61 protein-coding genes (2 of these 61 cut by a window edge) are annotated in these 54,379 nt (G+C 70.2%); 28 read left to right on the plus strand and 33 right to left on the minus strand.

All coding sequences use genetic code 11. The features are described 5' to 3' along the window. On the minus strand, positions 1-512 hold the 5' portion of the coding sequence (locus J2744_RS05650; RefSeq protein ID WP_209545568.1) for a hypothetical protein. 277 nt of this gene lie to the left of the window's left edge; the window shows 512 of its 789 coding nt (coding positions 1-512); its start codon is at positions 510-512; the stop codon falls past the left edge of the window. Between the two features lie 194 nt (positions 513-706). On the opposite strand from J2744_RS05650, the gene J2744_RS05655 reads away from it, so the two are divergent. From J2744_RS05655 to J2744_RS05665, 3 genes are all read left to right on the plus strand, one after another. Beyond that, a complete protein-coding gene (locus J2744_RS05655; RefSeq protein ID WP_209545569.1) occupies positions 707-1,837 on the plus strand; it encodes a tRNA (guanine(26)-N(2))-dimethyltransferase in 1,131 nt (376 codons plus the stop codon). A gap of 119 nt (positions 1,838-1,956) precedes the next feature. After that, positions 1,957-3,282, plus strand: coding sequence for a YihY/virulence factor BrkB family protein (locus J2744_RS05660; RefSeq protein ID WP_209545571.1), 1,326 nt, complete (start codon positions 1,957-1,959; stop codon positions 3,280-3,282). 15 nt (positions 3,283-3,297) lie between these two features. Next, a complete protein-coding gene (locus J2744_RS05665) occupies positions 3,298-4,290 on the plus strand; it encodes a phosphatase PAP2 family protein (protein ID WP_209545572.1) in 993 nt (330 codons plus the stop codon). Between the two features lie 37 nt (positions 4,291-4,327). Here J2744_RS05665 and glnA read toward each other — a convergent pair whose 3' ends face one another. After that, on the minus strand, positions 4,328-5,698 hold the full coding sequence (gene glnA / locus J2744_RS05670; protein ID WP_209545574.1) for a type I glutamate--ammonia ligase: 1,371 nt from the start codon (positions 5,696-5,698) through the stop codon (positions 4,328-4,330). 126 nt (positions 5,699-5,824) lie between these two features. Between glnA and lrp the strand changes: the two genes are divergently transcribed. After that, the gene (gene lrp, locus J2744_RS05675) at positions 5,825-6,283 is read left to right on the plus strand and encodes an HTH-type transcriptional regulator Lrp (protein WP_209545576.1); all 459 of its coding nucleotides are present in this window, start codon (positions 5,825-5,827) and stop codon (positions 6,281-6,283) included. A gap of 23 nt (positions 6,284-6,306) precedes the next feature. Here lrp and J2744_RS05680 read toward each other — a convergent pair whose 3' ends face one another. Then, on the minus strand, positions 6,307-7,536 hold the full coding sequence (locus tag J2744_RS05680; protein WP_209545577.1) for a phosphoglycerate kinase: 1,230 nt from the start codon (positions 7,534-7,536) through the stop codon (positions 6,307-6,309). Positions 7,537-7,633: 97 nt separating this feature from the next. Next, positions 7,634-8,686, minus strand: coding sequence for a type I glyceraldehyde-3-phosphate dehydrogenase (gap, locus tag J2744_RS05685; RefSeq protein ID WP_209545579.1), 1,053 nt, complete (start codon positions 8,684-8,686; stop codon positions 7,634-7,636). A 208-nt stretch (positions 8,687-8,894) separates the two neighbouring features. Between gap and J2744_RS05690 the strand changes: the two genes are divergently transcribed. After that, positions 8,895-9,275 (plus strand): Hsp20/alpha crystallin family protein, encoded by a 381-nt coding sequence (locus J2744_RS05690; RefSeq protein WP_209545580.1) that lies wholly within the window; start codon positions 8,895-8,897, stop codon positions 9,273-9,275. 27 nt (positions 9,276-9,302) lie between these two features. On the opposite strand, the gene J2744_RS05695 is transcribed toward J2744_RS05690, so the two are convergent. Next, positions 9,303-10,214: an ATP-grasp domain-containing protein gene (locus J2744_RS05695; protein WP_209545582.1), complete on the minus strand. Its 912-nt coding sequence runs from the start codon at positions 10,212-10,214 to the stop codon at positions 9,303-9,305. 143 nt (positions 10,215-10,357) lie between these two features. Further along, on the minus strand, positions 10,358-10,648 hold the full coding sequence (gene eif1A, locus J2744_RS05700) for a translation initiation factor eIF-1A (protein ID WP_209545584.1): 291 nt from the start codon (positions 10,646-10,648) through the stop codon (positions 10,358-10,360). 98 nt (positions 10,649-10,746) lie between these two features. On the opposite strand from eif1A, the gene J2744_RS05705 reads away from it, so the two are divergent. From J2744_RS05705 to J2744_RS05725, 5 genes are all read left to right on the plus strand, one after another. Next, complete coding sequence (locus J2744_RS05705; protein WP_017343838.1) at positions 10,747-10,926, plus strand: DUF7470 family protein; 180 nt, start codon at positions 10,747-10,749, stop codon at positions 10,924-10,926. 62 nt (positions 10,927-10,988) lie between these two features. Continuing rightward, entirely contained in the window at positions 10,989-11,234 is a 246-nt protein-coding gene (locus tag J2744_RS05710; protein WP_209545585.1) for a hypothetical protein, read from the plus strand. 97 nt (positions 11,235-11,331) lie between these two features. Beyond that, positions 11,332-12,309 (plus strand): aldo/keto reductase, encoded by a 978-nt coding sequence (locus tag J2744_RS05715; RefSeq protein ID WP_209545587.1) that lies wholly within the window; start codon positions 11,332-11,334, stop codon positions 12,307-12,309. Positions 12,310-12,409: 100 nt separating this feature from the next. Further along, a complete protein-coding gene (locus tag J2744_RS05720) occupies positions 12,410-12,853 on the plus strand; it encodes a hypothetical protein (protein WP_209545589.1) in 444 nt (147 codons plus the stop codon). Between the two features lie 120 nt (positions 12,854-12,973). Continuing rightward, on the plus strand, positions 12,974-13,111 hold the full coding sequence (locus J2744_RS05725; protein WP_209545590.1) for a hypothetical protein: 138 nt from the start codon (positions 12,974-12,976) through the stop codon (positions 13,109-13,111). Between the two features lie 3 nt (positions 13,112-13,114). On the opposite strand, the gene J2744_RS15625 is transcribed toward J2744_RS05725, so the two are convergent. Continuing rightward, on the minus strand, positions 13,115-13,513 hold the full coding sequence (locus J2744_RS15625; protein ID WP_425544859.1) for a DUF7718 family protein: 399 nt from the start codon (positions 13,511-13,513) through the stop codon (positions 13,115-13,117). Between the two features lie 25 nt (positions 13,514-13,538). Continuing rightward, complete coding sequence (locus J2744_RS05730) at positions 13,539-16,694, minus strand: adenosylcobalamin-dependent ribonucleoside-diphosphate reductase (RefSeq protein WP_209545591.1); 3,156 nt, start codon at positions 16,692-16,694, stop codon at positions 13,539-13,541. A 421-nt stretch (positions 16,695-17,115) separates the two neighbouring features. On the opposite strand from J2744_RS05730, the gene J2744_RS05735 reads away from it, so the two are divergent. Beyond that, positions 17,116-17,358, plus strand: a complete 243-nt coding sequence (locus J2744_RS05735) for a hypothetical protein (protein WP_209545594.1) — start codon at positions 17,116-17,118, stop codon at positions 17,356-17,358. Positions 17,359-17,407: 49 nt separating this feature from the next. Here J2744_RS05735 and J2744_RS05740 read toward each other — a convergent pair whose 3' ends face one another. After that, on the minus strand, positions 17,408-19,675 hold the full coding sequence (locus J2744_RS05740) for a CDC48 family AAA ATPase (protein WP_209545596.1): 2,268 nt from the start codon (positions 19,673-19,675) through the stop codon (positions 17,408-17,410). Next, positions 19,672-19,923: an Hsp20/alpha crystallin family protein gene (locus J2744_RS05745; RefSeq protein WP_209545599.1), complete on the minus strand. Its 252-nt coding sequence runs from the start codon at positions 19,921-19,923 to the stop codon at positions 19,672-19,674. Before J2744_RS05745 ends, J2744_RS05740 begins: the two co-directional genes overlap by 4 nt. 185 nt (positions 19,924-20,108) lie before the next feature. Here J2744_RS05745 and J2744_RS05750 point away from each other — a divergent pair, with 185 nt between their 5' ends. From J2744_RS05750 to J2744_RS05765, 4 genes are all read left to right on the plus strand, one after another. After that, complete coding sequence (locus J2744_RS05750; RefSeq protein ID WP_209545602.1) at positions 20,109-20,879, plus strand: alpha/beta fold hydrolase; 771 nt, start codon at positions 20,109-20,111, stop codon at positions 20,877-20,879. Between the two features lie 84 nt (positions 20,880-20,963). Further along, on the plus strand, positions 20,964-21,659 hold the full coding sequence (locus J2744_RS05755; RefSeq protein ID WP_209545603.1) for a DUF2391 family protein: 696 nt from the start codon (positions 20,964-20,966) through the stop codon (positions 21,657-21,659). 84 nt (positions 21,660-21,743) lie between these two features. Continuing rightward, positions 21,744-22,118: an Hsp20/alpha crystallin family protein gene (locus J2744_RS05760; RefSeq protein ID WP_209545605.1), complete on the plus strand. Its 375-nt coding sequence runs from the start codon at positions 21,744-21,746 to the stop codon at positions 22,116-22,118. Positions 22,119-22,121: 3 nt separating this feature from the next. After that, positions 22,122-23,795 (plus strand): ABC1 kinase family protein, encoded by a 1,674-nt coding sequence (locus J2744_RS05765; protein ID WP_209545607.1) that lies wholly within the window; start codon positions 22,122-22,124, stop codon positions 23,793-23,795. A gap of 78 nt (positions 23,796-23,873) precedes the next feature. On the opposite strand, the gene J2744_RS05770 is transcribed toward J2744_RS05765, so the two are convergent. From J2744_RS05770 to J2744_RS05780, 3 genes are all read right to left on the minus strand, one after another. Further along, positions 23,874-25,022, minus strand: coding sequence for a site-2 protease family protein (locus tag J2744_RS05770; RefSeq protein ID WP_209545608.1), 1,149 nt, complete (start codon positions 25,020-25,022; stop codon positions 23,874-23,876). 200 nt (positions 25,023-25,222) lie between these two features. Next, on the minus strand, positions 25,223-25,483 hold the full coding sequence (locus J2744_RS05775; RefSeq protein WP_121563028.1) for a DUF7123 family protein: 261 nt from the start codon (positions 25,481-25,483) through the stop codon (positions 25,223-25,225). 344 nt (positions 25,484-25,827) lie between these two features. Further along, complete coding sequence (locus J2744_RS05780) at positions 25,828-26,715, minus strand: molybdopterin synthase (protein ID WP_209545609.1); 888 nt, start codon at positions 26,713-26,715, stop codon at positions 25,828-25,830. Between the two features lie 133 nt (positions 26,716-26,848). Between J2744_RS05780 and pyrH the strand changes: the two genes are divergently transcribed. The 4 genes from pyrH (at position 26,849) to J2744_RS05800 (ending at position 30,606) form a co-directional block, all read left to right on the plus strand. After that, positions 26,849-27,568 carry a UMP kinase gene (pyrH, locus tag J2744_RS05785; RefSeq protein ID WP_209545610.1) on the plus strand — a complete coding sequence of 240 codons (720 nt, stop codon included), beginning with the start codon at positions 26,849-26,851 and terminating at the stop codon, positions 27,566-27,568. Then, positions 27,565-29,340 (plus strand): lysine--tRNA ligase, encoded by a 1,776-nt coding sequence (gene lysS, locus J2744_RS05790; RefSeq protein ID WP_245203205.1) that lies wholly within the window; start codon positions 27,565-27,567, stop codon positions 29,338-29,340. Before pyrH ends, lysS begins: the two co-directional genes overlap by 4 nt. Next, positions 29,341-29,595: a DUF7573 domain-containing protein gene (locus J2744_RS05795; RefSeq protein WP_209545611.1), complete on the plus strand. Its 255-nt coding sequence runs from the start codon at positions 29,341-29,343 to the stop codon at positions 29,593-29,595. It abuts the gene before it with no gap. A gap of 108 nt (positions 29,596-29,703) precedes the next feature. Continuing rightward, positions 29,704-30,606: a sensor histidine kinase gene (locus tag J2744_RS05800; protein ID WP_209545612.1), complete on the plus strand. Its 903-nt coding sequence runs from the start codon at positions 29,704-29,706 to the stop codon at positions 30,604-30,606. 22 nt (positions 30,607-30,628) lie between these two features. Here J2744_RS05800 and J2744_RS15405 read toward each other — a convergent pair whose 3' ends face one another. From J2744_RS15405 to J2744_RS05840, 9 genes are all read right to left on the minus strand, one after another. Further along, entirely contained in the window at positions 30,629-30,763 is a 135-nt protein-coding gene (locus tag J2744_RS15405) for a hypothetical protein (RefSeq protein WP_004597316.1), read from the minus strand. A 111-nt stretch (positions 30,764-30,874) separates the two neighbouring features. After that, a complete protein-coding gene (locus J2744_RS05805; protein ID WP_209545613.1) occupies positions 30,875-31,168 on the minus strand; it encodes a DUF5808 domain-containing protein in 294 nt (97 codons plus the stop codon). A 98-nt stretch (positions 31,169-31,266) separates the two neighbouring features. Continuing rightward, positions 31,267-33,003: a bifunctional N(6)-L-threonylcarbamoyladenine synthase/serine/threonine protein kinase gene (locus tag J2744_RS05810; RefSeq protein ID WP_209545614.1), complete on the minus strand. Its 1,737-nt coding sequence runs from the start codon at positions 33,001-33,003 to the stop codon at positions 31,267-31,269. Positions 33,004-33,012: 9 nt separating this feature from the next. Next, positions 33,013-33,318, minus strand: coding sequence for a 30S ribosomal protein S24e (locus tag J2744_RS05815; protein ID WP_209545616.1), 306 nt, complete (start codon positions 33,316-33,318; stop codon positions 33,013-33,015). Between the two features lie 147 nt (positions 33,319-33,465). Beyond that, positions 33,466-34,098, minus strand: coding sequence for a GTP-dependent dephospho-CoA kinase family protein (locus J2744_RS05820; RefSeq protein WP_209545618.1), 633 nt, complete (start codon positions 34,096-34,098; stop codon positions 33,466-33,468). A gap of 31 nt (positions 34,099-34,129) precedes the next feature. After that, positions 34,130-34,327, minus strand: a complete 198-nt coding sequence (gene spt4 / locus J2744_RS05825) for a transcription elongation factor subunit Spt4 (protein ID WP_092919942.1) — start codon at positions 34,325-34,327, stop codon at positions 34,130-34,132. Continuing rightward, entirely contained in the window at positions 34,327-34,902 is a 576-nt protein-coding gene (locus J2744_RS05830) for a DNA-directed RNA polymerase (protein WP_006114408.1), read from the minus strand. Before J2744_RS05830 ends, spt4 begins: the two co-directional genes overlap by 1 nt. Positions 34,903-34,923: 21 nt before the next feature. Then, a complete protein-coding gene (locus tag J2744_RS05835; protein ID WP_209545620.1) occupies positions 34,924-35,418 on the minus strand; it encodes a PIN domain-containing protein in 495 nt (164 codons plus the stop codon). Position 35,419: 1 nt separating this feature from the next. Then, a complete protein-coding gene (locus tag J2744_RS05840) occupies positions 35,420-36,664 on the minus strand; it encodes a translation initiation factor IF-2 subunit gamma (RefSeq protein ID WP_209545622.1) in 1,245 nt (414 codons plus the stop codon). Between the two features lie 485 nt (positions 36,665-37,149). Here J2744_RS05840 and J2744_RS05845 point away from each other — a divergent pair, with 485 nt between their 5' ends. Both J2744_RS05845 and J2744_RS05850 read left to right on the plus strand, forming a co-directional pair. Continuing rightward, positions 37,150-37,683 (plus strand): DUF5810 domain-containing protein, encoded by a 534-nt coding sequence (locus tag J2744_RS05845; protein ID WP_209545624.1) that lies wholly within the window; start codon positions 37,150-37,152, stop codon positions 37,681-37,683. Positions 37,684-37,719: 36 nt separating this feature from the next. Beyond that, positions 37,720-38,157 (plus strand): DUF5809 family protein, encoded by a 438-nt coding sequence (locus J2744_RS05850; RefSeq protein ID WP_209545625.1) that lies wholly within the window; start codon positions 37,720-37,722, stop codon positions 38,155-38,157. Between the two features lie 138 nt (positions 38,158-38,295). On the opposite strand, the gene J2744_RS05855 is transcribed toward J2744_RS05850, so the two are convergent. From J2744_RS05855 to cofD, 8 genes are all read right to left on the minus strand, one after another. Further along, positions 38,296-38,562 (minus strand): elongation factor 1-beta, encoded by a 267-nt coding sequence (locus J2744_RS05855; protein ID WP_209545629.1) that lies wholly within the window; start codon positions 38,560-38,562, stop codon positions 38,296-38,298. 1 nt (position 38,563) lies between these two features. Beyond that, on the minus strand, positions 38,564-38,743 hold the full coding sequence (locus tag J2744_RS05860) for an HVO_2753 family zinc finger protein (protein ID WP_128909087.1): 180 nt from the start codon (positions 38,741-38,743) through the stop codon (positions 38,564-38,566). Between the two features lie 124 nt (positions 38,744-38,867). After that, the gene (locus J2744_RS05865) at positions 38,868-40,103 is read right to left on the minus strand and encodes a tripartite tricarboxylate transporter permease (protein WP_209545636.1); all 1,236 of its coding nucleotides are present in this window, start codon (positions 40,101-40,103) and stop codon (positions 38,868-38,870) included. Between the two features lie 86 nt (positions 40,104-40,189). Next, positions 40,190-40,384, minus strand: a complete 195-nt coding sequence (locus tag J2744_RS05870) for a 30S ribosomal protein S17e (RefSeq protein ID WP_209545637.1) — start codon at positions 40,382-40,384, stop codon at positions 40,190-40,192. 106 nt (positions 40,385-40,490) lie between these two features. After that, a complete protein-coding gene (locus J2744_RS05875; RefSeq protein ID WP_209545638.1) occupies positions 40,491-41,153 on the minus strand; it encodes a DUF447 domain-containing protein in 663 nt (220 codons plus the stop codon). Continuing rightward, entirely contained in the window at positions 41,150-42,217 is a 1,068-nt protein-coding gene (locus J2744_RS05880) for a triphosphoribosyl-dephospho-CoA synthase (RefSeq protein ID WP_209545640.1), read from the minus strand. Before J2744_RS05880 ends, J2744_RS05875 begins: the two co-directional genes overlap by 4 nt. After that, positions 42,214-43,077, minus strand: coding sequence for a tRNA-dihydrouridine synthase (locus J2744_RS05885; RefSeq protein ID WP_209545642.1), 864 nt, complete (start codon positions 43,075-43,077; stop codon positions 42,214-42,216). The genes J2744_RS05880 and J2744_RS05885 overlap by 4 nt, the downstream gene beginning before the upstream one ends. Further along, complete coding sequence (gene cofD / locus J2744_RS05890; protein ID WP_209545644.1) at positions 43,074-44,111, minus strand: 2-phospho-L-lactate transferase; 1,038 nt, start codon at positions 44,109-44,111, stop codon at positions 43,074-43,076. The genes J2744_RS05885 and cofD overlap by 4 nt, the downstream gene beginning before the upstream one ends. A 168-nt stretch (positions 44,112-44,279) precedes the next feature. On the opposite strand from cofD, the gene J2744_RS05895 reads away from it, so the two are divergent. Further along, on the plus strand, positions 44,280-44,735 hold the full coding sequence (locus J2744_RS05895; RefSeq protein WP_209545645.1) for a hypothetical protein: 456 nt from the start codon (positions 44,280-44,282) through the stop codon (positions 44,733-44,735). 45 nt (positions 44,736-44,780) lie between these two features. Here J2744_RS05895 and J2744_RS05900 read toward each other — a convergent pair whose 3' ends face one another. Next, the gene (locus J2744_RS05900; protein WP_209545647.1) at positions 44,781-45,677 is read right to left on the minus strand and encodes an isoaspartyl peptidase/L-asparaginase; all 897 of its coding nucleotides are present in this window, start codon (positions 45,675-45,677) and stop codon (positions 44,781-44,783) included. Positions 45,678-45,810: 133 nt separating this feature from the next. Between J2744_RS05900 and J2744_RS05905 the strand changes: the two genes are divergently transcribed. The 3 genes from J2744_RS05905 (at position 45,811) to icd (ending at position 49,861) form a co-directional block, all read left to right on the plus strand. Beyond that, the gene (locus tag J2744_RS05905) at positions 45,811-47,331 is read left to right on the plus strand and encodes an HTTM domain-containing protein (protein WP_209545654.1); all 1,521 of its coding nucleotides are present in this window, start codon (positions 45,811-45,813) and stop codon (positions 47,329-47,331) included. A 61-nt stretch (positions 47,332-47,392) separates the two neighbouring features. Further along, the gene (locus J2744_RS05910; protein WP_209545656.1) at positions 47,393-48,475 is read left to right on the plus strand and encodes a glycosyltransferase; all 1,083 of its coding nucleotides are present in this window, start codon (positions 47,393-47,395) and stop codon (positions 48,473-48,475) included. Between the two features lie 123 nt (positions 48,476-48,598). Further along, positions 48,599-49,861, plus strand: coding sequence for an isocitrate dehydrogenase (NADP(+)) (gene icd, locus J2744_RS05915; protein ID WP_209545661.1), 1,263 nt, complete (start codon positions 48,599-48,601; stop codon positions 49,859-49,861). A 553-nt stretch (positions 49,862-50,414) separates the two neighbouring features. Here the strand turns inward: icd and J2744_RS05920 are convergent. After that, entirely contained in the window at positions 50,415-50,828 is a 414-nt protein-coding gene (locus J2744_RS05920; RefSeq protein ID WP_053770586.1) for an Lrp/AsnC family transcriptional regulator, read from the minus strand. 97 nt (positions 50,829-50,925) lie between these two features. Here J2744_RS05920 and carA point away from each other — a divergent pair, with 97 nt between their 5' ends. Next, the gene (carA, locus tag J2744_RS05925) at positions 50,926-51,993 is read left to right on the plus strand and encodes a glutamine-hydrolyzing carbamoyl-phosphate synthase small subunit (RefSeq protein WP_209545663.1); all 1,068 of its coding nucleotides are present in this window, start codon (positions 50,926-50,928) and stop codon (positions 51,991-51,993) included. A gap of 195 nt (positions 51,994-52,188) precedes the next feature. Further along, positions 52,189-53,058: a 5'/3'-nucleotidase SurE gene (gene surE / locus J2744_RS05930; protein ID WP_209545665.1), complete on the plus strand. Its 870-nt coding sequence runs from the start codon at positions 52,189-52,191 to the stop codon at positions 53,056-53,058. A gap of 27 nt (positions 53,059-53,085) precedes the next feature. Here the strand turns inward: surE and J2744_RS05935 are convergent, their stop codons facing one another. After that, positions 53,086-53,325 (minus strand): hypothetical protein, encoded by a 240-nt coding sequence (locus J2744_RS05935; RefSeq protein ID WP_209545667.1) that lies wholly within the window; start codon positions 53,323-53,325, stop codon positions 53,086-53,088. A 405-nt stretch (positions 53,326-53,730) separates the two neighbouring features. Between J2744_RS05935 and J2744_RS05940 the strand changes: the two genes are divergently transcribed. Continuing rightward, positions 53,731-54,379 carry the start of a glutamate--tRNA ligase gene (locus tag J2744_RS05940; protein ID WP_209545669.1) on the plus strand. Its footprint extends 1,124 nt past the window's final position, so the window shows 649 of its 1,773 coding nt (coding positions 1-649); the start codon lies at positions 53,731-53,733; its stop codon lies off the right edge, out of view.

Consider the following 54,379-nt stretch of genomic DNA (forward strand, 5'->3'; position numbering starts at 1 on the left):
TTCTCTACGGTCTCGCCGACGGTCTCCTCGACTTTCCCCGTGACTTCCTCGCTGACGGTGTCGCTGACGTCGTCGGCGACCTCGCTGACCTCCTTGTTGACGGTTTCGCCGACGCTTTTTTCGACCTCCTTGCTCACCGTCTCTTCGACCTTTTCGCCGACGGTCTCCTCGACGGTTTTCTCGACTTCTTTGCTGACCGTTTCGCCGACGGTCTTTTCGACCTCCTTGTTGACGGTTTCGCCGACCGTTTTCTCGACTTCCTTGTCGACGGTCTCGCCGACGCTCTCCTCGACCTGTTTGCCGACCTGGTCCGCGACCTCGCGGGTCATCCAGTCCGGGTCGAAGCGCGCCATCTTCCAGACGACGTGGATCACGTACGAGGCGAACACCCCGATCCCGAACGCCATCGCAACGCGGTTCACCGGAAGCGTCGCGATGAGCACGATCGACAAAGCGATCAGCGCGCCGTACGCGATGTCGGTGATCGCGTCCACCCGCGCCGGGCTTACCATCCTCGTCCCTCCGTTCCGCCGTCGACCGCGTCCCGCCGCCGTCGCGTGGCGTCTCCGTTCATACGTCCACATTCTGAGCCGCCGGCGTAAAAGCCTCCCTCGTTGCGCGTCCGGTTCCTGTCGCGTTCGCCGCTTTCGAGGTCGCCCTCACCACGGAGCGCGGCCCTTTTAGCCCGGATAACCGAACCGACGGTATGGACATCGAAGAGGGCGGACTCACCGTCTCCGTCCCGGAGGCGCGAGACGGCGCCAGCGAGGGCACCGGCGGCGGCGTCTTCTTCAACCCGACGCAGGAGCTGAACCGCGACGTGACGGTCGCGACGCTGCGCGCCTACCGCGACCGCGAGCCGCGAGTTGCCTCGTACCTCGACGCGATGGCGGCCTCGGGGATCCGAGGCGTCCGCGCCGCCGCCGAGGGGTACGAGGTCACCTGCGCCGACGTCGACGCGGACGCGGTCGACCTCGCCGCCGCGAACCTCGACGCAAACGGATTGGACGGCGAGGCGGTCCACCGCGACGTCAACGCCCTGCTGTACGACGAGGGACCGTTCGACGTCGTTGACCTCGATCCCTACGGCACACCGATCCCCTTCGCGGACGCGGCGTTCGCGAACGGCCGCAACTTGGTCTGCGTCACCGCGACCGACACCGCGCCGCTGTGTGGCGCCCACCTCAACAGCGGGATCCGCAAGTACGGCGCGGTCCCGCGCAACACCGACTACCACCCGGAGATGGGGCTTCGGACGCTGATATCGGCGCTCGTCCGGACCGCAGCGCGCTACGACAAGGCGGCGCGACCCATCGTCTCGCACGTCTCTCGCCACTACGCGCGGACCTACCTCGAACTGGAGTCGGGCGCCCGCGCGGCCGACGACTGCCTCGAAGCGCTCGGGCACATCGACCACTGCGAGGACTGTCTGTGGCGATCGGCGACGCCCGGCCGAATCGCCGACCCGGTCGACGCGTGCCCGGAGTGCGGGAGCGACCGCGTCCTCACGGCCGGTCCGACCTGGCTCGGTCCGGTCGCGGACGCCGACTTCGCGCGCGCGGTCCGCCGCGAGGTGACCGACGACATGGGCGAGGCGAAGCGCGCGCGCAGGCTGCTCGGCACCGTCGCGCGCGAACTCGACACGCCGACGCACTACGACCAGCACCGGCTGTACAAGCAGTGGGGCGAGCCGGCGATCGGGATGGACGAGTTCGTCGAGCGCCTGCGCGGGGCCGGCCACGAGGCGAGCCGCGCGCACTACCGCGGGACCGCGGTGAAGAGCACGGCGTCGATTCCAGAGATGCGCGAGGCGGTCCTCGGCGACGACACGGACTGACGGGAAGTTTCCGGCGACGACGCGGACTGCCGGGAAGTTTCCGACGACACGGACAGACGGGGCATCCGTCGGCGGTCGGCACCCTCTCGCTTTTGTCGCCATCGGCCGAAACCCGGAGCGTGTTCCGACACTCGCGCACCGCGTTCGGCACGGCCCGGCGCGTCGCCGACCTCGCGATCGACCGGCAGGTGACGTTTCTCGCGGCCGCCATCGCCTACTACGCGTTCGTCTCGCTCGTCCCCGCGCTGCTGTTGCTCGTCGTCGTCGCCACCGCCGTCTTCGGCGAGACCATCGCCGCGGAGCTGGTCGCGTCGACGGGCGAGTTCCTCACGCCGGCCGGCGAGGAGGCGGTCGTCGCCGCCGTCTCCTCCGCCGGCGGCCGGACCGGCGCGAGCCTGCTCGGGCTGGGCGTGCTGCTCTGGTCGACGCTCAAGGTGTTTCGCGGGCTCGACACGGCCTTCGTCTCCCTGTACGGCGGCGACGGGACCCCGGGGTTCCTCAGGCAGGTCGTCGACGCGGCCTCGGTCGTCGTCGCCGTCGGCGTCGGCATCGGCGTGATGGTCGTCGTCGGCGCGTTCGTCGCGGCCGCGGACGCGGTCCCGCTGGTCGAGGCGGCGAGCGTCCTCGCGTTGCCCGCCTTCCTCGCCGCCGTCTTCCTCCCGATGTACTATCTCCTCCCGCAGCCGACGCTCACGGTCCGCGAGGCGCTTCCCGGGGCGGCGTTCGCGGCGGTCTGCTGGACGCTGCTTCAGGCCGGCTTTCAGGTGTACGCCGCGAGCGCGGCGCAGTACCAGGTGTACGGCGTTATCGGCGGTATCCTGCTTCTGGTCACGTGGCTCTACCTCGCGGCCGTCGTCGTCGTGCTCGGCGGCGTGGTCAACGTGGTGCTCGCGGGACGGGTCGGCGGTCCCGACGACGCCTCCGACGCCAGCCGGAACGAGGGGTTCGCCGGCGCCGCCCGTCCCTCGGACGACGCCGCGGACCGGCAGTTACAACAGGACCGCGGCCGACCCACCGGTATGAACGGCGAGTCGGACGCCTCCGAGGGCGACGGCGAACGGCCGCGCGGCGCGCCGGACGTCGCCGCCCTCGAAGCGGAGGTCCGGGAGCTGCGGTCGCAGCTCGACGAGTTCGAAGACGACGTGGAACGCCGCACGGTCGACAAGCCCGAGGTCGAGTCGGAGCTGAAACGGTACGTCCGCTCGCGGATGCGCCGCGGACACGCCCGCGGCTGGGGTCCGTACCTCGTGTTGCTGTACGGAACGGTGCTGACGCTCGCGGCGCTGACGTCGCTTCAGGGGATCTACGCGGTCGGCGCCATCGTCGTCCTCGGACTGTCGACGCTCGGGCTGTACACGATCTTCGTCGTCGTCGGCATCGGCCTGAACCTGCTCGAAACGCCCGGAAAAGCCCTCGATTACGCCCGTAACCGCGGCGATGACTGATCGAGTGATCGACACGTGACCGGACTCGTCGCGGCCGAGCGCGGGATCGGTGAGACCGGTCTCGTCGACGCGCTCCCGGAGTTCGTCGTCGTCGCCTTCGCGGCGGTCACCCACCTCGCGGACCCGTGGTTCCTCTTCGCGCTGCTCGCGGTCGGTTACTGGTTCGCGAGCGAGGGGGTCGCGGGGTCGCCGCGCCGCGCCGGCGCGACAGCGGTCGCGGCCGTCACCTGCGCGTACGCCGCGACGGCGCTCGGTAAGGCGTGGTTCGCGGTGCCCCGGCCGCTCGGCGCGATGGGACCCGCCGAGGTCCCGACGTGGCTCCCCGCGCTCCTGTCCGGCTGGTACGAGGCGCAGGTGCTCTCGGACGGGTTCGGCTTCCCGAGCGGCCACGCCACCGGCGGCGCGACCGCGTACCTCGCCCTCGCGCTGCTGTACGATCGGTTCTGGACCGACCGCGCCCGCTACCTCGCCGCCGGGACGGTCGCCGTCGCCGTCGCGGTCTCCCGGGTCGTCATCGAGGTCCACTACCTCGTCGACGTGCTCGCGGGGCTGGCCGTCGGCGCGGGGACCGTCGCCGTCGCGCTGTGGCTCGCCGGCGATCCGCGGGTCCGGCGCTCGGCGAGCGCGGCGGCGGCCGCCGGCCCGACAGCGCGACTCAACCCCGCGCCCGCGTTCCTGCTCGCCGCCGTCGTCTCCGCGGGCGCGCTGGCAGTCGCCGTCGCGGGCGGGCACACCGGTGAGGTCGTCGAGGCCGGCATCGGGATCGCCACCGGCGCCGGCGGCGCGATCGGCTGGCGGTTCGTCGACGGCGACGAGCCGGCGGTCCCGGTCCGGGTCGCGGTACCAGCGCTCGCCGTCACCGGCGGGCTCTGGGTGGGCGCGTACGCGCTCGCCGACTCGCTGCCGGTGACGCTCGTCGCGACGACCGCCGCCGTGGTCGCCGTCGTCGCGCTGCCGGCGCTGGCCGAACGGGTCGAGCCGTCGCTCCGCGGGTCGGGCGAGGCGTGAAAAAATACGAACGCGCGGCGTCGGTTCCGGGTCCGCCTCAGAACGTCTCCAGGTAGCGGTCCTCCTCCCACTGCGACACCTGGGTGAGGTACTCGCTGAACTCCTGAGACTTGGCCTCGGCGAACTTCTCCGAGGTGTGCGGACCGAGCGCCTCCTGGAGCACCTCGTCTTCCTCCAGCTCCTCGACGGCGGCGCCGAGGTTCGGCGGCAGCGTCTCGATGCCGTACTCCTCGCGCTTCTCGTCGTCGAACTCGTAGATGTCCTCGCGGACCGGTTCGCCGGGGTCGGCGCCGGTCTTGATCCCGTCGAGACCGGCGGCGATGAGCGACGCCATGCCGAGGTAGGGGTTACAGGACGGGTCGGGGCTGCGGACCTCGAACCGGGCGGAGACGCCCGCGGCGTCGGGTACGCGGACGAGCGCCGAGCGGTTCGTGTCGGACCACGCGACGTAGATGGGCGCCTCGTAGCCGGGCACCAGGCGCTTGTAGGAGTTCACGGTCGGGTTGGTGACGGCCGTGAACGCGGGCGCGTGGTTCAGGATGCCGCCCATGAACTGGTAGGCCGTCTCGCTCAGGTTGAACTCGTCCGAGTCGTCGGCGAACGCGTTGCCGTCCTCGTCGAACAGCGAGATGTGGCTGTGCATGCCCGAGCCGTTGATGTCGGCGATCGGCTTGGGCATGAACGTCGCGTGGAGGTCGTGCTGTGCGGCGACCGCGCGGACGACGGCGCGGAACGTCGCGATGTTGTCCGCGGTCGTGAGCGCGTCGTCGTACTTGAAGTTGATCTCGTGTTGGCCCTCGGCGACCTCGTGGTGCGAGGCCTCGATCTCGAAGCCCATCTCCTCGAGGGTGAAGATGATCTCCTTGCGCACGTCCGAGGCGAGGTCCTTCGGCGCCAGATCGAAGTAGCCGCCGTTGTCGTGGGGGGTCGTCGTCGCGTTCCCCTCGTCGTCGGTCTTGAACAGGAAGAACTCCGGCTCGGGACCGATAGAGACCGAATACCCCATCTCCTCGGCCTCGGCGAGGACCGACTTCAGGACCTGCCGCGGCCCGCCGACGAACGGCTCCCCGTCGGTGTCGACGATATCACAGATGAGGCGCGCGGCGCCGGAGCCGTCCTCGCCGTCGCTGCGCCACGGGAGCACCGCGAAGGTGTCGGGGTCGGGGACGAGCCGCATGTCCGACTCCTGGATGCGCACGAACCCCTCGATGGAGGAGCCGTCGAAGTAGATGCCCTCGGTAAACGCCTTCTCCGCCTGGTGGGCGGGGACGGAGACGTTCTTCACGACGCCGAGGATGTCGGTGAACTGGAGCCGCAAGAAGTCGACGTTCTGCTCTTCGATTTCGTCGAGTACCGCCTGTTCCTCGGCCGTGAGGCCGCCGTCCGGTTTCGCGTGTTCGTCCGTCATGTTCTGGACGCTTCATTCGTTATCTGCCAGTATAAAGGCCTTATCGCTTGGCGCATGAACCGCCAGACTGGCAAAACTGCTGGACGTTCGTAAAATTCTAAACCCCCGGAAGCGTGGTTAGGTGTGATGACGTACGAAAACCTCGACGCGAAGCTCATCAACTCCCTGCTCAGCAACGGACGTGCGAGCCTTCGGAGTCTGGGCGACGAGCTCGACGTCTCGGTGACGACCGTTTCGAATCATCTCCGCGATCTGGAAGAAGAGGGCGTTATAGACGGGTACACACCCGTCGTCGACTACGACAAGCTCGGCTACGACGTGACGGCCGTGCTCCAGCTCAAGGTGGAGGGAAGCGCCCTGCCTGACGTCACCGAGAAGCTGCGCCAGGAGAAACAGATGGTGAGCGTCTACGAGGTCACCGGCGACTACGACGTGATCGCCATCGGGAAGTTCACCGACACGGACGGGATGAACGACCAGATCAAGTCGATCCTCACCGACGCGGACATCCGCGAGTCGAACACGAGCGTCGTCCTGAACGCGGTCACGGAAAACGAGCAGTTCGACCTCGACGTCGAGGAGTAGTCCGGTCGACTGTCGCGCCGCCCCTATCGCTTTCGCCGCTTCGCCGCCGCCTCCAGCACCTCCACCGCCGGGAGCGGCTCGCCGGTCAGCGCGCGGATGTACGCGCCGCCCGCGATGGAGACGTGCGAGAAGTCCCCCTCGCTCAGGCCGTACATCCCGATGGCCCGCGAGGTGTCGCCCCCGCCGACCACGGAGAAGCAGTCGGTCTCCGCGATGGCTTCGAGCACGCCCACGGTGCCGTCCGCGAACCGCTCGTCCTCGAAGACGCCGAGCGCGCCCTTCACGAACACCGCGTCGGACTCGCGGATCGCCGGCTCGTAGTCGGCGACCGTCGCGGAGCCGACGTCGAGGTACCCCGCCGTCTTCTCGTCGATGTCGTCGACCGCGACCTCCGCGCGGTCGCCGTCGGAACCCTCGTACGCGAGGTCGGTCGCGAGGCGGATCTCGTCGCCGCGCTCGTCGAGTACCGATTCGATCAGCTCGCGGTTCCGCTCCCACTGCTCGTCGAACAGGTCCATCTCGCCCACGTCGTGACCGACGGGGTGGCCCGCGGCGCGCAAGAACAGCTCACCCGCGACGCCGCCGAGCAGGAAGCGGTCGACCCGGTCGTCGAGGGCGTCCATCACGCCGATCACGTCGGTCGCCTTGGTGCCGCCGACGACCATCGTGACGGGACCGTCGAACTCGCGGGTCGCGATGGCGGTGTTGGCCTCGTACTCCGTCTCCATCACGCGGCCCGCGTACGCGGGGAGGACGAGCGGGAAGCCGACCAGCGAGGCGTGCAACCGATGCGCCGCCGAGTAGGCGTCGTTGACGTACGCGTCGAACTTCGGCGCCAAGGTCTGAACGAACTCCGTCTCCGACTTCTCCTCGGGCGACTCCTCCGGCAGCTCGTCGTCGCACATCCGGGTGTTCTCCAAGAGGAGCACCTCGCCCGCGCCGAGCGCGTCGATGGCCGCCAGCGCCTCGTCGCCGTAGGTGTCCGCGACGAAGCCCACCTCGCGGTCGACGTGGTCGGCGAGAATCTCCGCGTGGCCCGAAAGCGACGTGAAGTCGTCGCGGCCGGGGCGGCCCTGATGGGCCATGAGGACGACGCGGTGACCGGCGTCGGCCAGCTCGCGGACCGTCTCCGCGTGGCGCTCGAACCGGCGGTTGTCCTGCGGTGCTCCGTCCTCGATGGGCGAGTTGAGGTCGAGTCGAACGAGGACGCGCGAGTCGGCCGGGAGGTCGTCGATGGTGTCGAACGCGGACATACGTGTGTGGTCGTCGATGAGATATTTAAGGAGTCGTTCTCCGGGGGAACGTTGCCGCCGGGGGTTTGGGCTTCGCTCGTCAATCGCGATCTGCCGCTTACGCCTCGTCGTGGACGTAGGCGGCCATGTCGAGCATCCGGTTCGAGAAGCCGTACTCGTTGTCGTACCAGGTGAGGATCTTCAGGAGCTTCCCGCCGGCGATGACGTTCGTCGACTGGAGGTCGACGTAGCTGGAGAACGGCAGCCCGACGATGTCCGAGGAGACGACCTCGTCGTCGGTGTAGCCGAGCACGCCCGCGAGCGGGCCGGAGTCGGCCGCGTCGCGGAAGGCGGCGTTGACCTCCTCCTCGGTGACGTCCTCGTCGAGGCTGACGACGAACTCGGTGATGGAGCCGGTCGGGACCGGGACGCGCATCGCCATGCCGTCGATTTTGCCCTCCAGCTGCGGGAGGACCTCCTGGGCGGCGCCCGCGGCGCCGGTCGAGGTGGGGACGATGTTCTCGGCGGCCGCGCGCCCGCGGCGGCGCTTGCTCATCGGGCCGTCGATGAGGCTCTGGGAGCCGGTGTAGGCGTGAACCGTGGTGAGGGTGCCGGCGTCGATGCCGAACTCCGCGTCGAGCACCTTCGCGACCGGCGTGATGGAGTTCGTCGTACAGGAGGCGTTCGAGATCACGTCGTCGCCCTCGTACTCGTCGTGGTTGACGCCGTAGACGAGCTGTTTGACCGGCTTCTCGCCCTTCGGCGGGGCGGAGATGATCACGGTGTCGGCGCCGCCGTCGAGGTGCGCGCTCGCGTCGTCGCGGGTGCGGAAGATACCCGTACACTCCAGGGCGACGTCGACGTCGAGCTCGTCCCACGGGAGGTCAGCGGGGTCCTGGACGTTGAACAGCGGGACCGAGGTGCCGCCGACCGTCAGCTCGTCGCCGTCGCGCTCGACGCCGTCGAGCCGGCCCATGACGGTGTCGTACTTCGCGAGATACCCCATGTCGTCGAAGTCCATCACGTCGTTGATCCCGACGAGTTCGATTCGCGGACTCTCCAGGGCCGCGCGGAACACGTTGCGCCCGATGCGACCGAAGCCGTTGAGTCCCACTCGAACGACCTCGTCGTCGCTCACGTCGTCGCCGGCCGCAAGCTGCGATTTACTCATGTTCGAAAAAGGCGAGGCGCAACTACTTAAATCCGGCTCAGTCGCCCCGAGATCGTCATAATCGTTCGAATTTGTTACGGACGCCGTCCGCGTCAGAGCGGAACCACCGCGGGCCGTTGCCGATCGCTAACCACCTCGCGTGGGGCGGGTAGCGGCCGATACGGTGACCGACAGAAGGCTTATCGGGGTCACCGACTTCACGGGAGACATGGACAGAGACGACCGCGACGATCCGTTCGGAGACTTCTTCGAGGAGATCGAGCGGATGATGAACGAGATGGCCAACGGCAGTCCCCCGTCGGCCGACGACGCCGGGTTCGGCTCCGACACCCACGTCGACGCCTACACCACCGAGGAGTCGGTGCGTCTCGTCGCCGACCTCCCCGCCGTCTCGAAGGAGGAGCTCTCGCTGCGCTGTGACGGCGACGCGCTCACTATCTCCGCGGTCTCCGACCGGCGCGAGTACGACGAGACCGTCGACCTCCCCGCGCCCGTCGACGAACACTCCGCGGACGCGACGTTCAACAACGGCGTCTTGGAGGTCTCGTTCGACCGCGACGACGACAGCGCGTCGATCGATCTCGTCTGAGTCCGCGGTCCCCCCTCGAAACCGCTCTTACTCCTGGTTCGCGGTCCGCCGGATCAGCGCCGCGAGCCGGTCGTAGAAGGCGTCCTCGTACTTCGTCGCGGCGTCGACGGTCGGCCGCGCGTTCGTCTCGTTGACGACGAGTCGGTCGTCGGTCGCGAGCAGGTCGACGCCGAGGTAGTCGATCCCGAGCGCCCCGGCCGCGCGCTCGGCGAGACCGCGGGCGGGCGGGTCGAGTTCGACGCCCCGGGCCGTCGCGCCGCGGTGGACGTTGTGTTTCCACCGGCCGGCCGCGAGCGCGTCGTCGTCGAGTTCGCGTTCCACCGCCCCGGCGTACTCGCCGTCGACGACCATCGCGCGGTAGTCGCGCGCGTCCGGGAGGAACTCCTGGATCAGGAACGATTTGTCGCCGGTCGCGCGGTAGTCGTGGATCAGGTTCAGGTAGTCGACGACGCCGAGAAGCGAGTCGAGGTCGGTCGCGGTCGCGACGCCGACCCCGCGGGTCGCGGAGTTCGGCTTCACGACGACGGGGTACGAGAAGTCGGCGACCGCGTCGACGACGACCGACTCGTCGACCGGGTTCGACACGAGCGTCGTCTTCGGCGTCGGCAGCCCGGCGGCCGACAGCCTCGCCAGCACGCCGGCCTTGTTCCGCGAGGTCACGACCGCGTCGCGGCCGTTCACCCACGGGACGCCGAGGCGCTCGTCGACGACCGCACCCTCCATGAGTCGGGTCGGGTAGACGAGACCGACGTCGAAGCCGTCGAACTCGTCCGGGTCGACCGCGGCGGTGCCCGCCGTCTCTCCGCCGGCTTCACCGCTCGAAACCCGGAGCGCCCGCTCTTTCGCTCGGACGTGACCCACCTCGACGCCGCGGTCCGCGAGCGGCCCGCGCACGCGTTCGAACGTCTCCGCGTCGGTGGTCATCGCGAGCCGGAGCATACGCTCGTTGGGGCCCGTTCGGACTTAAAAACCGCGCGAGCGGTGCGACGACAGCGACGACAGCACGTTACGATAGGCGGCGGCGCGCAGCGCCTCGCGGCCGGGGCTCTGGAGGTGTCCGGCGTCGATCCGCGATCACCGTTCTACTGTAGGTGGCCTTCCTCGCGGAGCTGCTCCGCCTCGTTCTTCTCGTAGCGCCACGAGATGTCGGCCTTCTCGTCCTGCCAGTCCCACGGCTCGACGAGGACGATGTCGTCTTCGCGGATCCACACGCGCTTTTGCATCCGGCCGGGGATGCGCGCGGTTCGCTGCTTCCCGTCCGCACAGCGGACCTTGACGCGGTTCGCGCCGAGCATCTCGACGACCTCCGCGAACACCTCGTCGTCGTCGGGCATCCGGAGGTCGTTCCGACCGCCGTCGTCTCCGTTGCTCATGCGTACGCGGTGATACGCGCTCGCGGAAATAAAAGGGCCGCTCTCCGTCGGCGTCGGGATCCCTCCGTTTTAAGAGCGACCGACGGCCACCCGACGACATGCGCGACACATTGGGGCTGGAAGGCATCGCCGGCGTCCTCGTCGTCTTCGTCGCCGTCGGTATCATCGCCGTCCGTGATCCCGTCATCGCCGGCGCCGTACTGCTCCTCATCGCCGGCCTCGCGCTGATCGCGAAGGGGCTCGTCGACACCGCCATGCGCTCGTTCGGACTGAAGTGAGCCGAACGCGACGTTCACCGTTCTCTCGAAAGACTCATAATCGCCGACCGCCCCCCTCGGGTATGGTCGAAGTACCCGCCGTCGCGGTCGAACTCGTCGAACTCCTCGCCGTCACCGTCGGCGCCGGCGCGGCCGCCGCGGTCGGCGTCGTGCTCGAACAGTTCGGACTCTCCGCGGTCTCTGGCGGCGACCTGGTGCTCGGCGCCTGGGCCGTCGGCATGGGACTGATCGCGCTGTACGTGGGTCTCGTCGGACTCGGCTACGAGCAGGCGATCCCGCGGCTGCGCCGGCTCGCGAGCGGCGAGTAGGGTCTCAAGCCCCGAGGGGTCACAGCTCCCCGTCGGCCGCCAGCCCGCGTTCGCCGCCGCGCGTAGCTTTTTGTCTCGGCTCGAACTACCCCGGCGTATGGAGTACACGACGCTCGGGAACACCGGCACGACCGTCTCGAAGATCTGTCTCGGCTGTATGAGCTTCGGGGACCCCGACTGGCGCGAGTGGGTCCTCGACGAGGAGGCGGGCAGGGAGCTGATCGAGCGCGCGATCGAACTCGGCGTGAACTTCTTCGACACCGCCAACATGTACTCGAACGGCGCGAGCGAGCGCGTGCTCGGGGAGGCGCTCGACGGGTACGACCGCGACGAGTTCGTCGTCGCCACGAAGGGGTACTTCCAGATGGACGAGTCGAACCCGAACTCCGGCGGGCTCTCGCGGAAGGCGATCGAACAGGAGCTCGAAAACTCGCTCGACCGGCTCGGTACCGACACGATCGACCTCTATCAGATCCACCGGTGGGACTACGAGACGCCGATCGAGGAGACGCTCGCCGCGCTCGACGACGCGGTGCGGCGCGGCGACGTCCGGTATATCGGCGCCTCCTCGATGTGGGCCCACCAGTTCGCCGAGGCGCTTCACGCGAGCGACCGTGAGGGGTACGAGCGGTTCGCCACGATGCAGAACCACTACAACCTCGCGTACCGCGAGGAGGAACGCGAGACGCTTCCGCTCTGTGAGACGGAAGACATCGGCGTGATGCCGTGGAGTCCGCTCGCGCGCGGCTACCTGACGCGTCCGTACGAGGACGTGGACGCGACGCTCCGCGGCGAGACCGAAGAGCACCTCTACGCGCACCCGTACCGCGAGGGCGGCGGACGGGAGATCAACGAGCGAATCGAGGAGCTCGCCGCCGAGAAGGGCGTGAAGATGGCGCAGATCGCCTTGGCGTGGCTGTTCCACAAGGAGCCGGTCGACACGCCCATCGTCGGTACGACGAGCGTCGAACACCTCGAAGACGCGGTCGAGGCGCTCGATATCGACCTCTCGGACTCCGACGTCGAGTGGCTCGAAGCGCCCTACGAGCCGGTCCGCGTCTCCGGCCACGAGTGAGTCACCGGGGAGGACCGCGGCGCGCTCGCCGCTGACTTATAAGGACACCGTCGCGGACGCCACGACAACCCTTTTCGGCGGCGCCACCGAACCGTGGCGCATGGCAGACGACGACGCCACAGACCCCGAGAACGGCGAGACCGGCGAACAGGGCGACGCCGCCGACGGCGACGGCGAGGAGAAGTCCTTCCGCGAGCGCGTCGAGGAGATCCGCGAGCGACGCGAGCAGGAGCGCGAGGAGGGCGACCGGCCCGAACCCGAAGAGATGATGGGCGGCGGCGGCCCGCCCGGGATGGGCGGTGGCGGCGGCGGCAACCCCTTCGCGCAGATGATGTCCGGCATGATGGGTGGCGGTGGCGGTCCCGGCGGCGCTGGCGGCCCGCCGGGCATGGGCGGCGGTCCCGGCGCGCAGGGCGAGCAGGGCGGCCGCGGCGACGACGGCGGCAACGAGGAGCTCGTCCGCGAGGTGCGTCAGCTCCGCGACGAGGTCCGCGACGCGACCCGCCAGCTCCAGCGCATCGCGCAGGCGCTCGAAGACGACTGAACGCGGGCCGTCGTTCTTTCGATCCCACCCGGACGAACAATCGAGGGTGTACGTTTCGAATTTCATACACTTCAGTACCAAGCTATTTGTCTGAGGGACACAACGTCGAGACACGAGACCATGCCTACTCACGAAACGAAATCCGCGGATATCGTCTTAGCCGAGGTAACAGGCGAACCCGTGGAAAAATTCTCTGCGGATGAGAAGCCGATTCCGGAACTCGACGAACTGGAGTCGGTTCCGGAAGAGGAACGGTAGACTCTATCGATCTCGCTGACCGTATTTCTCAAGGAGTTCTTCGGCACGGCTCTTTAAGAACCGCTCGCAGTATGCTGGCGCGTTCTCCGCAGTCACTGACGGGAAACCACGCTGAACGTCCACTTTCCGTCCGTCTTGGTACAGATCGAGATGGAGACGTTCCGACTCGACGTCGTGTCCCCACGCTGCGTCTGGATGGTGATCGAACCGAGCCACCTGTCGCCAGTCTCGCTCTCCGTACGTCTGTCCAACGGTCTGTTCCAGTTGGACGATGAACCAATTGACGTCCCCGTCGGAGACACCCATCTCTACGTTGACCCGGGAACGTCCGTACTCGATGGGAACTGCGTAATCGACATCGGGGTAACTGTGCCGATGTTCGGGCGTAGACCGATTCGTCATAAAAGTCGAGAGAGCGGGTGTTATCCTAACACTCCGACCAGCCGCACGACTCGCACGTCTTGCATCCCTCGGAGTAGTAGAGGTTCATGCTCCCGCAGTCGGGGCATTCGGGCGACTCGCCCGCGGCGATGAGTTCCTGCATCGCGTCGTCCTCGCCGGCGGCGTCGTCCTCGGCCGCCGGTTCGGGAGCGCCCGCACTCGGGGCGTCGGTCGCCGTGCCGGCGTCGACCGCGCCGCCGTCGGTCTGGCTCGGGCGGCTCGCGCTCGCCGCGCTCTCCTCGACGTCGTCGAGGCTCTGCTGCTGGGGAATCCCCTTGTCGACGTCGTCGTCGAGGTAGCGCCGCAGCGCGGTGCCGATGGCGTCCGGGATCGACTGGATCTGCTCGCCTTTGTCCCACGCGACCTTCGGACTCCGGGTGCCCTGAAGCTCGTCGACGATCTCCTCGGGGTCGACGCCGGAGCGCAGCGCCGTCGAGATGACCTTCGCGAGCGCCTCCGTGAAGGAGTTCGTGTAGCCGCCGGAGTGACCGATGTTCGCGAACAGCTCGAACGGCAGCCCGTTCTCGTCCTCGTTGATGGTGACGTACAGCTTGCCGTAGCCCGTCTCGACCCGCTGGGTGACGCCGTTCAGGGAGTCGGGGCGGGGGCTGCGCTCGCTGTAATCGATCCGGGGCTGCTCGCTGGCTTCGAGCAGGTCCGATATCTCCGCGTCGATCGCGGCCTGGACGTCCTCGTTGTCGAGGAACGCCTCGATCCCGCCGAACACCTCGCCGATCTGCTCGACGATCGCCTCGGCCGCCTCGCTCTCGTCGGCGAACTCCGTGTTCTTCGCGCGGGTGGTGAGCACCTGCTTCGAGCGGGTTCCGTCGCGGTAGACGGTGACGCCCTTCCCGCCGTGGTCGTAGATGTAGCGGTACACCTCCTCCATCTCCTCGGCGGTGGCGTCGTTTGGGAAGTTACACGTCTTCGAGATGGCGGAGTCGACGCCCTCCTGGCAGGCGCACTGGACCGCCGCGTGCTGCTTGCCAGAGAGGTCGCCGGTGACGACGAACAGCTCGCCGATCGCGTCCGGCACCGTCTCCAGCCCGTCCACGCCGTCGAACTCGTTCGCCGCCATCTGCTCTTGGGCCTCCCGCTTGACGGCGTCGACGTCGACGTCGTTCTCCTCGAGCGTGCGCAGGAAGTAGTCGTCGAACTCGACGAGCATCTCGTCGCCCTGTACGTCGTCGGAGACGTTCTTGTAGTAGGCGACGTTGTAGATGGGCTCGCAGCCGCCGGTGGTGTTCCCGATCATCGACGTCGTGCCCGTGGGCGCGATCGTCGTCGTGTTGTGGTTGCGGATCGGGAAGCCGTCCTCCCACTCGTCGGCGTCGAGACCGGTGTAATGCTCGAACCAGTCGCGGTACTCGGTGGGGTTCGCGTACTTCGAGTCCTCCCAGTCGTTGAACGTCCCGCGCTCCGTCGCGAGCTCGTGGGAGGTCTGTTTCGACGCGTGGTTGATGTGGGTCATCAGCTGGCGGGCGACCTCGTTGCCCGGCTCGGTGCCGTACTGGATCCCGAGCTGAACGTACAGCTGCGCGAGTCCCATGACCCCCAGCCCGATCTTCCGCATGTCGCGGACCTTCTGCTCGATCTTCTCGACCGGGAAGTCCGACATCGTCACCACGTTCTCGAGGAAGCGGGTGCCGTAGTCGATCCGCTCGTCGAACTCCTCGAAGTCGATCGCCTCCTCGAGGAAGGCGTCGATCGCCGCGGCCTGCGAGTCGTACTCGTCGGCGTGTTCGTCCGACCAGACCCGCCAGTCCGGCGCGTCCCGGGCCGCGAGCGTCGAGAGGTTGATGTGCCCGAGGTTACAGGCCTCGTACTCTTCGAGCGGCTGCTCGCCGCAGGGGTTCGTCGCGAGGATCCGGTGGTCCGGGTTCTCCTCGACGTCGAAGGAGTGCTCCTTGTTCACCCGTTCGAGGTAGATGACGCCCGGCTCGCCGTTCTCGTGGGCGCCCTCGATCATGTCATCCCACAGCTCTTGGGCCGGGATCGACAGCTCTTCGCCGACCTCGACGTACTCGCCGAGACCGAACATGTCGTAGATCTCCTTCGTCTCCGGCGTCGCGACGTGCGGCTCCTCCGTGCGCGGGTTCGTGAAGGTGAACTCCTCGTCGTTGTACAGCGCCTCCATGAAGTCGTCGGTGACGCCGACGCTGATATTGAAGTTCGAGAGGTGGCCCTCGACCGCGTTCCGGAGGTGTTCCGGAACCTTCCCGTCCTCGTCGATGAGGTCGCGCGCCTCCTCTAAGGCCTCCGCGAAGGAGTTGTGCGTGAAGTCGTCGGGGTCGTTCAGGCGCAGCGAGTGCGCCAGGGAGACGTCTTTGTTCTTCGAGTGGATGAACTGGATGACGTCCGGGTGCGAGACGCGCATGACGCCCATCTGGGCGCCGCGGCGCGCGCCGCCCTGTGCGATCGTCTCGCACATCTGGTCGAACGTCCGCATGAACGTGATCGGCCCGGAGGCGATGCCGCCGGTCGAGCCGACGGAGTCGCCGTAGGGGCGGAGCTTCCAGAACGCGTACCCCATGCCGCCGCCGGACTGGAACACCTCGGCCGCCTCCTTGGCGGTCTGGTGGATGTCCGTGATGTCGTCGCCGGGCGAATCGACGAAGCAGGCGGAGAGCTGCTGGAGCTCGTCGCCCGCGTTCATCAGCGTCGGCGAGTTCGGCATGAAGGATAGCGACTCCATCCCGTCGCGGAACCGGTCCGCGGTCGCCTCGACGTGGTCGCGCACGCTCTCGGGGAGTTCGGGGACGACGGTGTCGTACGCGAACTTGTTGACGTTGTGCGCGGTGAGCGTCGTTTCGGTATCGTCCTCGGCGGTCGTTCCGGCACCGAACACCTCTTCGGCGAGTTCGTCGCGCCGCGGGTGGTCGGGCTTCAGCTGGTCGGGCGTGACCGTGATCTCGACGCCCTGCTTTTCGGCCTCGAAGACCGCCTCCGCGAGCGCGACGTTGCGCGCGACGCGGTCGAACAGCTCCTCGGGGTCTTCGATCGGCTCCCCGTCCGCGTTCTTCCGGAGGTACCGCGCGGGCAGGATGTTGTGGTAGGCGTTGGCGGTGAGGCGCTCCTCCATCGTGTCGCCCGTGGTGCGTTTGATCGGCAGTTCGAGGTTGTCGGCGGTGACGCCGCTCATTCGGCGGCCACCCCGCTCGGTTGGCGTGTGATATGGATCATCTGTAGTGTTGGTGTACTGGTGAGGCGGGCCCTTGTACGTTCGGATGTCCGGACCGGGCCGGCTCTACATGTCTGGTTCTGTATGTAACGTCCGTGCGGCGCGTCTGACGCTAAATACGGTACGTCGGCAGAAAACGGGTTCCGGACACATAAGCGTAGGTAGACCGGAGTGAAACTGAATTCCTGCCGAACAAAACGCAGGAAGGAAGCGGCTTCCCACCGGAACAGAAGGGGGGTCGATCAGCGATGCTTCCGCCGATGACGACGCGTGTTGTCGGCGATACGGCCGCCGCACGGCGGCGCTCCGTCCGGATTCGGCGCAGTTCTCGTCCCAGACCTATCAGAATCCATAACAGGAGCCGGCGTCGTCCCACAAGCTTATGCCCGGCGTCGCCGTGGCCCAGCACATGACCGCAACGTCGCTCGCGCTCGCGGGACTCGTCGCGCCGGCGCAGGCCGCGCTGCTCGGCAGTCAGGTCGGCCAACTGCTCGTCGCGCTCGTCGCCGTCGCGATCGTTATCATCGTCGGGAAGTTCGTGTTGAAGCTCGCGTGGCGGCTCATCACGATCGGAATCGTCGTCGTCGCCGCGTTCTACCTGCTGTCGACGCTGGGCGTCGTATGAAAAACGACCGCGGGCGAGAACTACTCGCCCGCCGAAACGCGCGTTCGACTTACTGGAACGCGGCGCCCGGCTCCGCCTCGCTGCGGTCGACCTCCGACCGCTTGAACTGCTTTTCTATCTCCTCGTAGCGCTCGCGCGTCTCGGGGGTGACGCTCGGGTTCACCTCGCTCAGCGCGTCCTCGAAGTGCCCCATCGTCACGCGGACGTTGCCCACGGACTCGCGGACCTCCTCGCGCGTGACGCTGCCGATGAACTCCCGGGAGGCGTTCATCGACGCCTCGCGGGCGACCGCCTCGATGTCGGCGCCCACGTACCCCTCGGTCTTGCGCGCCAGCGCGTCGAGGTCGACGTCGTCCGCCAGCGGCTTGTTCCGCGTGTGGACCTCGAAGATCCGGCGGCGCGCCGTCTCGTCGGGGACGGGCACGTGGACGTGCCGGTCCAGGCGTCCGGGGCGCAGCAGCGCCGAGTCGATGAGGTCCGGGCGGTTCGTCGTCGCGATGACGACCACGTCCTCGAGCGATTCGAGACCGTCGAGCTCCGTCAGCAGCTGGGAGACGACGCGCTCGCCGACGCCGGAGTCGCCGGAGTTCGCGCCGCGCTCGGTCGCGATCGAGTCGATCTCGTCGAAGAACACGATCGTCGGCGCGTTCTCCCGGGCCTTGCTGAACACCTCGCGGACGCCCTTCTCGGACTCGCCCACGTACTTGTTCAAAAGCTCCGGTCCCTTGATCGAGATGAAGTTCGACTCGCTCTCGTTGGCGACGGCCTTCGCGAGCAGGGTCTTCCCCGTGCCCGGCGGACCGTACATCAGCACGCCCTTGGCGGCCTGCATGTCCAGCTCCTCGAACACCTCGGGGTACTCGAGCGGCCACTGGATCGTCTCGCGGAGCCGCTCTTTGGTGTCCCCCAAGCCGCCGACCTGGTCCCAGCTCACGTCGGGGACCTCGACGAACACCTCGCGGAGCGCGGAGGGTTCGATCCCCTTCATCGCCTCCTTGAAGTCGGACTCCGTGACCTGGATGGAGTTCAGCACGTCGGCGTCGATCTCGTCGCTTTCGAGGTCGAGCTTGGGGCGGATGCGCCGCAGCGCGTGCATCGCCGACTCCTTCGCGAGCGACTCGAGGTCGGCCCCGACGAAGCCGTGGGTGTTCTCCGCGTACTCGTCGAGGTCGATCCCCTCGGTCAGCGGCATGTTCCGCGTGTGGACCTGGAGGATCTCCTTGCGGCCGTCGCGGTCGGGGACGCCGACCTCTATCTCGCGGTCGAAGCGGCCGCCCCGGCGGAGCGCCTGGTCGATGGCGTCGACGCGGTTCGTCGCCCCGATGACGACGACCTCGCCGCGCTCCTCCAGCCCGTCCATCAGCGAGAGGAGCTGGGCCACGACGCGGCGCTCCACGTCGCCGCCGGCCTCCTCGCGCTTGGGCGCGATGGAGTCCAGCTCGTCCATGAAGATGATCGAGGGCGACTCCTCCGACGCCTCCTCGAACACCTCGCGGAGCTGCTCTTCGCTCTCGCCGTAGTACTTCGACATGATCTCCGGGCCGGAGATCGTGTGGAAGTTGGCGTCGATCTCGTTGGCGACCGCCTTCGCGATCAGCGTCTTCCCCGTGCCCGGCGGGCCGTGGAGCAGGACGCCCTTCGGCGGGTCGATGCCGAGGCGCTTGAACAGCTCCGGGTGCCGCATCGGCAGCTCGATCATCTCGCGGACCTGCTCCAGCTCGTCGTCGAGACCGCCGATGTCCTCGTAGGTGACGTCCGGACCCTCGCCGGTCCCGCCCGCGGCCTCGCCGCGGTCGGCGATCTCCTCGGCGGAGATCTCGGAGATGCTGATATCCGTCTCGTCGGTGATGACGACGGTTCCGCCGGGGCTGGTCTCGGCGATCTTCATCGGGACCGCCTGCGACTGGCCGCCCATCAGCCCGAAGCCGAGCGACGTGCGGATCGTCTGTCCCTCGGTCACCGGCTGCCCGGAGAGCTTGTCGCGGATGAACGGGGCGATCTGTCCCCGCACCCGCAGCTGGCTCGGGAAGGCGATCGTGACCGCGTCCGCCCGCGAGACGTCGACGTCCTCGACGGTCACGCGGTCGTCGATCCCCACGTCGGCCTCCTGGCGGAGGCGGCCGTCGATGCGGATCACGCCGGTCCCGTCGTCCTCGGGGTAGCCGGGCCAGACGCGGGCGATCGCCGCCCCGTCGGACCCCTCGACGCGGACGATGTCCCCGCCGGAAAGCCCCAGCTCGTCGGCCGCGACGCGGTCGATCGCCGCGAGGCGGCGGCCGGCGTCCTTCTGTTTCAGCGGCTTGACCGTGAGCTTCATCGCTCGCCCTCCACGGTGAGCACGCCGTTGTTCACGACCGCGTCGGCGGCCGTTCCGGGCAGCTCGAACTCCGATTCGACCGGCCCGTCCGGTCCCTCCACGACGACGATCGCGGTCCCGCCGACGGTGTCGACGCTGACGGTCTCGTCGTCGACGCCCAAGTCGGCGGCGACGATCCAACTGTCGTCGTACTCGTACCGACGCAGCAGCGCGCCGTCGCCGGTCGATCGGGTCTGTATGTGATTCATCCTAACTACGAGTTAGTCGTGGAGACATATAAACTCATCGCTCAAAATCGCATGACGTGAGTATTTTTTCTCGCATCGGTAGTGTAGCGGTTCGGGTCGAACTCCCTCCGGCTTCGCCCTCTCAGTTCCGACCGCGAGTCGGTTCCCTCCGGCGTTTATGTCCCCCGGCGTTGAACCGGACCGACATGGAACGGGTCACCCACGACGGCCGCGAGACCGCGTACCGGCGCTCCGACCGCGGCGGCGACGGGCCGACCGTCTGTTTCGTTCACGGCAGCGGCGGCACGAAGGACGTCTGGAAGTCGCAGGCGCGGCTGGCGGACCGGTTCCCCGGCGTCGCGGTCGACCTCTCCGGCCACGGCGACAGCGACGACGCCGCGACGCCCGCGGGGCGCGAGACGCTCGACGCGTACGTCGACGACGTCGTCGCTGTCGCCGAGGCGACGGACGCGACCGTGATCTGCGGCAACTCGCTCGGCGGCGCGGTCGCGCTGTGGATCGCGCTGGAGCGCGACCTCGCGCTCGACGGTCTCGTCCTCTCGGGCACGGGCGCGAAGCTCGCGGTGGCCGACCCCCTCCGCGAGGCGCTCGCGAGCGACTTCGACCGGGCGGTCTCGCTGCTCCACGAGCCGAATCGGCTGTTCCGCGACGCGCCCCCCGAGTATGTCGAGCTCTCGAAAGCGTCGATGCGCGCGTGCGGACGCGAGGTCACCGAACGCGACTTCCTGACCTGCCACCGGTTCGACGTTCGCGACCGGCTCGACGCGATCGACGTCCCGGCGCTCGCGGTCGTGGGCGCGCACGACGAACTCACTCCCCCGAACTACCACGAGTACCTCGCCGACCGGATCCCGGTGGCGGAGTGGACCGAGATCCCGGACGCGGCCCACCTCACGATGCTCGAACGACCGGCCGCGTTCAACGAGGCGCTCTCGGCGTTCCTCGACCGGCCGTAGCCCCCGGGGCGGGCGTCGACGACCGGGCGGACCGCCGGAACGGCGAAGGTACCCTTTTAGGTCGCTCGCGCGTCGCGGGGGAACATGGTGGACAGCGACGAACGGGATCCGAACACGGGTCGCGCGGACGGCCCCCGCGGGGGAGCCGACCCCGCGAACCCCCCCGCAGACCCCGACATCGACGACCTGCTCGCGAAGCTCGACGCCCTGAGCGACACGGTCGACGAGGGGCACGAGCGGGAGAAGGTGAGACAGACCATCTCGCTCGTCGAGCGGATGCCCGGGACCGGCGCGCTCGCCGAGCGGATCACGAAGTACACCTCCCGAGACCTCGCGGAGTCGTTCGTCGGGGCGGTGCTGTTCGCGCTCCCCCTGCTCGTCGAGGGCGGCGTCTTCGAGATCGCGGCGTGGTTCGCGGCCGTGACGGTGGCGGGCGTCCCCGTCCTCCTGATCGGCCACGTCGGCTTCATCTTCCTCGCGACCGCCGGACTGCTCTACTTCGCCGACTTCCGGCAGATCACGATCAGACACCCGATCCTCGGGTTCATTCCCCGTCGGTACGCTGGCGTCCTCTTCGTGTCGCTTGTCACGTCGTCGCTCATGCTGCTGTTCTGGGGACGGCTCCACGAGGGGAATCCCACCGCGATCGAACGGGTCGGCCGGATCGCGGTCGTCTGGGCCGCGGCCGCGTTCGGCGCCGGACTCGGCGACATCCTCCCCGGCGAGTCGCAGGGCGAGGACCTCGGGAAGTTCGACCTCGACATCGGCGACGACGACTGAGCGGTCGGTTCTCCCCCGACGGCGACCGGGCGGCCGATCCGCCCTTTCCACAGCTTTTTCGCCGCGGCGGCCGTATCAACGGTCATGTCAGCGCTACGCGACGCGCTCCGGGACCTCCCGGACGCGGTGTTTGCGGACTTACTCGAGTCCGACGAGGGGTACGTCCTCGTCGTCGACCTCCCGGGCGCGACCGCCGAGACCACCGAGGTCCTCGTCGAGGACGGGCGCATCGACATCGAGGGGCGCCGCGAGAAGGCCGTCCCCGAGGGGTTCGAGTACGTCCGCGAGGACCGCCCGCTGTTCCTCGACGCGGAGCTCCCGCTCCCGAGCGACGCCGACGGCGCGGGCGCGGACGCCGAGATCGACCGCGGCGTCCTCGAGATCGCCCTCCCGAAGCGAGATCGGGACGTCTCCCGGACTATCCCCGTCGACGACGCGGACGACGAGGGCGACGCCTGACGGGTGGTCACGCTGGTCAACCTTCGCGCCTACTGGCGGTTCCTCGTCGTCCTGCGGCAGTTCTCGCCGCTCATCGTCGCCTACTGGCGTGACAGCCGGCGCTACTTCCTGTTCGGCGGGAGCCGCGAGGTCGACGCCGAGACCCAGCGCGAGCGCGCCGCGGTGCTGCTCGACATCCTGCTCACCCTCGGCCCGACGTTCATCAAGCTCGGGCAGATCCTCTCGACGCGGCCCGACATCCTGCCGCCCGCGTACATCGACGTGTTGGAGGGACTCCAGGACGACGTGCCGCCCGCGCCGTGGGAGGAGTCGAAGGTCGTCCTCGAATCCGAGTTCGGCCCGGTCGACGAGACGTTCGACGACTTCGACCGCGACCCGATAAGCGGCGCGAGCCTCGGGCAGGTGTACACCGCGGAGTACGAGGGGAATCCGGTCGCGGTGAAGGTGCGCCGCCCGGGGATCGAGTCGCTCGTCGAGGCCGACCTCCGGACGATCCGCTGGTCGATCCCGCTCGTCAAGCGGTTCACCGGCGCGGGTCGGGCGTTCTCGCTGGAGAACCTCGCGGACGAGTTCGCGAAGACGATCCGCGAGGAGATGGACTACGACCGCGAGCGGACGATGCTCGAGGAGATCCGCGGCAACTTCGCCGGCGAGGACCGGATCCGGATCCCGGAGACGTACGAGTCGGTCTCCGGGCCGCGCGTGCTCACGATGGAGTACGTCCCGGGCACGAAGATCAGCGACATCGACGCCCTCGACGAGGCGGGCCACGACCGGACGGCGGTCGCGGAGACGCTTCAGGAGGTGTACCTCCAGATGATCATCGAGGACGGCGTGTTCCACGCCGACCCCCACCCGGGGAACCTCGCGGTCGCGGACGACGGGACCGTGATATTCTACGACTTCGGGATGGCGGGCCGGGTCGACCCGTTCGTTCAGGAGAAGATCGTCGAGTTCTACGTCGCGGTCGCCAGACAGGACATCGACGCCATCCTCGACACGCTGATCTCGATGGGGACGCTCTCGCCGGAGGCCGACCGCGAGGTGATGGGCAACGTGATGGAGCTGGCCATCGCCGACGCCAGCGGCGAGGACATCGAGCAGTACCAAGTGAACCAGATCATCGAACAGGTGGAGTCGACCATCTACGAGTTCCCGCTGCGGCTCCCGCCGAACCTCGCGTTGGTCCTCCGGGTCGCCACCGTCGTCGAGGGGGTCTGCGTCACGCTCGACCCCGAGTTCGACTTCATCTCGACGGCGACCGACTACCTCCGCGAGGAGGGGTACTACGAGCAGACCGCCCGCGACCTCGCCGAGGACGCCGGCCGGCAGATGCAAAAGACCACCGAGGCGCTGTTCACGGTCCCGCCGAAGGCCGACGAGTTCCTCGACCGCGCCAACCGCGACGACCTGACCGTCAACGTCGTCTTGGAGGACGAGACGAAGGTGTTAGAGAAGCTCGCGATGCGGATCGCCTACTCCGTGCTGCTCGCGGTCGGCGTCCTCTCGGCGACGATCCTCTACTCGTTCGCGGAGAACTGGCGGCTCGCGGCGATCGTCCTCGCGTTGGCCGCGCCGCTCGCGATCGCCTTATACCGGTCGTTCCGGAAGAAGCGCGGACTCCGCGCGGCGCCCCAGTTCACCAGACAGGGCATGAAGAACCGCCGCGACGACTGACTCCGTCCCCCGCGCCCGACCCCCGGTCGCCCGGCATCCCCGGCACGCCCTCCGCGCGCCGTCCCGGCCGTCGAGGTGTCACGCTCCGATGACCTGGATCGGGACCAGGAGGAAACAGAGCGCGCCGACGGCGAACGTCGCGACGCCGACCGCGAGCCGCGGCAGCCCCAACCCTCCCTCGTCGGTCGGGTCCGCCGGACCGTTGAACGCGATCACCGCCGCGAACACGCCCCAGAACGCCCACAGCCCGACCGACTCGTTCAGGCCCAGACCCCGCCAGAAGTGGAGGTAGGCGGCGATTCCGAACAGCGCGCCGGGGACGAGCGCCGCCACCGTCTCCTGTCGCGGGCCGAGCATCGCTCGGACCATGTGGCCGCCGTCGAGCTGGCCGACCGGGAGGAGGTTCAGGAGCGTGAAGAACATCCCGACCCAGCCGCCGATCACCACCGGATGGGCGGTGAGTCGCGGGTCGCCGTAGCTCGTCGGCTGGCCGAGAATCCCGGCGATGAGGTCCAAAAGCGGCGGGTTGTTGAAACGGATCACCGAGCTGGACGAGCTCGCGAGCTCCGCCGGCACCTGAATCGGGTCGAGCGAGAGCCCGATCGCGGTCACGGCGACCGTCGCGACCAGCCCCGCGATCGGTCCGGCGGCGCCGATGTCGAAGAGGACCTTCCGCGAGGGCATCCGGCCGCGGATGCGGATCACCGCGCCGAGCGTGCCGAACGGGAAGATGAAGGGGATGACGTACGGCAGCGAGACGGGGACGCCGTGGTACCGACCGGCGGCGTAGTGCCCGAGTTCGTGGGTCATCAGCACGCCGAGGACGGCGGCGGTGAACGGCCACGCCTGAAGCAGCGAGAGCGGGTTCGACTGGATCTCCGCGAGCGGGACGTAGTACCAGCCGTACGCGCCGACGAACAGCGTCGACAGCACGGTCGCCGCGAACATGGCGACGTTCACCCAGGGGATCCCGTCGCGCCCGCGGTCGAACGGGGTCGCGACGACGACGTGGCCGCCGTCGACGACCTCGACGTCGACCTCGTAGCCCGCCTCCCGGAAGTGCGGGGTCAGCTTCCGCAACAGCGTCCGCTCCGGGACGTACGACTCGCCGCGATACCGCACGCGACCGTCCTCGCGCCGGACCTCGTCGATCCGAAAGAACGTCCGGAGCGGCTCCGGACGCGGCGCGCCGTCGCCGGCCGTCGCCGCGTCCTCGTGTTCTGGCATCGCCACGTCGTAACCGGTCGGCGAGTATAAACCCCGCGTCGGCGGACGCGGGAGTCGAAAACCGGTCGGTCGCGAGACCACTCACGTGAACTCGGGCGCGCATTGCGGTCCGAAAAGCGCGGGCGGGGACCGAACCGCCGGCCGGGTGCGATGCCGTGAGCCGTGTGCGACGCTGCGGTGTTCTCGGCGGAGCGAGACGCTCAGGCGGGTTCGACGCGCCAGGTCGTCGCGCCCGTGTACGACCACTTCTCGACCGTTAGCTCCGTCGCGGAGTCGCGGAGCTTCACCATCAGGGCACCGATCTCCTTCGGGGAGAGGTCGACGTCCTCCGAGATGAACTTCCCTTTGAAGTACATCTCGCCGTCCTGGGCGCGGTCGAGCAGGTACTCCTTCAGCCGCTCTTCCTTGCTGCGGTCGTCGTTCGCGCTCGCGTTCGTGGAGGGGTTCGCAGTCGCGCTCATGGTACACCTCACGCTTGCCGCCGGAGGGTGTTATAAAGGTAACACCGTTGGGTGACGTTCAGGGGGTTTCAGGGCGTTTCACCCGGCCGCCCGAGCTAAAACGTGTCTGACGGACTCTTCATAACGATTCTAAAACGGCTTAGATGTTTTATAATCTGTTTTGAGGGCGTTTCTTACTGGTAACCACTCGGTAAGCGAGTCGGCCGATTTTCCGCCGCTCGACGAAATAACCGGTAAAAATATCTTGTTTCGAACGCGTCGGAGCGCCCTCGGACCCATCGCGCGGTCCCTCCCCGGACCGTCCGGCACTGTGATCGAGCGCCCGGATCCGCCCCCGGGGACCGTCAGTCGCGCCGGTGGACCCAGAACGTCTCCGACTCCGTCGCCTCCTTCTTGAATATCGGCACCTCGTCTTTCAGCCGGTCGATCCCGTCCTCGACCGCCCGGAACGCCTCTCGGCGGTGACCGGCGAGCACGACGACGAACACGATGTCCTCGCCCGCTTCGATCACGCCGGTCCGGTGGTGCATCCGCACGTCGAAGACGCCGTCGCGCTCCGCGAGCTCGTCGGCGACGGCGTTCATCCGCTCTTCGGCGACCCCCTCGTACTTCTCGAACGCGAGGTGCGTCGTCCGGTCGTCGTCCGGGCTGTCGCGGGCGCGGACCCGACCCGTGAACGTGGCGATCGCGCCGGACCGCTCCGCGTCCGCCGACGCCTCGACGCGGCGCACCAGCGTCTCACGAGTGATCCACGGCTCCGACCCGTCGAGGTCGGCGACGAGGCCGTCGAGGTCGATCGTGTCGGGGGAATCGGCGGTCGCGAGAATCGTCCCCGGAACGCTCTCGGGGTCCGGGTCCTCGCCGAGGAGGACCGCGGGCACGCGCAGCCGCGACTCGCCGACCGCCAGCAGGTAGTCGTGGTCCGGGGCGATCCCGTCGAGCAGGTCGTCGAACCCGTCGACGCTCCCCCGACCGCGCCAGTTCCCGGCCGCGTCGAACGCGATCGCGGTGTCGGCGTCGGGACGCCGTACCGGGTCGGCGACCCCGACGTCGACGCTCCCCCCGTCGGCGGCCGGATCGCTCGGTTCCGGTTCGTCCGGCTCCGGTCCGCCCCGGTGTCCGCCGCCCGAGTCGCCGTCGCGCTCCACGACGGCGACTCGGCCGTCGAGCCGCGCCGCGAGCCGCCGCGCCAGCGCCGGGGCACCGTCGCCGACGATCGATATCGGTCGCATACCGGAGAGCGGGACGCGACCGGCTTAGGCGTTTCCCGGCCGACCCGTCGGTTCCGAACCGCGTCCCGATGGCCGGCTCCGCCGCGTCCGGGCTTGGCAATCCTTAAGACCGCGACAGGGGTACTCGTCGGCAATGAGAGTCGTCGTTTCTATCGGGGGGAGCGTGCTCGCGCCGGACCTCGACCCCGAGCGCGTGGCCGCGTACGCCGAGGCGATCGAACGGCTGGTCACCGACGGCTGCGAGGTGGGGGTCGTCGTCGGCGGCGGCGGCGTCGCCCGCGAGTACATCGAGACGGCCCGCGAGATCGGGGCCAACGAGGTGGAGCTCGACCGGCTCGGCATCGGGACCACCCGGCTCAACGCCCGGCTGCTGATCGCCGCGCTCGGCGACCGCGCGAACCTCGCGCCCGCGACCGACTACGAGGATGCCGGCGCGGCGCTCCGCCGAAACGAGGTGGCGGTGATGGGCGGCGTCACCCCGGGGCAGACGACGGACGCGGTCGCTGCCGCGTTCGCCGAGTCGGTCGACGCCGACCTGCTCGTGTACGCCACGAGCGCCGACGGCGTGTACGACGCCGACCCCAACGCCGACGCCGACGCGACCCAGTTCGCGTCGCTGTCCCCGGCCGAACTCGTCGATATCGTCCTCCCGATGAGCCGGAACGCGGGCGCGTCCGCGCCCGTTGACCTGCTCGCCGCGAAGCTGATCGACCGGGCCGGGATCCGGTCGGTCGTGCTCGACGGGACCGACCCGACCGCCGTCGTCGACGCCGTGTTGCGCGGCGACCACACCGGGACCGACGTGGTTCCGGTCGGCGGCGACGAACCGAGCTACTGGACGGAGGAGCGATGAACGCGGACGGCGCGCCCGACGAGGCGACCGGGTCCGCGAGCGACGACGCGTCCGCCGCGACCGCAGACGCGTCCACCGCTCCCGACGCCGACTCCCCGCACATCCTCTCCGAGGGATCCGCGCTCGACGACGAGGAGGGCGTCGCCGCCGAGGCGGACGAGACGTTCCACGCCTTCTGGGCCGACGTCGTCGCCGACGAGGTCGAATCCCGAGACCCCGACGAGCCGATCGTGATCAAGGGCGGCGTCTCGCCCTCGGGGGTCGCGCACCTCGGCAACTTCAACGAGATCATGCGCGGCTACTTCGTCGCCGAGGTGCTGCGCGACCGCGGCCACGAGGTCCGGCAGGTGTTCACCTCCGACGACAAGGATCCGCTCCGGAAGGTCCCGCGCAAGCTGGCGAACGCGGACGGCGAGATCGTCGGGCTGGGCGAGGTCGACGCGGGCGCGCTCGGCCGCAACCTCGGGAAGCCGTACACGTCTATCCCGGACCCGTTCGGGGAGAGCGAGTCGTACGCGGCCCACTTCGCGGGCCTGCTGAAGGCCGACGCCGACCGTCTGAACGTCCCCGTCGAGATGCTCTCGAACACCGATCTGTACGCCGACGGCGCGTTCGACGACGCGATCCGGACCGTCCTCTCCGACGTCGACCGCGTCCGCGAGGTGCTCTCGCCGTACCAGGACAAGGTCGACGACGAGTACGTCCCCTTCAACCCGGTTTGTTCGGAGTGCGGCAAGGTGACGGAGACGGTGACGGCGATAGACCTCGAAAGCGAGACCGTCGAGTACGTCTGTACCGACATGGACGCCGGCGGCACCACCATCGAGGGGTGCGGCCACGAGGGCACCGCGACGTTCCGCGAGGGGAAGCTCCCGTGGCGGCTGGAGTGGCCCGCCCAGTGGGGCGTCCTCGGCGTCGACTTCGAGCCGTTCGGGAAGGACCACGCCGAGGGGTCGTGGCCCTCCGGGGTCGACGTCGCGCGGAACGTCTTCGGCGAGGAGCCGCCAGTGCCGATGGTGTACGAGTGGTTCACGCTCAACGGCGAGGCGTTCTCCTCCTCCGAGGGCAACGTCGTCACGGTCCAGGAGCTGCTTGAGCTGATCGAACCCGAGGTGTTGCGCTACTTCTTCGCGCTCCACCCGAAGAAGGCCCGCGACCTGAACGTCGAGCGGCTCGACCAGCTGGTCGACCGCTTCGACCGGTTCGAGCGCGCCTACTTCGGCGAGGTCGACGACGAGGACCTCACCGCCTTCGCCGAGCGCGCCTACCCGTTCGTCGTCGGCCGGCCCGACGACCCGCCGGCGGAGAAGCCGATCCGGCTCCCGTACACGTTCGCGGCGGTCCTCGGGATGGTGGACGACCCCGACTTCCGCGAGCGCCTCGCCCGCGACGAGGGGCACATCCCCGACGACGCCGACGACGACGCGGTCGACGCCGCGCTCGCCCGCGTGGAGCAGGCCCGGAACTGGGCCGAGCGGACCGAAAACGAGTACGACTACCGACTCCAGACCGACCTCCCGGCGGTCGAATTCGACGAGGACGTCGCGGCCGCGCTCGACGACCTCGCCGACTTCGTCGCGGCCGGCCACGACGGCGAGGAGATTCAGGGGGCGATGTACGAGACGGCCCGCGAGTACGACGTCGAGGTGAGCGACTTCTTCGCTGCCGGCTACCGCCTGTTCTTCGACGACACGCAGGGACCGCGGCTCGGGGAGTTCCTCGGCGAACTGGAGCGCGACTACGTCGTCAGCCGACTCCGGCGGGAGGCGTAGATGGCCGACGACCGTTCGCTCGACGACTTCGCCGCGCCGGACGAGACGGACGCCGACTCCGACGCCGCGAACGACGGGGGAGCCGACGGCGATTCGTCCCCCGCCCGCTCGGACGACGCGGACGGCGTCGAACCCGCGGTCGCCACCTCGACGTGGCACGCCGACGGCGCGGCGTGCGACCGGTGCGGTGAGCGGGCCGAGCGCCGCTGGCGCGACGGCGACGCCCTCGTCTGTGCGGACTGCGCCTCGTGGTGATCCCGTCACCGCTGCGATCGCGCCGGCGTCCGGCGGTCAAAGCTTAAGACACCGGCCGTCGAGGTGTTCCGTGCGAGGGAGATTCATTGGGTGCTAAATTAAATATAAATGAACTGTAATTCGGAACCCATCTACGCTTGGTCGGCGACCGCTCTCACGGCGGCGTACCTCTGCGTCGGGGCGCTGTTCGCGGCCGCGGTCGACCTCGCGGTCGCGTCCGCGGGCGGCTCCGCGGTCGGGTGGACGCCGACCCGCCTCGTCGGCGATTGGCTGTTGGTTGCCGGGTCCGGCGGGATCCTCTACGGCGCGGTCACGTACCATCGCCGACGAGCGGAGACCGCTCGCCGAGACCTCGAAACCTCCAACCAGCAGCTACAGGTGTTGAGTCGGGTGTTCCGACACAACGTGCGCAACGACCTCAACGTGATCCAGGGGTACACCGACCTCTTGGCAGACCGGGTGGACGACGACCGGAGCCAGCGGTGTCTGGAGACGATCCGGCGGACGACCGACGACGTCGTCGCGATCAGCGAGAAGCTTCGGGTGATCGAGGACGCGTCGCCCGAACCGCCGGACGGTCGCGTCGACCTCGTCGACGCGGTCCACGAGGCGGTCGGCGTCGTCGACGCCGACGGGGCCGCGGTCACCGTCGAGACCCCCTCGGAGGCGTGGATCCGCGCGGACGACTCCGTCGAGTTCCCCATCCGCGAGGTGTTCGAGAACGCGGTCACCCACAACGACGGCGCGGCGCGACGCGTGGAGGCGACGATCCGCGAGAACGGGACGACCACCTGCCTGGAGGTTACCGACAACGGACCGGGGATCCCCCCGGACGAGCGCGCGGTGTTACAGGCCGAAGAGGAGACACCGCTCTCGCACGCGAGCAGCATCGGGCTGTGGCTCGTCAAGTGGATGTGCGAGACGCAGGGCGGTTCCGTCCAGTTCGACGCGAGCGACGACGGCACCACGGTTCGACTCCGGTTCGAGTCGGCGGCGCCGCCCGCCACCTGAATCAAGGAGAGAGTCCCGCCGTTTACTCCAGCTCGGTGATCGTCACGGCGTACACCGCGCCGCAGTTCCCACATTCGACGTGGACCCCGCGGCTCGTCTCGCCGCGGGTGAACTCGGATATCTCCTCCGAACACGAGCACTCGAACTGGACTTTCATTGCCCTACGTCCGTCCTTCTCGTATTTAAAAGAAACCGATACGGAATCAACGGCGAAAACCGACCGTCGCGCCGCCGCGGCGGGCGGTCTCGGGTCGGGACCGCGTCGGCGTCAGTCGTCGTCGACGATGACTTCGACGGGCCCGTCGTCGTCTTCGACCGGATCCCCCTCGGAACCGGCGGAGCCGCCGGACTGCTTCTGCTGGTAGTACAGGCCGCCGGCGACCGCGAGGACGACCCACGACCGCCAGTTGGCGAGGTTCAGCGTGTAGCCGATGCCGAACGGCTTCTCGACGAGCATCCCCTTGCCGGGCTGCCAGTACGACGAGAGCAGCCGTCCGAGGCTCGGGCGCTCGAAGTTGTACGGGATGCCGAGAATCTCTCCCGACGACTGTTTGTCTGCCATACGCGTCCCTCTGTCGGCCGGCACCATAAATCGTGGCGCAACCGCCCTGCGGTCGCGCCGTGCGGCGCGCCACCCGACCGTCGTTCGCTCCGCCGCCGTCAGCGATACCGACCGCGGTCCGCCACGTCCCGAAGCCGGTCGAGGACCTCGTCGTCGCCGACCGACTCGTAGCCCGACTCGAGCGCCGCTATCAGCGGCTCCGGATCGGTCGCGGTCGCCCGGACCGACCCCTCGAACACGTGGAGGTCCATCGCGTGGTCCTCGACGTGACCCGTGTGGTAGCCGAGTCCGAAGTCGATGAGGTACGTCTCCGGCGCCGCGCTCGACTCCCCGCTCGTCTCCGCACCCTCGGCGTCACCTCGCGCCGCCGCCGCGCGGTCGGGCGACACCCGCACGTTCCGTGTGGTCGGGTCGCCGTGGACGATCCCCGCGTCGTGAAGCCGCGCGAGGTGGCGACCGACCGCTTCTGTCCGGCGCTCGTCGAGGGCCGTCGCGAGGTCGCGCTCGCCGACGTGCTGGAGCGTCAGCGTCGTGTTCGCGAGGTCGACGTCGTACACGAGGGGGGTCGGGACGCCCGCGCGCCGCGCCTCGCTCGTCAGCCGGGCCTCCGCGACGGTCCGGTCGCGCCTGAGCGTCCGGTCGAGTTCGGGGTGGCGGTACGACTTCTCCTCGCGCCGCTTGATCACGCGGCGGTCGCCGCCGGTCCCCTCGACCGTCACGGTCGCCTCCGCGCCGCGGCGGTCCGCCTCCGAGTCGCGTCCCGCGGTTCCCGGTCCGCCACCCGCGCGTCCGCGCGCCACCGACTCCCCCGACCGCCACGTCACCGGCACCTGGTCCGGCCGGAAGCTCGGGTCGACCGCGGACTCCGAAATCTCGACGGTGTCGCCGGCGGCCGCCATCTTCGCGCCCAACACGGCGATCATCCCGGCGTTGTCCCGGAGGAAGCGCGGCTCCGGCGCGTGGAAATCGGCGCCGCGGACCTCGCACATCGCGGCCAGCATCTCCCGCAGACGGTCGTTCTGCGCGACGCCGCCGCCCAACACCAGCTCGTCGGCGCCCGTCAGCGACAAGGCACGCTCGGACACCTCCGCGAGCATCGCGAACACGTGTTCCTGAAGCGAAAAGCAGATCTCCTCGACGGGGACGCCGTCGTCCGCGGCGTCGTTGGCGGCCGAGCTGATCCCGGAAAACGAGAAGTCCATCCCCTTGACGACGTAGGGGAGATCAAGGAGGTCGGCGACCGAGTCCGCCCCGCTCTCACCGGAACCGGTCTCGGCGAACTCCGCGGCCGCCGACTCCACCTTCGGCCCGCCGGGGTGACTCCACCCGACGTGCCGCGTGAACTTGTCGATGGCGTTGCCCACGCCCGCGTCCATCGTCTCGCCGAGGACGCGGTAGCGCCCGTCGTGGTAGCCGAGCAGGTGCGCGTTCGCGCCCGAGGCGTTCAGACACACCGGATTGTCGAACCCGGAGCGGTGGCGGCCGATCTCGAGGTGCGCGACCATGTGGTTGACGCCGACGAGGGGGACGCCGAGCGTCCCGGCGAGCGCCCGCGCGGCGGTTCCGACGATCCGGAGGCAGGGACCGAGTCCCGGCCCGCGGGAGAAGGCGACCGCGTCGACCGCGTCGGGACCGTGTTCCGCCTCGGCCGCGGTCAACACCCGGTCGACGACCTCGGGGATCGCCTCCGACATGTGTTCGGCGGCCTCGCGCGGGTGAATGCCGCCGCTGTCCGGCTCGTAGGGGTCGGATTCGATGAGAACTGAGTCAGTCTCGGCGTCGTACAACGCGGCGCTCGCGCACCACGCGGTACCCTCGATGCCGAGAACGCGCATCCGGCGGGGTTACGCTTCCTCGGCGTCCGCCTCTTCGTCGCCGATCTTGTTGCGTTCGAGCATGTGGTCCTGCTCGACGTCCAGCGCGTCGGCGGCCGAGTCGTACACCTTCGCGTAGCCGACCGTCTTGCGCATGCCGAACTTCGTGTCCAGCTCGTGGACGACGACCTCCTCGGAGTCCTTGTCGAGCTTGGCCGCGAGCGAGTCGCGGACCGACAGCCGCGAGGGGGTGGCCTCCTCGTGGGTCGTTTCGAAACGGATGTCCGTGCGGTGCAGCATCGGGTTCTCCTCCTCGGAGATGATATCGACGTCCATGGTTCAGTTGGGCGTATATCCCCTCGAAAGCTGTAAAAGGATTTCGAAGCGGGGGTGTCGCCGCCGAACTCCCGTCGACCGTCGGCTTCGGCGTCCTCGGAGCAGCCGTCGTCGACCGCCGGTAACGGTCGCGACCGCCGGTGACCTCTACTCCGATCCGGCCGAGTCGTCTCCGGCGGTCTCGTCGGGGTCGATCCCGAGAACCTCGTACGCGGTCGCCGTGTCGCCCGCCAACCCCTCGAACAGCTCCCGCGCCCGCCGCCGGGTCTCGGGCGTGACCGCGACGCGGACCATCCCCTCGCCCGGCTGGCCGTAGACGACCGTCGACCCGAGCGGCGCCGCGAGCATCGCCGGCAGCGCCGCCAGGTCCTCCTCGCCGGTCACCTCGATCGTCACCGACTCGTCCGCTGCGAGCGCCTCGGAGAGCGCGTCGAGCAGCGCCCGCGACAGCCCCGCCGCCGGGTTCTCGACCGCGATCCGTCGCTCCTCGGTCGCCGCGAGCGCGGTCTCGATCTCCTCGCGGACCGCCTCGCGCTCCGTCTTCCCGTCGACCAGCGCGGCGTCCGGCGCGCGGCCGGCCTCCCGGAGGTGATAGGTGACCACGTCGCCGACGGCGATCAGTCGTGGGGACCGCTCCGCCGGCGAGCCGTGTCGCTCGCGGGTCTCGTCGACGGCCTCCAGAAGAGCGGAGATGTCCGTCGTCACCGGTCCCAGCGGCTCCTTGAACGCGTCGCGCAGCGATTCGGGCAGCGTGAGAAGCGGGTCGGATGCGTCGGTCATCTTCCTCCTCCTCCGGTGTCGACGCGGACGGTTACCGGACCTTGAGCGCGTACGCGCCCGCCTCGGAGACGTTCATCTCTTCGGCGATCTGGCTGTCCGCGGGCTTGGTGATGATGACGTAGCCCGCCCAGTCCTCCGTCAGCGACGACGACCCGCAGAGCGCGCAGGTCTGGGCGTCCGGGTCGTTGACGTGGTGACACTCCCGACACGCCAGGCGGTCCTCGGCCATCAGTCGGCCTCCTCACCGGTCTGTTCGCGGTGTTTCCGCTGGCCTTCGAGCCAGTCGTGTTTGCCGAGACCGGGCTGTTTCGCCGTGAGTCCGATCTTCGAGTCGCGGGGGTTGCGCTCGTCGATGCTCTTGGTGACGACGCGGACTCGCACGGCGTCGTCGACGCCGAGCGTCTTGTCCGAGTCCGACGAGGCGAGCTGCTGGTTCGCGCCGTCGAACGTGAGGTACTCGTCGGTGATCTGCGAGACGTGGAGCAGCCCGTCCACCGGACCGATCCCGACGAACGCGCCGAACTCCACCGTCTCGACGACGGTGCCGTCGGCGACCTCCTGCATGTCGGGGTCGTAGGTGAGCGCGTCGAACTCCGCCTCGTAGTAGACGCCGGGTCGGTTGTGTAACACCGCCCCCTCGCCGATGTCGTGAACCTCGATGACGCTCACGACGCTGCCGACGTCCTCGTCCATTCGTCCTTCCAGCTTGTCTTGGAGCAGAGCTTTCACCCGCTCGTCGGTGACGTCCGCCAGGTGCTTCGGCGGGACCTCGACCGTGTCCTTGAGTCGAACTCGTTTGTACATGTTGTTGGTTGTCCGCGGCCGCTATGGTTCCGTTATCGCCAGTGTGTTCCGACCCCTTAAACCGATTACTGGTGCGCCCGCCTCCAGCACCCGGTTCGCGAGGGGTCCGTCGACCGTGACGACGGCGTCGACCCGGCCGGCCGCGGCCAGGGCGACGAGCGCGTCGTCGGCGTACGATTCGTCCGTCTCCACCGCCTCCGCCCGCTCCGCGAGGTCCGCGCCGACGCTCGCGGCGGTCGCCTCCGCGCCGTTCCCGCCCTGGAGGCCGTCCAGCTCCGCGACCACCGCCGCCGGCACCACGGTCTCGTAGCCGCCGAGGAGCCGATCCAGCTCCTCGAACAGCCGCAGGTCCGCTTCGACCGGCGCCATCAGGGCACTCGCGTCGAGCGCGACGACCGGAGCGCCGTCCGGACCGTTCCCCGCGAGATCTCCGCTGCGGGCGTCGCCCGCGGGGGTCGGCTCCGCGTCGCCCGCGGAGGTCGACTCCGGGCCGTCCGCGCGGGCGTCGTCGGCCACGCTACGCGAGCGTCCCGACGCCGATGAGGCGCCAGCGCGCGCCGACGCGTCGGTTGATCGCGATCTGGGCGCCCTCCTCGGCGCAGACGGGCCGCTTGAGGCTCACCTCGCACTCGCCGTCGCGCGCGCTCGTCACGGCGCCGACCGTCGTCGCCGTGCCGACCGTGAGCATCAGCGGCTCGCCGGTGCTGATCTCCTCGATGTCGCTCTCGCCGCTCTCGTCGTCCTCCTTGCCGACGACGCGGTCGAGGAGGTCGACTTTCATCTCGAACTCCTCGCGGGTCGGCGGGAGCGTCCCCGGCTCGCCGGCGACCTGTCCGGCGAGGGCGTCGCCCTTCGTCAGACTGGGGTCGAGTCCGGTGCCGACGCCGAGGAGGCCGCCGGGACGGGCGGTCTCGACGTCGTGGCTGCCGGCCTGAAGCGACCGAACGGACGTTTCGAGGGGGCGCCACTCGGTCTGTCCCCCCTCCTCGACCTCGCGGCCCGGGCGGATCTCCAGGCCGTCGCCGACCGACAGCTCGCCGCGGACCAGCGAGCCGCCGACGACGCCGCCCTTGAGGTCCTCCGCGGTCGCGCCCGGGCGGTTGATGTCGAACGAGCGCGCCGCGTACATCCGGGCGCTCTCGTCCGGGTCGCGCTCCGGGGTCGGGATCTCGGACTCGACGGCGTCGATGAGGAGATCGAGGTTGACCTCCTGTTGGGCCGAGACGGGGACGATCGGCGCGTCCTCCGCGACGGTCCCCTCGACGAACTCCTGAATCTGCTGGTAGTTGTCGACGGCGCGGTCGCGGTCGACGAGGTCGACCTTGTTCTGCGCGATGACGATGTTCTCGATCCCGATGAGATCGAGCGCCATCAGGTGCTCTTCCGTCTGGGCCTGCGGGACGTCCTCGGTCGCGCTCACGACGAGGACCGCCCCGTCCATGATCGAGGCGCCCGAGAGCATCGTCGCCATCAGCGTCTCGTGGCCCGGCGCGTCGACGAACGACACCGTCCGGACCGGCTCGCTCGCGGAGCCGTCCTCGCACTCCTCGTCGACGGTGTAACACTCCGGCTCGTCGACGCCGGGACAGCGGCGGAACGTCGCGTCCGCGTACCCCAGCCGTATCGAGATACCGCGTTTCATCTCCTCGCTGTGCTGGTCGGTCCACGAGCCGGACAACGCCTGTACCAGCGTGGTCTTCCCGTGGTCGACGTGACCGACGAGACCGATGTTCACCTCCGGTTGTGTGTTGGCTTCAGTCACTGTTGGACCTCCTAACGGAGTAGTCTTGTGCGAATTTCGCCCCGTGCGAGTGATAAAGTTGCTGTTATAGCCGCGAGAGACGTCCGCGAGCGAGCCGACGAGGAACCATTTGGTCCCCCAATGCGGTGCGGTGGCGCGTGCCTGCGAGCGGCCGCCGGAGGCGGTCGCGAGTCAGCACGCGCGAGGGAGTCAGTCGCCCGAAGCGGAGCGAGGGCGACTGACGAGGCTGGGGAGGCGTGAGGCGCGGTTGCTGTGCGGTGCGGGGTGGACTCAAAGGGGCAGTCGCGAGGGCGAAGGCGCGCGACGTAAGCACCGCAGTGAGTGAGCGAAGCGAACGAACGAGGAGCGCAGCGAGCGCACCGAGCCCTCGCGACTGGGGCTTTGGAGGTGTCCTCCGCGGAGGAAGCAGTTCCGGCCGAACCACCGATCTCGAGTGATCCACCTTCGACGCGGCTTTACGCCTCACGGCCGAACCCGCGTCCAACATGGGATACGCGTGCCCCGTCTGCGACACCCCGCAGCGCGACGGCGAACACCTCGCGCACCACCTCGCGTTCACGGCGATGCTTCACGGCGACGACCACGAGGCGTGGCTCGACGACCGCGTCCCCGACTGGAGCGACCGGGAACCTGCGGAACTCGCGGCCGAGGTGACGCCCCACGCCGACGACGCCGAGTATAACGAGGTGTTCGAGGACACCGTCGCCCGCGGGCGCCCGGACGTCGGGATGGGGTCGGGAGGGACGTCCTCGGGCCACGACCACGGCGGCGCTGGCCACGGCCACGATCACGCCCACGGCGCCGACTCGGAGTCTTCCACCGGAGCCGGCGTCCCGGACCCCGACGCGGTCGACGACCCGGCCGTCGCGGAGGCGCTCCGCGAGGCGCGCGAGCTGACCCGGCAGGCGGTCGGGGACGACGCCGGTCCCGAAGGCGACGACGCCGCTCCGGAAGCCGACGACGCCGACCGCGACGAGGACTCCGACTCCGAAGCGGACGATCCCGACCGCGACGCGTAGCGGAACGCCCTTCCCCGACCCCAGACAATCCCGGGTATGGAGACCAGAGGCACGTTCGCACCCGAGACGCGGGCCGAGGCGCTCGAACGGTACGAGGAGGTCGGTCCGGTCGCGCAGGTGGTCGTCCGCGAGGCCACGAAGGCGATGTCGTTCGACGCCGACGAGTACGACGATCGCGTCACCCCCGAGGTGATCCGGACCGCCCGCGACGCGACGTTCGCCGAGCTGCTCGCGGTCCACGTCGGCGAGGACGGCGAGTTCGACGCGTGGCTCGCGGACAGCGAGTTCGACGACGAGGACGTGGTGCGGATCGGTTCCGACAACGTCGACAACGTCGTCTGGCACCCGGTCCCCTTCGCGGACACCGTGATCGCAGCGACGTACCAAGAGGAGCCGGACGCGGCCGCCAGCACCCTCCGGCGCAACGCCTTCGGGCGCGTCTACCGCGAGGAGTTCTACGAGTCCGGCCGGTAGCCGACGCGCTCAGCCGATACGGTCGATCCTTACACAGTCTCACCGCGGGCCGCAGCGCGGCCGCTCTCCGAGACGAACGAAACCGCAAAATCGGACCGCGAGCGTCGCCGTCGGCGACGCGGTGGGTAGCTCGACGCCTTACAGGCGACCGACGTTCTCGACCGCGACGGACTCGACCGCTTCGACCTGGGAGAACGCCTCCTCGACGGCCTCCGTGCCGCCCGCGCCGTCGGGAACGATGACCGTCGGGAGGAGCGCGACCAGCCCGAACGCGACGTCGTCGCGCTCGAAGCCGCGGATCTTCGCGCCCTCGGGGAGGACCGCTTCGAGGCGGTCCTGGAGGTCGTCGAGGTCGACGTCGGGGCTGTTCGGCATGACCTTGATCTTGGCGGCGACGTCGCCCATCTTACGGCCCCCGGAACCCGCAGTCGTGGCACTCGTAGAGATTGCTCTGCTTCCGGCACTTCGAACACCGGTAGATAGTGGCGCCGCAGTCCGGACAGGAGAACTGCGCGGCGTTCATGCCGGACACCTGGATCCCACAGGAGACGCACTGCGGGGTACCTTGAGAGTCGCTCTGGCTCATACACGTACTCACCGGCCGCGACTTTTAACCGTTGTTCTTTCCGCCGGGACGACCCGTGCGCCCCGATACCGCACCGCTCGGCGGGCGAGCGACCGGCCGTCGGCGGCGGCACCGCGGCCTCCGTTCACCAGACGATCAGCGGTCCGATCAGCACGCCCATCAGGTGGACGCGCCGCGCGCCGACCCGCGGCGGGACGAGTCCCAACGCGCCGGCGACGAGGAGGACGCCGACGCCGAACCCCCCGGCGAACGCGTACGAGAGGAGCGCGAGCAGCCCCAACACGCCGAGCGACAGTCGGGTGTAGTCGGCGTTGCCGACGATCCGAAGGTACGGGTCGCCGAGCAGCACGACCAGCGCGAACCCGAAGCACGCGGCGGTCGCGGCCGCGACGAGCAGTATCGGCAGCGCGAACGGGACGCCGGCCCGATCGATCGCGACGGTCACGCCCGTGCGCGGCGTCCCGAGCGCGACCAGCGCGAACAGCGCGAACACCGTGTTCGCCGTGCTCGCGCCGCTCGTCGCCACGACGAACCCGCGGTCGGCCGACGCGCGCGGCACCGCGGGCATCGCGGCCACGGCGGCGATGGCGGCCGACACGCCCGGCACGTACCCTACCACCGCGCCGGCGAGCGAGCCGGCGCCCGCGCTCGTCCCGAGGTCGCGGGCGTCCATCGCGATCCGCGGGTCGGCCTGTGGCGGGACGCCATCGCCGCCGAGCGCGTCGACGAGGACCGGGACGCCGAACAGCCCGGCGAACAGCGGCGCGAGGACGCCGCCGGTCGACAGCGGCGCCGCGGGGTCGGCGTCGAGCGTCGCGAACCCGAGCGCGGCGCTCGCGAGGAACGCGACCAGCCCGCCGACGGCGGCCCGCCGCGACGACTCCGTGAGCACGAGCAGGGCGACGACGCCCCCGAGCAGCAGCGGCAGGTGCGCCCGCAGCGTGGGGTACCACCGAACCATGAGCCAGGTGATCGGCACCGCCAGCGGGACCGCGAGCGCGACCGCCAGCCCGGAGCCGACCGCGGAGAGGCGGACCGCCTCCCGGCCGCGCCCCGCGATCACCAACCGGTGACCCGGGAGCGCGGCGACCGCCGTCGCGGCGTCCGGCACGCCGAGCGCGAGCGCGGGGACGATGTCGAGGAACGAGTGGACGACGCCGGCGCCGAGCATCGCGACGCCGACGAACAGCGGGTCCGCCGGCACCGACGGGGCGAACCCGGCCAGAAGCAGCGCGAAGTTGTTGGCGTGGAGTCCGGGGACCAGCCCGCTCGCGGTCCCGAGCGCGATCCCGCCGAGCAGGAACGCGAGCGCGCCCGCGGCGAACGTCGGGTCGACCACCGGCCGCACGAGCGCGTCCATCGAAGCGGGATGGCCGCGGCTCCGGACTTAACGTGTCGGGCGGTCGCGGCGGTCAGCAGAACCAGCGCCGATTCGAATCCGAGCGGTTAGGCGTGCTGTGCCGCCTGCGCCTTCTTCTGGGTGACGTAGCCGGCGATCCGGTTGCGGACGCCCTTCGACTCGACGGTCGTCAGGGCCGTGACGCTCTCCTTGTTCGTCTCGAAGTCGGTGTTGAACGAGTCGGGATACCGCTCCAGCAGGGCGTTCCCGAGCTGTTTGATGTACTTGGGTTTGATGGCCATACCGAGCGGTACCGGCGGCCCGAACTAAAAGGGTTCGTTCCGCCGCGAGCGGCCGCGAGGCGCGGTCCCGGCGGCTCGGGCCCGGCCGAGATCCGGCGGCGGCCCCTCAGGACCGGTCGCGCTCCCGCCAGCCGGTCGCCTCGTCGATCCGCGCGAACGCCTCGCGCTCGGCCGGCCCGCCGCAGCGCTCGACCACGTCGGCGAAGTACTCCAGCCGCACCAGCAGCTCCCCGGCGTCGAACGCCGGCACGTCCAGTCGCGAGGCGGCCACCGTGGCGTCGACGACCGCGCCGAACCCCCGGTTCACCGTCGGCACGCGCTCGGTCACGACCTCCCACTCGACCGGCGACAGCTCCCACGTCCGAATCGTGGTGTCCCCCTCTGTCTCGGCCGCGACCTCCTCGGCGCGCACCTCGACCCACGCGTCGGCGCTCGGCAGGACCGGTTCGTCGACCTCCCGAACCGTGAGCGCCGCGTCCACGAACGTCCGTGGGTCGACGGTGAACTGGACCACGCCGCCCGCGCGCTCGGCGAAGTTCCGCCACGTGCGGGTTCGCCCGTAGGTGCGCGCGGTGACCGGTCCCTCGGGGTCGTCCGGCGCGTGAAGCCCCAGCGCCGCGACGTTCCACCGGTCGTTCGGACCGCGAGTCGTCACGACGGACTCGGTGACGCCCCGGAGCGGCACCGGCCAGCCGTCGGGTGCGACGCATGCGGGGTCGGTCCGGTCGGTCCGCTCCGCGGTTCCGTCGTCGGGAGGGTCCGAGGTCACGGCGCCACCTCCGCGCCGCGCCGGAGCGCGACGAACAGCGCCGCGCAGGTGAGGTCGGCGGTCGTCCCGGGGTTTACCCCTTCGGCGACGAACGCATCCGCCAGCGACTCCGCGGCGTCGAGGTCGGCGTCGTGGACGGTGTCCGCGTCGATCGCGTCGATGTCCCCGACGGGTCCGGCCGCGTCCCCCTCGTCCGGTTCCAGAATCTCTCTCGCCCGAGCGCTCGCCTCGCGGGCCGTCTCGGTCCCCCGCGTCGACGCGACGAGGGTGTCCGGCTCTGCCGCGAGCAGTCCCAGGAACGCCCGTGCGGCCCGGTCCGCGAGCGGTCCCTCGTCGGTCAGGATCCACTCGGCCGCGCGGAACGTCCGCGGAAAGCCCTCGGTCCACTCCGCGGCGTTTCGATCGGGGACGCGGTCCGGTTCGGCCGAACCGGTCGCGTTCGCGGAGGCGGCCGACTCCGACGAATCGGCCGGCGCCGCGGACAGCGCCAGCACGTCGCCCAGGGTCGTCTCGCGGTCGCGGAGCGCGGGCTCGGCGTCGCTCCCGCGTCGCACGTCGAGGGCGTCCGCGCCCGGCGGCGGGTCGTCGACCGCGACGTCGACGGACTCGAACGCGCGGTAGAACGCGACCGCGTCGTCGACCGTCGTCGCCCGACACACCGCGTCGACGCCGGCGGGAGCGAGTTCGCGGTCGGGATCGGCGGCCGTCCGCACCAGCGGGACCAACAGCAGCAGACAGCCGAACTGCGTGTTCGTGCCGGCGCGCGAGGCCATCCCGGAGACGGCGCGTTCGAAGGCGTCGCCGACCGCGGGGTTCCCGTCCGCAGAGTTCCCGTCCGCGGCCGTCTCCGCCGCCAGTTCGAGTCCCGCCCGGGCGCCGACGGCGCCCCCGAGGAACGACTCGAACCGCAGGTCGTCGAGGTCGCGGCGGCGGTCGACGTTCCCCGGCTTCGGCGTGCCGGCGACCTCCACCAGAAGCGCGAGCGTCGCGTCGTCGACCGGATCGGTCGCGACGGCGTCGCTCGCGCCGACCGCGTTCGCCTCCCCTCGCTCGTCGCGGCTCACGGTTTCGCCTCCGGCTCGGGATCCACTTCATCGCCGTCGCGGTCTCTCAGCGCTCCCATCCGCCACTCCTCGATCGCGTCCGCGACGCGCGCGAGGACCGGCGGGTCCTCGGTCGGTCGCCCGACGCTCACCGCGTCCGCGCCGTGTTCCGCGTACTCGGCGACCGTCTCCCGGCCCCGGACGCCGTTGTTGGCGACGATCGTCAGGTCGGTGAGATCGCCCGCGTCGCCGCTCGCGGGCGCCGCGTCGACGGCCGCCGCGATGTCGGCGATCACCGCCTCCGAGTCCATCGCGTCGACGTGGAGCCAGTCCGCGCCGGCCGCCGCGGCGGTCTCCGCGACCGCGACGAGGTCGACGCCGGGGACCTCCGCGCGGCCCTTCACGCTCGTCGTCGCGCCCGCCTCGGCCGCCGCGGCGACGTAGCTCGCGAGGCGGTCCGGGTCGCGGAGGAGGGACTCCCCGCAGCCGACCGCGCGTAGTTCCGGCTGTCGGCAGTGAGCGTTGACCTCGCAGACCGCGTCGCGGTCGGCACAGACCTCGGCGACCTCGCGGATCGCCTCCGGCGTCGCGCTCCGGACGTTGATCCCGGGTCGGACCGGCGCGTCCGCGAGCGCGTCCAGCTGGTCGGCGACGAACGCGACCGGATCGGCCGGGAGGAACTCCTCGCGCCCGCGGGCGACGAGGTCGCGGGCGGCGGCGCGGCTGGCCGGGTCGAGCGCGACGCCCCCGAGGATTGCGACGTCGACGTGCTCGGCCGCGGCGCGGGCCCACTCGGCGTCCGCGGCGCCGCTGAGGCTCGCGGCGACGAGGAACGGAGCGTCGCCCGCGGGCGCTTCGCTCCCGTCTGCGCTCCGATTCACCCCGCGCCCTCCCGCGGCGGCCGCGCGGCCGCCGCGTCGTCGTCGACCGCCGCCAGCGCGCGCTCGCAGGCCCGGGCGACGCGCTCCGCGTCGTCGGCGTCGTCGATCCGCGTGTCGGTGCGCTCGACGTGGCGGTCGAGTTCCGTCGGGTCCGCGTCGTCGAGGACGAACGCGTCCGCGAAGGGATAGGACTCGGCCACGCCCGCGGTGGAGGGGTCGCGTCCGACTCCCTCCATCAGGTCCGCGGCCGGCCCGGAGAACACCTCGTCGCCGACGAACGGCGAGACGGCGACCACGGGCGTCTCCCGGAGCGCGCGCTCGAATCCGGGGAGCGCCAGCATCGGCCCGAGGCTCGTCACGGGGTTCGAGGGACCGATCACGACCGGATCCGCGAGCGCAGCCAACACGGCGTCGGTCGGCTCGGCGTCGGCGGCGCCCCGGAACTCCACGTCGGCGACGGCCGGCTCGCCGCGGCGCGCGACCCAGTACTCCTGGAAGTGGAGCGCCTCGCCGCCCTCGGTGTGGATCAGCGTCGCGACCGGGTCGTCGGACATCGGGAGGAGGTCGACGTCGAGTTCGAACGCGTCCGCGAGGGTCCGAATCGCCTCCGTCAGCGTGTGCCCCTCGTCGAGCAGGCCCGTGCGCGTGAGGTGGACCGCCCGGTCGCGGTCGCCGATCTCCATGAACTCCCCGACCCCAGAGAAGCGCCGCCAGCGGGCGATCTCGCGGCCCGCGGTCTGCGCGTCGTCGTCGAGATATCGCGGGGCGGTCCCGAGTCCGACCTCCTCGGCGAGCCGGCGCAGCTCCTCGTGGGTCGCGGTCGTGTCGCCGTCGATCCCCCACCACGTCTCGCGGTCGAGGACGCCGCTGCCCGCGAACAGCACGGTGTCGACGTCCGGGCAGACGAGGTGGCCGCCGAGCTCGACGTCGTCGCCGGTGTTGGCGACGACCGCGGTCTCGGCCGACTCGAACACCCGGGCCGCGCCGTCGAGGAGCTTCGGCGTGCCCGTCCCCCCGGCGAGGAAGGTTACCATACCGGCGCAAGGCGGCGGTCGGGTTTGTATCCTCGCCTCCGCGGTCCGTTCCCTTTCGCCCCCTGCGGTCCGTCCCCTCTCGACTCCGCGGTCCGTTCCCTCTTGCCCCCCGCGGTCGGCCCCCGAGACGCGATGGATTAATGTGAGTTCTGGGTGAGTGCTCCTCGCATGGACCCCGCAGACCTCACCGCCGCCCTCTCGGTCGCGCTCGCCTCGATAGTTCTCGTCGTCGCCGCCGCGCTGATCGGACTCCTCGACGCGGTGTCGCCGCTTTTCGCCGCGCTCGCGGTCGCCGTCGCGGATCGGCTCGCGCCGCTCGCCGCCGCGATTCCCGACGCCGGACCGTCTGTCGAGTCGCTCCTGTTGGTCGGCCTTCCGTCCGCGCTCGCGCTCGCGACCGCCGCTCGCGGGGTCGCGAACCCGACTCCGGCGGACGTCGCGCTCGCTGCCTTCGCCGTTCCGTGCCTGCTCGTCGCCGCCGCGACGGTCGCTGTCCGATGGGTCGGCGATCCGGGGGTCCTCCTCGGCGGGCTCGTCACCTTCGCCGCCGGAGCCGTCCTCGCCGTCATCGTCGTCGTCGACGCGGCGCTGACGCTCGGGACGACCGCGCCGAGGGCCGGCTGAGCGCCCCGCGAGGAGCGGCTGAGACTCTCAGGAGGGTCGGCCGACTCACTCGCCGCGAACGACGCTCGTCTGCATCCCGTCCGTGTTGAACGCGCTCCCGGCCTCCTCGCCGCCGAGGACGATCACGCCCGCGCCAGATCCGGTGATCTCCGCGAACTCGTCGATCGCGCGGTCCGCCGCCTGCTGGGCGCCGACACCGTCTTCGAGGTGCCTCACGGCCCGTCGCGAGAGCGTCACGCGCGCGATGTCCTCTCCGGCGCCCGTCGCGCTCGCGCCGCCCGCCTCGGTACAGAAGAACCCCGATCCGACCTGCGGCACGTCGCCGACGCGCCCGGCGAGCGCGAACGACCGGCCGCCGGTGGAGGTCACCGCTGCGAACGTCTCGCCGTCCGTCGCCACCGCGCCGACCGTGTCGTGGTCAGGAGCGTCGCTTTCGGATTCCCCGCCCGCCTGGTCGTCGCCCGAGCCGAACCGCGAGGCGAGCCAGTCGAGGTGTTCGCGGGGACCGCCCCGCGTCGGGTCCTCCGCCTCGTAGCGCTCCCGCGTCTCGTCGGTGAGCAGGTCGACGCCGGTCTCGACCCCGAACTCCGCCGCGAGGTCGACCGCGTGCTCGCCCGAGACGAAAATGTGCGGCGTCTCCGAGCGAACGACGCGAGCGACGCTCGCCGCGTGTTCGACGCCGGGCATCGAGCAGGCCGCGCCGACCTCGCGGTCCGAGGTCATCACGCCCGCGTCGGTGCGGACGACGCCGTCGGACTGGACCGCCCCGCCGACGCCCGCGTTGAACCGCGGATCGGACTCGAGGACGCCGACCGCGGACTCCACCGCGTCGAGCGGCGTCGCGCCCTCCGCGCCGCGCGCGGCCGCTTCGTCGAGGACCGCCTGTCTCGGCTCCGGGTCGTCGGGGGCGCCGCCGGCGCCGCCGTGGACGATGACTCGCATACCGGAGGCTCCCGCGGCGGCCACATAAGCGCCCGGAAGCCGGCGGCGACCGCGGGGAGCCGGTCGGTCTCCGCGCGCTCGACGCCGCGCCGCCGCAAGACCTATTCCCGCCGGCGGGCGATCCGAGCGCATCGTGACGACCGCCGACGCCGCCGGCGTTCTCCCTCGGGCTCGCGCCGCGCTCCGGTCTCGGCTCGGGATCGACCCGCGCGCGCTCGCCGCGTTCCGGATCGCGCTCGGGGTCGTCCTCCTCGCGGACCTCGCGCTCCGCGCGCGGAATCTGACCGCCTTCTACACCGACGCGGGCGTCCTCCCGCGCTCGACGCTCGCCGACGCGTACCCGCTCGGCGCCCGCCTCTCGCTTCACGCCGTTTCCGGCGACGCGTGGGTCGTCGGGGCGCTGTTCCTCCTCGCGGCCGTCGCCGCCGCCGCGCTCGCGCTCGGCTACCGGACCCGCGTCGCGGCCGCGGTCTCCTTCGTCCTGCTCGCGTCGCTTCAGGCGCGGAACCCCTTCGTCCTCAACGGCGGGGACACCCTCCTCCTCTACCTGCTCGGCGCCGGACTGCTGTGTCCGCTCGGCGCTCGCTGGTCGGTCGACGCGGTCCGGCACCGCGGCGTCGAACCAGCGGGTTCGCCGAGCGAAGGAGGACCCGACCGCGTCGCCGGTCCCGCCTCGGCGCTCCTCTTGTGCCTCGTGGTCGTGGTGTACGTCTCCAACGCGGTCGAGAAGCTCCGCGGGACGGCGTGGCCCGCGGGCGAGGCGGTCGAGCGCGTCTTCCGACTCACCTACCTCCACGGCCCGCTCGGCGGACTCGTCCCCGAGTGGTCGCCCCTGCTCTCGGCGGCCACCTACGGCTGGCTCGCGCTGCTCGTCGCCTCGCCGCTGCTGATCGCGGCGGCCGGTCGGGTCCGGGCGGCGCTCGCGGGGACGCTCCTCGCGGCGCACCTCTCGATGGCGTTCGCGCTCCAGATCGGCGTCTTCTCGGCGATCTCCGCGACCGCGCTGCTGCCGTTCTTCCCCCCGTTCGTCTGGGATCGAGTCGAACGCGCGGTCGCCCCCGCGGCAGGCCGGCTTCGGCGCACCGCAGTCGGTCGATTCGCCCCCGCGGAGTCGGCGACCTCACCGATCGGAGCCGGGCCGATCCGGGCCGTCCGCCGGTGGGGCGCGGCCGCGGTCCCGGTCGTCGCCGCGGGCCTCCTCGTCGCGCTCGTCGCGTGGAACGGGATGGCGCTCGGGTTCGTCGAGACGCCCGAGGCGGTCGCGTCGGTGTCGGACCCGACCGAGGGCGGCTGGGACATGTTCGCGCCGAACCCGCCCTCGACCGACGCGCTCGTGCTGGCGACCGCGACGACCGCCGACGGCGACCGGATCGACGCCCTCTACGGCGACCGCGTCGCGCGCGACCGTCCCCCCTCCGACGCTCGCGCGTACCCCACCGCGCGCTGGCGCAAGCTCCTCACGCTGCTCGCGGACGACCCCGACCCGGACCGCGTCGACCCGCTGCTCGCGCACCTCTGCGAGCGCGCGTCAGGGTTCGTTGACGACGAGGACGGTCCGATCCGGTCCGTCACTGTTTCGGCGGTCGACATCGACGTCTATCGCGGCGAGACGCGGGTCGACGAACTCGGGTCGCGGTCGTGTCCGGGGTCGTGACCGCCGAATCTCGGCCGGCGGAACGGCCGCGTTTATCCGTCGACCGCCCGAAGCGCACGGCGTGACCGCTTCGGAACAGACAGCGTCGCCGACGAGTCCGACGCCGGTGTCGGTCCTGCTGCCGACCGTCCGCTGGACCGACGCCTGCGACGAGGTGGTCGACCAGCTCCGCGGGCCGGCGGCGTTCGCTCGCGGGGGAGCGGGCGGCGTGGGAGGCGACGGCTCAGGGGGCGAGAGCGACGGCGGCGACGGCGACGACGGCGACAGTGACGACGCCGACCGTGCCGCTGCCGCCGACCGCGCCGCCGACGAACTCCTCGTGATCTGCGACTCGCCGGACGACCCCGTCGCGGACCGTCGCGGCGACCTGCCGCCCCGGGCGCGGGTCGTGATCGCCGGCGAACCCGAGGGCTGTTCCGGGAAGGCGAACGCGATAGCGGCCGGGATGGAGATCGCCGCGAACGACCGGATCGCGTGGACCGACGACGACTTCCACCACCCCTCGGACTGGCTGGCGACGCTCGACGCCGACTACGAGCGGCAGGGTCCCACCACGGAGGTCCCGGTGTTCGTCGGCGAGGACCCCCTCGCCCGGCTGTTCGAGCCGGCGTACGTGATCGGCGGGACGCTCGCGGTGTTCGCCGCCGGCGTCGCGTGGGGCGGCGCGGTGATATTCGAGCGCGACGACCTCCGCGACGGGGAGGCGGCGTTTCTTCGAGACCTCCGGCGGACCGTCAGCGACGACGGGACGCTCACCGAGCACCTCGACGTGACCGCGGTCGACCGGACGCGGTACGTCCGGGCCGGCGGCTCGCTCCGCGGGTCGCTGGAGCGGTTCGTCCGCTTCCTGACGATCACCCGCTACCACGCCCCGCGGGCGACCGCGTTCAACGCCGCTTTCGGCGTCGTCATGGCCGCGCTCTGTCTGTTGGCGCCGATCGCGGGCGTGACGCTCGTCACGGCGCTCGCGGGCGCGGCCTACGCCCGCTTCGGAATCCGACGCGCGACGCTCCTGCTCGCGGCGCCCGGCGTGCTGATCGCGCCGCCGCTGATGGCGTACGCGTTCGCCCGCCGGACCTTCGTCTGGGGCAGCCGTCGCTACCGCTGGCGCTCGATGTTCGACGTCTCGGTCGAACCGGTCTGAGTCCGGGACGGCGCGGGCCGTCGCCGAATTAGATCGGGTCGAAAACCGGCAAACGCTGCGAGCGCGACGCTCCCGCCGAAAACGGCAGGCACTTTAGGGCGCCACAAAAATCTTCGAACGTTCATGAGCTACGACAAGGTCGACGTCCCCGACGACGGCGAAGCCATCACGCTCGCCGACGAGGAGACCGGCGAGCTGAACGTTCCGTCCAACCCGATCATCCCGATCATCCACGGCGACGGAATCGGCACCGACGTCGGACCGGCCGCACAGAAGGTACTCGACGCCGCGGCCGAGGCCACGGGCCGATCCATCGCGTGGATGCGCGTCTACGCGGGCTCGTCCGCCCGTGAGATGTACGACGAGAACCTCCCCGAGGACACCGTCTCCGCCATCCGCGACCACCGCGTCGCGATCAAGGGCCCGCTGACCACCCCCGTCGGCGCCGGCTTCCGCTCGCTCAACGTCGCGCTCCGCAAGACGCTCGACCTCTACGCGAACGTCCGCCCGACCTACTACATCGACGGCGTCCCGTCGCCCGTGAAGAACCCCGAGGAGATGGACATGGTCACCTTCCGGGAGAACACCGAGGACGTCTACGCCGGCATCGAGTGGGAGGCCGGCACCGACGAGTCCGAGCAGGTACGCGACTTCTTAGAGCAGGACATGGACGTCCCGGACGTCATCCACGACGGTCCGGTCGGCATCGGCGTCAAGCCCATCTCCGAGTTCGGTTCGAAGCGCCTCATCCGCGAGGCGGTCGACTACGCGCTCGCGAACGACCGCGACTCGGTCACGCTCGTCCACAAGGGGAACATCATGAAGTTCACCGAGGGCGCGTTCCGCGACTGGGGCTACGAGGTCGCCGAGGAGGAGTACGGCGACGACGTCATCACCGAGGACCAGCTCTGGGAGGAGCACGACGGCGAGCGCCCCGAGGGCACCCTCGTCGTCAAGGACCGCATCGCGGACAACATGCTCCAGCAGCTGCTGACCCGCACCGACGAGTACTCCGTCATCGCGACGATGAACCTCAACGGCGACTACATGTCCGACGCCGCCGGCGCGCAGATCGGCGGTCTCGGCATCGCGCCGGGAATTAATCGCGGCCACGGCCGCTGTCTGGCCGAGCCGGTCCACGGCTCCGCGCCCAAGTACGCCGGCGAGGACAAGGTGAACCCCACCGCGATGATCCTCTCCGGCCGCGAGATGCTCGATTACCTCGGCTGGGACGACGCCGCGGACCTCGTGCGCGAGGCCGTCGAGGAGACCATCTCCTCGGGGAAGGTCACCTACGACCTCCACCGGCAGATCGAGGGCGGCGAGAAGCTCGCGACCAGCGAGTTCGCCGAGGCCGTCGTCGACCAGATCGACGAACTGGCGTAAGGCTCGGTTGGCGGCGTCGACGTCGCGGTCGACGATTCCTCCTATTCTTTTTTCGATTGCGAGCACGAGAGCCGTCTTTACGCGTGACCCCCTGTCGACCACCGATCGGTGAACGACACCGCCAATGCCCCAGTCGCTCGGCTGTACGCGAGAGGCCACAGATCGGCGGCAAACACCTCCAAAGCCCCAGTCGGGAGGCGGACGCACGCTCGCTTCGGTCCTCACTCGGTCGCTCACTTCGTTCGCTCCCTCGTTGTGGTCCTTACTTCGCCTGCGCCCGCCTCCCGACTGCCCCTTTGAGTCCCGCCCCGCCCCGCCCAGCACCGCCCCGCCCCGCCCAGCACCGCCCCGCCCCGCCCAGCACCGCCCCGCCCCGCCCAGCACCGCCCCGCCCCGCCCAGCACCGCCCCGCCCCTCACCCTCCCCAGCCTCGTCGGTGGTCCTCCGCTTCGCTCCGGACCACCGACTCCCTCGCGGGCTGACTCGCGGCCGCCGTTGGCGGCCGCTCGCAGGCGCGCCACCGGGTATTCAGCTATAAGCAGTCGTGGTTCGCCTACCCCAGCCGCTCGTCGAGGATGAGCCGCGTCTTCGTCGACTTGACCTCGTCCATCTCGCGGGCCTTGGTGATCAGTTCGTTGACCGCGCGCGTGTCGACCGCGTCGACGACGAGGACGACGTCCTCCTCGCCCGAGACCTGCCAGACGAAGTCGACCTCCTCCCACTCCACCATGCGCTGGCCGACCGCGTCGGTGTTGACGTTCATCTCCACCGAGATCTCGATCATCGCCTTCACGTTACCGGTGCGGGTCGTGACCGTGAACCGCTCGATCACGCCCTCCTCGGTCATCCGGTCGACGCGGTTGCGCACGGTCCCCTCGGAGGTCCCCACTCGGTCCGCGATCTCCGTGTACGGGGTCCGCGCGTCCCGTCGCAGGATCGAGAGGATCCGTCGGTCGAGGTCGTCCATACCGATTCCTCTCTCCCCCGCCGCCTTACCCGTTACGAATATCGTAACGAACCTTCGAACGACGCATTTATTACGCTTTACGCGTACGTTTCTCGTAATGTCGGACGCCTACATCGCGCTGGCCGACGGACGCGTGCTCGAAGCGCGCGCCCGTGCGCCGGGGCGCACTCGCGGCGAACTGGTGTTCACGACCGCGTACACCGGCTACGAGGAGTCGCTCACCGACCCCTCCTACGCCGAACAGATCCTCACCTTCTCGTACCCCCTCATCGGGAACTACGGCGTCCGAAGCGAGCGGTTCGAGTCCGAGTCGGTCCAGCCGCGCGCGGCGATCGCCCGCGAGCTGACCGACGACGTCGCCGACTGGCTCGCCGGCGAGGACGTACCGGCGGTCGACCACGTCGACACCCGCGAGATCGTCACCACCGTCCGCGAGGAGGGCGCGATGGCCTGCGGGATCGCCGCCGGCCCGGACGCGACCGCCGAGGACGCGGTCGCGGAGATGGAGGCGTGCAAGCCGATGAGCGACCACGTCGACATCGGCGCGCAGGTCTCGGTCACCGAGCCGACCGTCCACGAGGGCGCCGACGGCGTCGACGTCGACGTGGCCCTGCTCGACTGCGGCGCGAAGGGATCCATCATCTCCTCGCTCACCGACCGCGGCGCGGACGTCCACGTCCTCCCGTACGACGCGACCCCCGAGGACGTGGCCGCCGTGGAACCCGACGTGCTGTTCGTCTCGAACGGTCCCGGCGACCCGGAGAACTTCGTCGCCGCCCAGGAGGTCGTCGACGAGTTCGCGGGCGAGGTGCCGCTGGCCGGCATCTGCCTCGGCCAGCAGGTGATCACCAGCGCGCTCGGCGGCTCGACGGAGAAGATGGCGTTCGGCCACCGCGGCGTCAACCAGCCGGTGAAGGACCTCCGCACGGACAAGGTCGTGATGACCACCCAAAACCACGGCTACACGGTCGACGACACCGGCCCGCTCGAGGTAACGCAGGTGAACGTCAACGACGACACCGTCGAGGGCCTCGACAGCGACGAACTCGACGTGATCACCCGCCAGTACCACCCCGAGGCGAACCCCGGTCCGCACGACTCGCTCGGCTTCTTCGACGAGGTGCTCGACCTGGCGACCTCGTCGCGTCGAGTCGCCGCCGACTGAGGGTCGCACTTGCCGACTGAGGGTCGCACCCGCCGACCGACTCCCGGACGGTCCCGCTTTCCCCCGCTCCCGACGCCCTCCGACTGACCACTCGGAGTACCACCCGGCCGACATTCGCGACGCCCGTCTTCGCCCGCCCCTCCGCGCTCGCCGCGGACCGGCGACGTTTTCTCCCGTCCCCTCGCACGGTGACGCATGCCAACCGAGATCCTGCTCACCAACGACGACGGGATCGACGCCGTCGGGATCCGGGCGCTCGCGGACGCGCTCTCGCGCGACCACGACGTGACGGTCGTCGCGCCCGAGAGCAACCAGTCCGGCGTCGGCGGCGCGCGCTCGTGGTGGGAGACGACGGTCGACTACACCGAGACGGACCGCGGCTACGCGGTCGAGGGGACCCCCGCGGACTGTGTCGCGGTCGCGGACGTGGCGCTCGGACTCGACCCCGACGTCGTCGTCTCCGGCTGTAACCACGGCCCGAACATCGGCGCGCACATCCTCGGGCAGTCCGGGACCGTCGGCGCCGCGATGGAGGCCTCATTCCTCGGCACGCCCGCGATCGCGGTCTCGCTGTACGACCGCGGCAATCTCCCCGTGCCGCCGACGCTCGACAACGGCGACTTCGCGGTCGCCGGCGCGGTCGTCGCCGACCTGCTCGACCGGATCGACGACGGGAACCTCCCGTTCGGCGCCGACGTGCTGAACGTCAACGTGCCGGCCGCGGACGACGAGGCGGCGGCGGATCCCACGTACCGCCTGACCGAACCCGCCCGCGGCTTCGACGTGATCGAGTTCCGACCGGGCGAGGAAGGTCCGGACGAGGAGAACGTCCCCGAGGGCTGGGAGTTCGGCGAGCGTCGCGGCGAGATGGGGATGGAGCTACGCGACCGCTTCTGGCGGGAGTTCCTCCGTGGCGACGTCGCGGACGACCCCGGCTCGGACCGGCGCGCCGCCGTCGAGGGCGAGGTGAGCGTCTCGCCGCTGTCGAGCTCGCGCGCGATCGCCGGCGAGGAGGCCGGCGACCTCATCGAGCCGGCGCGCGGCGCAGAGACCGGCGCCGACTAAGAACGGCGGCGTCACCGATCGCCGGTCTCAGCGTCGCCGGCGGGGGCGCCGCTGCCCACCGGCGAACTCCGCGGCGAGCCGGCCGAGGTACCACACGACCACCAGCCCGAGACCGAACCCGCCGCCGAGCGCGGCGAGCAGCTGAATCGGCGACGGGTCGAACTGGAGGGCGATAAGCGGCGGCGAGACCGTGACGATCGCGAGCAGCGCGAGCTTGATCTTCCGGTTTCCGGACTCCCGCTCCGCCTCGGAGATGGGTCCTACCACCGCGATCCCCCCGATCCGGTTTCGACGACGGCCGACGCGGCGCTCATGCCCCCACCACGGTCCCGGCGACCATCAAGGCGACGAACCGAACCGGTTCGTCCGGCGTCAACACCTCGGCGTCGACGACCCGGCGTGACGGCCCGGCGCGACGACCGATCGCCCTGCTGGGTTCCGCTCGTTCAAAAGCGTCTCGACCGTTCACGTCGGTAGTGACTCGTTACGGGCGTGAACGGTCTGGGTCGTTTAAGCCCGTTCGACCGCTCATGTCGAGTGCCCCTACCCGCCCCGGACCGCCGCCGCGGCGTCTCGCCGCCTCGGTGTCTCGCCGCCTCGGCGATCTCCCGGGACCCCGCCCCTCCCCGCCGTTTCGCGGCGTTTTTGACCCGACCCCGCGAAGCCCCGCTCATGGACGACGAACTCCGCGAGCGCGTCGCGGCGGCCGGCGAGGCCGCGGCGCTCTTCAACGCGCTCAAACACGGCAGCGACCCGGACGTGGGCGCGATCATGGGTCCGATCATGGGCGAGAACCCCGAGTTCCGCCCGCACGGCGACGAGATTCCGGGCGTCCTCGCGCCGATAGTGAACGAGGTCGGCGAGATGGACGAGGCCGAGCGGCGGGAGCGGCTCGGCGAGCTCGCGCCCGAGCGGCTCGCGGAGCTGGAGGCCGACGACGAGGACGACGACCGCGTCCTCCCCGACCTCCCGAACGCCGAGGACGGGGAAGTCGTGATGCGCGCCGCGCCGAACCCCAACGGCCCGTGGCACGTCGGCCACGCCCGGATGCCCGCCGTCATCGGGACGTACAAGGAGCGCTACGACGGCGAGTTCATCTGCCGGTTCGACGACACCGACCCGGAGACGAAACGCCCCGACCTCGACGCGTACGACGCCATCCTCGAAGACATCGAGTACCTCGGCTTCGAGCCGGACCGCGTGCTCCGCGCCTCGGACCGGCTGGAGACGTACTACGACCACGCCCGCGAGCTGATCGACCTCGGCGGCGCGTACACCTGCTCGTGTTCCGGCGAGGCGTTCTCGGAGCTGAAGAACGCGG

The organism is Halorubrum trapanicum (genome assembly GCF_017873555.1).
Classification (GTDB): Archaea; Halobacteriota; Halobacteria; order Halobacteriales; family Haloferacaceae; genus Halorubrum; species Halorubrum trapanicum.

Excerpts from the sequence above, each read along its gene's own strand:
- J2744_RS05655 (WP_209545569.1), top strand. The coding sequence starts at position 707 with ATGGACATCGAAGAGGGCGGACTCACCGTCTCCGTCCCGGAGGCGCGA.
- glnA (WP_209545574.1), bottom strand. The coding sequence starts at position 5,698 with ATGACGGACGAACACGCGAAACCGGACGGCGGCCTCACGGCCGAGGAA.
- lrp (WP_209545576.1), top strand. The coding sequence starts at position 5,825 with ATGACGTACGAAAACCTCGACGCGAAGCTCATCAACTCCCTGCTCAGC.
- J2744_RS05680 (WP_209545577.1), bottom strand. The coding sequence starts at position 7,536 with ATGTCCGCGTTCGACACCATCGACGACCTCCCGGCCGACTCGCGCGTC.
- gap (WP_209545579.1), bottom strand. The coding sequence starts at position 8,686 with ATGAGTAAATCGCAGCTTGCGGCCGGCGACGACGTGAGCGACGACGAG.
- J2744_RS05690 (WP_209545580.1), top strand. The coding sequence starts at position 8,895 with ATGGACAGAGACGACCGCGACGATCCGTTCGGAGACTTCTTCGAGGAG.
- J2744_RS05695 (WP_209545582.1), bottom strand. The coding sequence starts at position 10,214 with ATGCTCCGGCTCGCGATGACCACCGACGCGGAGACGTTCGAACGCGTG.
- eif1A (WP_209545584.1), bottom strand. The coding sequence starts at position 10,648 with ATGAGCAACGGAGACGACGGCGGTCGGAACGACCTCCGGATGCCCGAC.
- J2744_RS05705 (WP_017343838.1), top strand. The coding sequence starts at position 10,747 with ATGCGCGACACATTGGGGCTGGAAGGCATCGCCGGCGTCCTCGTCGTC.
- J2744_RS05710 (WP_209545585.1), top strand. The coding sequence starts at position 10,989 with ATGGTCGAAGTACCCGCCGTCGCGGTCGAACTCGTCGAACTCCTCGCC.
- J2744_RS05715 (WP_209545587.1), top strand. The coding sequence starts at position 11,332 with ATGGAGTACACGACGCTCGGGAACACCGGCACGACCGTCTCGAAGATC.
- J2744_RS05720 (WP_209545589.1), top strand. The coding sequence starts at position 12,410 with ATGGCAGACGACGACGCCACAGACCCCGAGAACGGCGAGACCGGCGAA.
- J2744_RS05725 (WP_209545590.1), top strand. The coding sequence starts at position 12,974 with ATGCCTACTCACGAAACGAAATCCGCGGATATCGTCTTAGCCGAGGTA.
- J2744_RS15625 (WP_425544859.1), bottom strand. The coding sequence starts at position 13,513 with ATGACGAATCGGTCTACGCCCGAACATCGGCACAGTTACCCCGATGTC.
- J2744_RS05730 (WP_209545591.1), bottom strand. The coding sequence starts at position 16,694 with ATGAGCGGCGTCACCGCCGACAACCTCGAACTGCCGATCAAACGCACC.
- J2744_RS05735 (WP_209545594.1), top strand. The coding sequence starts at position 17,116 with ATGCCCGGCGTCGCCGTGGCCCAGCACATGACCGCAACGTCGCTCGCG.
- J2744_RS05740 (WP_209545596.1), bottom strand. The coding sequence starts at position 19,675 with ATGAAGCTCACGGTCAAGCCGCTGAAACAGAAGGACGCCGGCCGCCGC.
- J2744_RS05745 (WP_209545599.1), bottom strand. The coding sequence starts at position 19,923 with ATGAATCACATACAGACCCGATCGACCGGCGACGGCGCGCTGCTGCGT.
- J2744_RS05750 (WP_209545602.1), top strand. The coding sequence starts at position 20,109 with ATGGAACGGGTCACCCACGACGGCCGCGAGACCGCGTACCGGCGCTCC.
- J2744_RS05755 (WP_209545603.1), top strand. The coding sequence starts at position 20,964 with ATGGTGGACAGCGACGAACGGGATCCGAACACGGGTCGCGCGGACGGC.
- J2744_RS05760 (WP_209545605.1), top strand. The coding sequence starts at position 21,744 with ATGTCAGCGCTACGCGACGCGCTCCGGGACCTCCCGGACGCGGTGTTT.
- J2744_RS05770 (WP_209545608.1), bottom strand. The coding sequence starts at position 25,022 with ATGCCAGAACACGAGGACGCGGCGACGGCCGGCGACGGCGCGCCGCGT.
- J2744_RS05775 (WP_121563028.1), bottom strand. The coding sequence starts at position 25,483 with ATGAGCGCGACTGCGAACCCCTCCACGAACGCGAGCGCGAACGACGAC.
- J2744_RS05780 (WP_209545609.1), bottom strand. The coding sequence starts at position 26,715 with ATGCGACCGATATCGATCGTCGGCGACGGTGCCCCGGCGCTGGCGCGG.
- pyrH (WP_209545610.1), top strand. The coding sequence starts at position 26,849 with ATGAGAGTCGTCGTTTCTATCGGGGGGAGCGTGCTCGCGCCGGACCTC.
- lysS (WP_245203205.1), top strand. The coding sequence starts at position 27,565 with ATGAACGCGGACGGCGCGCCCGACGAGGCGACCGGGTCCGCGAGCGAC.
- J2744_RS05795 (WP_209545611.1), top strand. The coding sequence starts at position 29,341 with ATGGCCGACGACCGTTCGCTCGACGACTTCGCCGCGCCGGACGAGACG.
- J2744_RS05800 (WP_209545612.1), top strand. The coding sequence starts at position 29,704 with ATGAACTGTAATTCGGAACCCATCTACGCTTGGTCGGCGACCGCTCTC.
- J2744_RS15405 (WP_004597316.1), bottom strand. The coding sequence starts at position 30,763 with ATGAAAGTCCAGTTCGAGTGCTCGTGTTCGGAGGAGATATCCGAGTTC.
- J2744_RS05805 (WP_209545613.1), bottom strand. The coding sequence starts at position 31,168 with ATGGCAGACAAACAGTCGTCGGGAGAGATTCTCGGCATCCCGTACAAC.
- J2744_RS05810 (WP_209545614.1), bottom strand. The coding sequence starts at position 33,003 with ATGCGCGTTCTCGGCATCGAGGGTACCGCGTGGTGCGCGAGCGCCGCG.
- J2744_RS05815 (WP_209545616.1), bottom strand. The coding sequence starts at position 33,318 with ATGGACGTCGATATCATCTCCGAGGAGGAGAACCCGATGCTGCACCGC.
- J2744_RS05820 (WP_209545618.1), bottom strand. The coding sequence starts at position 34,098 with ATGACCGACGCATCCGACCCGCTTCTCACGCTGCCCGAATCGCTGCGC.
- spt4 (WP_092919942.1), bottom strand. The coding sequence starts at position 34,327 with ATGGCCGAGGACCGCCTGGCGTGTCGGGAGTGTCACCACGTCAACGAC.
- J2744_RS05830 (WP_006114408.1), bottom strand. The coding sequence starts at position 34,902 with ATGTACAAACGAGTTCGACTCAAGGACACGGTCGAGGTCCCGCCGAAG.
- J2744_RS05845 (WP_209545624.1), top strand. The coding sequence starts at position 37,150 with ATGGGATACGCGTGCCCCGTCTGCGACACCCCGCAGCGCGACGGCGAA.
- J2744_RS05850 (WP_209545625.1), top strand. The coding sequence starts at position 37,720 with ATGGAGACCAGAGGCACGTTCGCACCCGAGACGCGGGCCGAGGCGCTC.
- J2744_RS05855 (WP_209545629.1), bottom strand. The coding sequence starts at position 38,562 with ATGGGCGACGTCGCCGCCAAGATCAAGGTCATGCCGAACAGCCCCGAC.
- J2744_RS05860 (WP_128909087.1), bottom strand. The coding sequence starts at position 38,743 with ATGAGCCAGAGCGACTCTCAAGGTACCCCGCAGTGCGTCTCCTGTGGG.
- J2744_RS05865 (WP_209545636.1), bottom strand. The coding sequence starts at position 40,103 with ATGGACGCGCTCGTGCGGCCGGTGGTCGACCCGACGTTCGCCGCGGGC.
- J2744_RS05870 (WP_209545637.1), bottom strand. The coding sequence starts at position 40,384 with ATGGCCATCAAACCCAAGTACATCAAACAGCTCGGGAACGCCCTGCTG.
- cofD (WP_209545644.1), bottom strand. The coding sequence starts at position 44,111 with ATGGTAACCTTCCTCGCCGGGGGGACGGGCACGCCGAAGCTCCTCGAC.
- J2744_RS05895 (WP_209545645.1), top strand. The coding sequence starts at position 44,280 with ATGGACCCCGCAGACCTCACCGCCGCCCTCTCGGTCGCGCTCGCCTCG.
- J2744_RS05900 (WP_209545647.1), bottom strand. The coding sequence starts at position 45,677 with ATGCGAGTCATCGTCCACGGCGGCGCCGGCGGCGCCCCCGACGACCCG.
- icd (WP_209545661.1), top strand. The coding sequence starts at position 48,599 with ATGAGCTACGACAAGGTCGACGTCCCCGACGACGGCGAAGCCATCACG.
- J2744_RS05920 (WP_053770586.1), bottom strand. The coding sequence starts at position 50,828 with ATGGACGACCTCGACCGACGGATCCTCTCGATCCTGCGACGGGACGCG.
- carA (WP_209545663.1), top strand. The coding sequence starts at position 50,926 with ATGTCGGACGCCTACATCGCGCTGGCCGACGGACGCGTGCTCGAAGCG.
- surE (WP_209545665.1), top strand. The coding sequence starts at position 52,189 with ATGCCAACCGAGATCCTGCTCACCAACGACGACGGGATCGACGCCGTC.